General features: G+C 66.7%; 55 protein-coding genes and 2 pseudogenes (2 of these 57 cut by a window edge). 38 read left to right on the top strand and 19 right to left on the bottom strand.

The genetic code is table 11. From position 1 onward, the window contains the following. The 4 genes in view from ACSQ89_RS17755 to ACSQ89_RS17740 are tightly spaced (at most 43 nt apart) and all read right to left on the bottom strand, a layout consistent with a single transcriptional unit that may run on beyond the window. Nucleotides 1–512: the 5' portion of an ABC transporter permease gene (locus ACSQ89_RS17755; RefSeq protein ID WP_436292725.1), read on the bottom strand. The gene continues 313 nt to the left of window position 1, outside the view; only the first 512 of its 825 coding nucleotides appear in the window; it begins with the start codon at nt 510–512; its stop codon lies off the left edge, out of view. Nucleotides 513–515: 3 nt separating this feature from the next. After that, the gene (locus tag ACSQ89_RS17750) at nt 516–1,595 is read right to left on the bottom strand and encodes an extracellular solute-binding protein (protein WP_436292726.1); all 1,080 of its coding nucleotides are present in this window, start codon (nt 1,593–1,595) and stop codon (nt 516–518) included. Nucleotides 1,596–1,638: 43 nt separating this feature from the next. After that, a complete protein-coding gene (locus ACSQ89_RS17745; RefSeq protein ID WP_436292727.1) occupies nt 1,639–2,667 on the bottom strand; it encodes an ABC transporter ATP-binding protein in 1,029 nt (342 codons plus the stop codon). Next, the gene (locus tag ACSQ89_RS17740) at nt 2,664–3,464 is read right to left on the bottom strand and encodes an ABC transporter permease (protein WP_436292728.1); all 801 of its coding nucleotides are present in this window, start codon (nt 3,462–3,464) and stop codon (nt 2,664–2,666) included. The genes ACSQ89_RS17745 and ACSQ89_RS17740 overlap by 4 nt, the downstream gene beginning before the upstream one ends. 146 nt (nt 3,465–3,610) lie before the next feature. On the opposite strand from ACSQ89_RS17740, the gene ACSQ89_RS17735 reads away from it, so the two are divergent. Further along, nucleotides 3,611–4,519, top strand: coding sequence for a LysR substrate-binding domain-containing protein (locus ACSQ89_RS17735; RefSeq protein WP_436292729.1), 909 nt, complete (start codon nt 3,611–3,613; stop codon nt 4,517–4,519). Between the two features lie 40 nt (nt 4,520–4,559). Here ACSQ89_RS17735 and ACSQ89_RS17730 read toward each other — a convergent pair whose 3' ends face one another. Then, a complete protein-coding gene (locus tag ACSQ89_RS17730; protein WP_436292730.1) occupies nt 4,560–5,690 on the bottom strand; it encodes a 3-deoxy-7-phosphoheptulonate synthase in 1,131 nt (376 codons plus the stop codon). Between the two features lie 109 nt (nt 5,691–5,799). Between ACSQ89_RS17730 and ACSQ89_RS17725 the strand changes: the two genes are divergently transcribed. After that, nucleotides 5,800–6,831, top strand: coding sequence for an isocitrate/isopropylmalate dehydrogenase family protein (locus tag ACSQ89_RS17725; protein ID WP_093108128.1), 1,032 nt, complete (start codon nt 5,800–5,802; stop codon nt 6,829–6,831). Nucleotides 6,832–6,875: 44 nt separating this feature from the next. Here ACSQ89_RS17725 and ACSQ89_RS17720 read toward each other — a convergent pair whose 3' ends face one another. The 5 genes from ACSQ89_RS17720 to ACSQ89_RS17700 all read right to left on the bottom strand — a co-directional run bounded on the left by ACSQ89_RS17720 (nt 6,876) and on the right by ACSQ89_RS17700 (nt 11,576). Continuing rightward, nucleotides 6,876–7,031, bottom strand: a complete 156-nt coding sequence (locus ACSQ89_RS17720) for a helix-turn-helix domain-containing protein (RefSeq protein WP_436292731.1) — start codon at nt 7,029–7,031, stop codon at nt 6,876–6,878. Next, the gene (locus ACSQ89_RS17715; RefSeq protein ID WP_436292732.1) at nt 7,010–8,215 is read right to left on the bottom strand and encodes a helix-turn-helix domain-containing protein; all 1,206 of its coding nucleotides are present in this window, start codon (nt 8,213–8,215) and stop codon (nt 7,010–7,012) included. Before ACSQ89_RS17715 ends, ACSQ89_RS17720 begins: the two co-directional genes overlap by 22 nt. 137 nt (nt 8,216–8,352) lie before the next feature. After that, nucleotides 8,353–9,192, bottom strand: a complete 840-nt coding sequence (locus ACSQ89_RS17710) for a tetratricopeptide repeat protein (protein WP_436292733.1) — start codon at nt 9,190–9,192, stop codon at nt 8,353–8,355. Next, nucleotides 9,189–10,100, bottom strand: a complete 912-nt coding sequence (locus ACSQ89_RS17705) for a Ku protein (RefSeq protein ID WP_436292734.1) — start codon at nt 10,098–10,100, stop codon at nt 9,189–9,191. The genes ACSQ89_RS17710 and ACSQ89_RS17705 overlap by 4 nt, the downstream gene beginning before the upstream one ends. A gap of 438 nt (nt 10,101–10,538) precedes the next feature. Next, nucleotides 10,539–11,576, bottom strand: a complete 1,038-nt coding sequence (locus ACSQ89_RS17700) for a GSU2403 family nucleotidyltransferase fold protein (RefSeq protein ID WP_436292735.1) — start codon at nt 11,574–11,576, stop codon at nt 10,539–10,541. 550 nt (nt 11,577–12,126) lie between these two features. On the opposite strand from ACSQ89_RS17700, the gene ACSQ89_RS17695 reads away from it, so the two are divergent. The 4 genes and pseudogenes from ACSQ89_RS17695 to ACSQ89_RS17680 all read left to right on the top strand — a co-directional run bounded on the left by ACSQ89_RS17695 (nt 12,127) and on the right by ACSQ89_RS17680 (nt 14,742). Further along, on the top strand, nt 12,127–12,924 hold the full coding sequence (locus ACSQ89_RS17695; protein ID WP_436292736.1) for a DUF2182 domain-containing protein: 798 nt from the start codon (nt 12,127–12,129) through the stop codon (nt 12,922–12,924). Nucleotides 12,925–13,029: 105 nt separating this feature from the next. After that, nucleotides 13,030–13,632 carry a DUF1326 domain-containing protein gene (locus ACSQ89_RS17690; protein WP_436292737.1) on the top strand — a complete coding sequence of 201 codons (603 nt, stop codon included), beginning with the start codon at nt 13,030–13,032 and terminating at the stop codon, nt 13,630–13,632. A gap of 468 nt (nt 13,633–14,100) precedes the next feature. Then, nucleotides 14,101–14,424 (top strand): annotated as a pseudogene (locus ACSQ89_RS17685) (VOC family protein); the annotation flags it as partial. Continuing rightward, a complete protein-coding gene (locus tag ACSQ89_RS17680) occupies nt 14,410–14,742 on the top strand; it encodes a YciI family protein (protein WP_436296620.1) in 333 nt (110 codons plus the stop codon). The pseudogene ACSQ89_RS17685 and the gene ACSQ89_RS17680, both read left to right, overlap by 15 nt. A 69-nt stretch (nt 14,743–14,811) precedes the next feature. Here ACSQ89_RS17680 and ACSQ89_RS17675 read toward each other — a convergent pair whose 3' ends face one another. The 3 genes from ACSQ89_RS17675 to ACSQ89_RS17665 form a co-directional block, all read right to left on the bottom strand. Continuing rightward, nucleotides 14,812–15,462, bottom strand: coding sequence for a LysE family translocator (locus ACSQ89_RS17675; RefSeq protein ID WP_436292738.1), 651 nt, complete (start codon nt 15,460–15,462; stop codon nt 14,812–14,814). A gap of 294 nt (nt 15,463–15,756) precedes the next feature. Continuing rightward, a complete protein-coding gene (locus tag ACSQ89_RS17670; RefSeq protein ID WP_436292739.1) occupies nt 15,757–16,272 on the bottom strand; it encodes a DUF3237 domain-containing protein in 516 nt (171 codons plus the stop codon). Between the two features lie 10 nt (nt 16,273–16,282). Beyond that, a complete protein-coding gene (locus ACSQ89_RS17665; RefSeq protein WP_436292740.1) occupies nt 16,283–16,681 on the bottom strand; it encodes a nuclear transport factor 2 family protein in 399 nt (132 codons plus the stop codon). 164 nt (nt 16,682–16,845) lie between these two features. On the opposite strand from ACSQ89_RS17665, the gene ACSQ89_RS17660 reads away from it, so the two are divergent. From ACSQ89_RS17660 to ACSQ89_RS17630, 7 genes are all read left to right on the top strand, one after another. Continuing rightward, entirely contained in the window at nt 16,846–17,334 is a 489-nt protein-coding gene (locus ACSQ89_RS17660) for a winged helix-turn-helix transcriptional regulator (RefSeq protein WP_436292741.1), read from the top strand. A gap of 522 nt (nt 17,335–17,856) precedes the next feature. Further along, nucleotides 17,857–19,767, top strand: a complete 1,911-nt coding sequence (locus tag ACSQ89_RS17655) for a propionate--CoA ligase (RefSeq protein WP_436292742.1) — start codon at nt 17,857–17,859, stop codon at nt 19,765–19,767. 167 nt (nt 19,768–19,934) lie between these two features. Then, on the top strand, nt 19,935–22,820 hold the full coding sequence (locus ACSQ89_RS17650) for a 2-oxoglutarate dehydrogenase E1 component (RefSeq protein WP_436292743.1): 2,886 nt from the start codon (nt 19,935–19,937) through the stop codon (nt 22,818–22,820). Between the two features lie 51 nt (nt 22,821–22,871). Continuing rightward, nucleotides 22,872–24,146 (top strand): 2-oxoglutarate dehydrogenase complex dihydrolipoyllysine-residue succinyltransferase, encoded by a 1,275-nt coding sequence (odhB, locus tag ACSQ89_RS17645; protein WP_093108116.1) that lies wholly within the window; start codon nt 22,872–22,874, stop codon nt 24,144–24,146. A gap of 11 nt (nt 24,147–24,157) precedes the next feature. Continuing rightward, the gene (lpdA, locus tag ACSQ89_RS17640; RefSeq protein WP_093108114.1) at nt 24,158–25,588 is read left to right on the top strand and encodes a dihydrolipoyl dehydrogenase; all 1,431 of its coding nucleotides are present in this window, start codon (nt 24,158–24,160) and stop codon (nt 25,586–25,588) included. A 4-nt stretch (nt 25,589–25,592) separates the two neighbouring features. Then, the gene (gene zapE / locus ACSQ89_RS17635) at nt 25,593–26,690 is read left to right on the top strand and encodes a cell division protein ZapE (RefSeq protein ID WP_093108112.1); all 1,098 of its coding nucleotides are present in this window, start codon (nt 25,593–25,595) and stop codon (nt 26,688–26,690) included. Next, entirely contained in the window at nt 26,687–27,337 is a 651-nt protein-coding gene (locus tag ACSQ89_RS17630) for a hypothetical protein (RefSeq protein WP_436292744.1), read from the top strand. Before zapE ends, ACSQ89_RS17630 begins: the two co-directional genes overlap by 4 nt. A gap of 21 nt (nt 27,338–27,358) precedes the next feature. Here the strand turns inward: ACSQ89_RS17630 and ACSQ89_RS17625 are convergent, their stop codons facing one another. Beyond that, on the bottom strand, nt 27,359–28,174 hold the full coding sequence (locus ACSQ89_RS17625) for a PP2C family protein-serine/threonine phosphatase (RefSeq protein WP_093108108.1): 816 nt from the start codon (nt 28,172–28,174) through the stop codon (nt 27,359–27,361). An 89-nt stretch (nt 28,175–28,263) separates the two neighbouring features. Between ACSQ89_RS17625 and ACSQ89_RS17620 the strand changes: the two genes are divergently transcribed. Together ACSQ89_RS17620 and ACSQ89_RS17615 are read left to right on the top strand one after the other, a co-directional pair. Next, nucleotides 28,264–28,467, top strand: a complete 204-nt coding sequence (locus ACSQ89_RS17620; protein ID WP_093108106.1) for a DUF465 domain-containing protein — start codon at nt 28,264–28,266, stop codon at nt 28,465–28,467. Further along, complete coding sequence (locus ACSQ89_RS17615; protein ID WP_093108104.1) at nt 28,467–30,467, top strand: ATP-dependent DNA helicase; 2,001 nt, start codon at nt 28,467–28,469, stop codon at nt 30,465–30,467. The genes ACSQ89_RS17620 and ACSQ89_RS17615 overlap by 1 nt, the downstream gene beginning before the upstream one ends. 38 nt (nt 30,468–30,505) lie before the next feature. On the opposite strand, the gene ACSQ89_RS17610 is transcribed toward ACSQ89_RS17615, so the two are convergent. Next, entirely contained in the window at nt 30,506–31,315 is an 810-nt protein-coding gene (locus ACSQ89_RS17610; protein ID WP_093108102.1) for an outer membrane protein assembly factor BamD, read from the bottom strand. 23 nt (nt 31,316–31,338) lie between these two features. On the opposite strand from ACSQ89_RS17610, the gene ACSQ89_RS17605 reads away from it, so the two are divergent. The 20 genes from ACSQ89_RS17605 to ACSQ89_RS17510 all read left to right on the top strand — a co-directional run bounded on the left by ACSQ89_RS17605 (nt 31,339) and on the right by ACSQ89_RS17510 (nt 51,748). Next, nucleotides 31,339–32,355 carry an RluA family pseudouridine synthase gene (locus tag ACSQ89_RS17605; RefSeq protein WP_436292847.1) on the top strand — a complete coding sequence of 339 codons (1,017 nt, stop codon included), beginning with the start codon at nt 31,339–31,341 and terminating at the stop codon, nt 32,353–32,355. 129 nt (nt 32,356–32,484) lie between these two features. Continuing rightward, nucleotides 32,485–33,300 carry an SMC-Scp complex subunit ScpB gene (gene scpB / locus ACSQ89_RS17600; RefSeq protein ID WP_436296305.1) on the top strand — a complete coding sequence of 272 codons (816 nt, stop codon included), beginning with the start codon at nt 32,485–32,487 and terminating at the stop codon, nt 33,298–33,300. Next, entirely contained in the window at nt 33,297–34,931 is a 1,635-nt protein-coding gene (locus tag ACSQ89_RS17595) for a pseudouridine synthase (RefSeq protein WP_436292746.1), read from the top strand. The genes scpB and ACSQ89_RS17595 overlap by 4 nt, the downstream gene beginning before the upstream one ends. A gap of 150 nt (nt 34,932–35,081) precedes the next feature. Continuing rightward, entirely contained in the window at nt 35,082–35,501 is a 420-nt protein-coding gene (ndk, locus tag ACSQ89_RS17590; protein ID WP_436292747.1) for a nucleoside-diphosphate kinase, read from the top strand. Between the two features lie 19 nt (nt 35,502–35,520). Continuing rightward, a complete protein-coding gene (gene rlmN / locus ACSQ89_RS17585) occupies nt 35,521–36,681 on the top strand; it encodes a 23S rRNA (adenine(2503)-C(2))-methyltransferase RlmN (protein WP_436292748.1) in 1,161 nt (386 codons plus the stop codon). A 4-nt stretch (nt 36,682–36,685) separates the two neighbouring features. Then, nucleotides 36,686–37,519, top strand: a complete 834-nt coding sequence (gene pilW / locus ACSQ89_RS17580) for a type IV pilus biogenesis/stability protein PilW (protein WP_436292749.1) — start codon at nt 36,686–36,688, stop codon at nt 37,517–37,519. Next, entirely contained in the window at nt 37,512–38,450 is a 939-nt protein-coding gene (locus ACSQ89_RS17575; protein ID WP_436292750.1) for a helix-turn-helix domain-containing protein, read from the top strand. The genes pilW and ACSQ89_RS17575 overlap by 8 nt, the downstream gene beginning before the upstream one ends. Then, complete coding sequence (gene ispG, locus ACSQ89_RS17570) at nt 38,447–39,739, top strand: flavodoxin-dependent (E)-4-hydroxy-3-methylbut-2-enyl-diphosphate synthase (RefSeq protein ID WP_093108089.1); 1,293 nt, start codon at nt 38,447–38,449, stop codon at nt 39,737–39,739. The genes ACSQ89_RS17575 and ispG overlap by 4 nt, the downstream gene beginning before the upstream one ends. 8 nt (nt 39,740–39,747) lie before the next feature. Continuing rightward, on the top strand, nt 39,748–41,058 hold the full coding sequence (gene hisS / locus ACSQ89_RS17565) for a histidine--tRNA ligase (RefSeq protein WP_093108087.1): 1,311 nt from the start codon (nt 39,748–39,750) through the stop codon (nt 41,056–41,058). Nucleotides 41,059–41,064: 6 nt separating this feature from the next. Beyond that, nucleotides 41,065–41,760 (top strand): YfgM family protein, encoded by a 696-nt coding sequence (locus ACSQ89_RS17560; protein ID WP_093108085.1) that lies wholly within the window; start codon nt 41,065–41,067, stop codon nt 41,758–41,760. Next, nucleotides 41,757–42,899 (top strand): outer membrane protein assembly factor BamB, encoded by a 1,143-nt coding sequence (bamB, locus tag ACSQ89_RS17555; RefSeq protein ID WP_093108083.1) that lies wholly within the window; start codon nt 41,757–41,759, stop codon nt 42,897–42,899. Before ACSQ89_RS17560 ends, bamB begins: the two co-directional genes overlap by 4 nt. 18 nt (nt 42,900–42,917) lie before the next feature. Then, nucleotides 42,918–44,264, top strand: a complete 1,347-nt coding sequence (gene der, locus ACSQ89_RS17550; protein WP_093108081.1) for a ribosome biogenesis GTPase Der — start codon at nt 42,918–42,920, stop codon at nt 44,262–44,264. A 185-nt stretch (nt 44,265–44,449) separates the two neighbouring features. Further along, nucleotides 44,450–44,695, top strand: coding sequence for an RNA chaperone Hfq (gene hfq, locus ACSQ89_RS17545; RefSeq protein ID WP_093108079.1), 246 nt, complete (start codon nt 44,450–44,452; stop codon nt 44,693–44,695). 54 nt (nt 44,696–44,749) lie between these two features. Further along, entirely contained in the window at nt 44,750–45,919 is a 1,170-nt protein-coding gene (hflX, locus tag ACSQ89_RS17540) for a GTPase HflX (protein ID WP_093108077.1), read from the top strand. Nucleotides 45,920–45,995: 76 nt separating this feature from the next. Further along, nucleotides 45,996–47,333, top strand: a complete 1,338-nt coding sequence (gene hflK, locus ACSQ89_RS17535) for an FtsH protease activity modulator HflK (protein ID WP_436292751.1) — start codon at nt 45,996–45,998, stop codon at nt 47,331–47,333. 10 nt (nt 47,334–47,343) lie between these two features. Next, nucleotides 47,344–48,243, top strand: coding sequence for a protease modulator HflC (gene hflC / locus ACSQ89_RS17530; RefSeq protein ID WP_093108073.1), 900 nt, complete (start codon nt 47,344–47,346; stop codon nt 48,241–48,243). A 94-nt stretch (nt 48,244–48,337) separates the two neighbouring features. Next, nucleotides 48,338–48,526 carry a DUF2065 domain-containing protein gene (locus ACSQ89_RS17525; RefSeq protein ID WP_093108272.1) on the top strand — a complete coding sequence of 63 codons (189 nt, stop codon included), beginning with the start codon at nt 48,338–48,340 and terminating at the stop codon, nt 48,524–48,526. 44 nt (nt 48,527–48,570) lie between these two features. After that, nucleotides 48,571–49,722: an ATP phosphoribosyltransferase regulatory subunit gene (locus ACSQ89_RS17520; protein ID WP_436292752.1), complete on the top strand. Its 1,152-nt coding sequence runs from the start codon at nt 48,571–48,573 to the stop codon at nt 49,720–49,722. A gap of 20 nt (nt 49,723–49,742) precedes the next feature. Continuing rightward, nucleotides 49,743–51,074 (top strand): adenylosuccinate synthase, encoded by a 1,332-nt coding sequence (locus ACSQ89_RS17515; RefSeq protein WP_436292753.1) that lies wholly within the window; start codon nt 49,743–49,745, stop codon nt 51,072–51,074. Between the two features lie 149 nt (nt 51,075–51,223). After that, complete coding sequence (locus ACSQ89_RS17510; RefSeq protein WP_093108067.1) at nt 51,224–51,748, top strand: phosphoribosyltransferase; 525 nt, start codon at nt 51,224–51,226, stop codon at nt 51,746–51,748. 4 nt (nt 51,749–51,752) lie between these two features. Here ACSQ89_RS17510 and ACSQ89_RS17505 read toward each other — a convergent pair whose 3' ends face one another. The 3 genes and pseudogenes from ACSQ89_RS17505 to ACSQ89_RS17495 all read right to left on the bottom strand — a co-directional run. Next, nucleotides 51,753–52,196 (bottom strand): VOC family protein, encoded by a 444-nt coding sequence (locus tag ACSQ89_RS17505; protein WP_093108065.1) that lies wholly within the window; start codon nt 52,194–52,196, stop codon nt 51,753–51,755. Nucleotides 52,197–52,267: 71 nt separating this feature from the next. Continuing rightward, on the bottom strand, nt 52,268–52,753 hold the full coding sequence (locus ACSQ89_RS17500) for a helix-turn-helix domain-containing protein (protein ID WP_436292754.1): 486 nt from the start codon (nt 52,751–52,753) through the stop codon (nt 52,268–52,270). Between the two features lie 43 nt (nt 52,754–52,796). Next, nucleotides 52,797–53,018: pseudogene (locus ACSQ89_RS17495) on the bottom strand (AraC family transcriptional regulator); the annotation flags it as partial. Nucleotides 53,019–53,126: 108 nt separating this feature from the next. Here ACSQ89_RS17495 and ACSQ89_RS17490 point away from each other — a divergent pair. Beyond that, complete coding sequence (locus ACSQ89_RS17490; protein WP_093108063.1) at nt 53,127–54,320, top strand: PLP-dependent transferase; 1,194 nt, start codon at nt 53,127–53,129, stop codon at nt 54,318–54,320. Between the two features lie 69 nt (nt 54,321–54,389). Continuing rightward, nucleotides 54,390–54,593 carry a hypothetical protein gene (locus ACSQ89_RS17485; RefSeq protein ID WP_093108061.1) on the top strand — a complete coding sequence of 68 codons (204 nt, stop codon included), beginning with the start codon at nt 54,390–54,392 and terminating at the stop codon, nt 54,591–54,593. Between the two features lie 77 nt (nt 54,594–54,670). On the opposite strand, the gene ACSQ89_RS17480 is transcribed toward ACSQ89_RS17485, so the two are convergent. Next, on the bottom strand, nt 54,671–55,324 hold the full coding sequence (locus tag ACSQ89_RS17480; protein ID WP_436292755.1) for an arylesterase: 654 nt from the start codon (nt 55,322–55,324) through the stop codon (nt 54,671–54,673). Between the two features lie 16 nt (nt 55,325–55,340). Between ACSQ89_RS17480 and ACSQ89_RS17475 the strand changes: the two genes are divergently transcribed. Continuing rightward, nucleotides 55,341–55,490, top strand: the 5' end (the start) of a protein-coding gene (locus ACSQ89_RS17475) for an ABC transporter ATP-binding protein (protein ID WP_093108059.1). It continues 552 nt past the right edge of the window; only the first 150 of its 702 coding nucleotides appear in the window; it begins with the start codon at nt 55,341–55,343; the stop codon falls past the right edge of the window.

Below are 55,490 nucleotides of genomic sequence, written 5' to 3'. Positions count from 1 at the left end.
CGCGCCGCCAGCAGCGGCCGCGTGTCGAGGTTGGCGAACACCGGATAGAGCGAGAGCGCCACGCGCGGGATCAGGTAGTACGCATAGGCAAAGCCCAGCCCCGACACGCTGTAGATCCAGCTTCCGACCTCGGCCGGATCGGCGCCCAGTCCGGCGAGCAACTGCGTGACGAAGCCCGCGCGCCCGAACGCCAGAATGAAGCCGTAGGCGATCACCAGTCCGGAGAAGGCCAGCGGCAAGCCCAGCAGCGTCATCATCCATTGCCGGCGAGGCTCGGGCTGCCGCGCCAGTTCGATCGCGATGCAGGTGCCGACCAGGGCCGACAGCGCACCGGCCACCAGGCCGAGCGCGAGCGTGTTGCGCAGCGCGCCGTAGAAAAACGGGTTGGCAAAGAGGCGTGCGAAGGCGCCGCCGCCTTCGGCGAAGGCCTCGGGCAGCAGCGCCACCAGCGGCGCCAGAAAGAACAGCGCCATGAAGGCCCAGGCGGGCCAGGCACCGAAGCGCCGAATCATCGCCTACTTGCCCACCGTGGCCTGGGCCCAGAGGCGGTCCACCTCGGCCTTGCGCTCTGAGGCCTTGACCACATCGAGCGGACGGACCTGCGGCGCAGCCGGCATCCTGGCCGCGACATCCGGCGCGAGCGGCGTGCCGGGCACCGCAGGTCGCACGAAGCCCTGCGCGAAGAGCGACTGGCCGGCTTCGCTCATGATGAAGTTGAGCCACAGCTTGCCGGCGTTCGGGTTCGGTCCGTTCTTCACCAAGCTGATCGCGTAGGGCGCCGCCACGCTCGCTTCCTTCGGGATCACCACTTCGGCCGCGTCGCCCATGCCGTCGACGTATTTGGCCTTCAGGCCGTCGTTCTCGTAGCTGATCCAGATCGGAATCTCGCCCTTGAGGAACTTGGCATAGGGCGTGGTGCCTTCCACGCGAAGCACGTTGCCGGCCGAATGCAGCTTGCCGAGGTAGTCGGTGCCGGGCGGCACGTTGTCCACGCCGCCGCCGTTCGCGTAGGCCGCGGCGAAAGTCAGCACCTGGCCGATGCCGGTGGAGCGCGGGTCGAGGTAGACCACCGTGTTCTTGTACTCGGGCTTGAGCAGGTCGGCCCAGCTCGCGGGGATGTTCTTCACCAGCTTCTTGTTGATCAGGAAGGCGATGTTGAGCGTGTGGATGGTGAACCAGCGCCCCTCGGGCTCCTTGAACACGGCCGGCAGCTTGTCGAAGGAAACGGGCTTGAAGGGCGCGACCACGTCCTTCTTTGCGGCATCGACGGCCGAGGCGGCAAAGTAGTACGCGGTGTCGGCTTGCGGGCGGCGCCGGGTCTTCTCGAGCGCCACCACGGTCGCCGCGGAGCCGATGTCGTTGTAGGTCAGCTCGATGTCGGGGTAGCGCTTCTTGAAATCGCGGAACAGCGATTTCCAGTTGGCCCATTCGGGGCCGGTGTCGAAGGAGACGCACAGGCCCTCCTTCTGCGCTTCGGCATAGAGCGCCTTTTCGCCGGCGTAGAGCTCGGGTCCGTCGAAAGCAAAGGCGGTGCGGGCGGCGAGCGCTGCCAAGGGCAGCGAGCCGGCGGCCTGGATCAGGTGTCTGCGTTGCATGAAGTGCTCCTGGGTACGGGTTGGGATGGATGTATCGGCGGCTTCAGTCGTCCAGCAGCCGGATGTGCTCGGGCGCGACGGCGATGGCCTGGGAAGCGGCCGCGCGCGATTCGGCAAGAAAGGGCTTGCCGGCGCCGGACACCTCGAAGTCGTAGCGCGTGAGTGCGCCGAGATAGCGCTGCGCGCTGGTGCGGCCCGCCAGGCGATTGAGGGCGTCGGGTGCCGGGTCGGGCTGGACATGCTCGGGGCGGATCAGCACATGCACCGAGGTGCCCGTTGCGCGCCCCTGCGTAGCCGCCGCCAGCAGGGCGAATCCGAGGTCGATGCGGTCGGGCGCTGCCACGGTGGCCGGCAGCACGGTGGACAGGCCCACGAACTCGGCCACCGCGCGGCTGGCCGGCTGTTCGTAGATCTCGCGCGGCGTGGCGATCTGCAGCAGACGGCCGTCCTGCAGCACGGCGACGCGGTCGGCCATGGTCAACGCCTCTTCCTGGTCGTGCGTAACCAGGAGCGTGGTGGCGTTGAAGCGCTGCTGGATCGCGCGAATCTCGTCGCGCAGGCGGCCGCGCACGCCGGCATCGAGTGCCGAGAGCGGCTCGTCGAGCAGCAGCGCGCGCGGATCGATCGCGAGCGCTCGCGCCAGTGCCACCCGCTGCTGCTGCCCGCCCGAGAGCTGCGCGACCGCGCGTTGCGCGAAGCTGCCGAGGCCGACAAGGTCCAGCAGTTCCTGCGCGCGCTTGCGGCGAGCGCCGGTCGCCACCTTGCGCAGTTTGAGGCCGTAGGCCACGTTGTCCTGCACGTTCAGATGGGGAAACAGCGCATAGCTTTGAAACACCATGCCGATATGCCGCCGGTGTACCGGCTTGCCGGACAGATCCTCGCCATCCAGGGCAATGCGGCCGGTGTGACCGCTCTCCAGGCCCGACACCAGCTTGAGGAGAGTGGACTTGCCCGAGCCGCTCGGGCCGATGACGGCCACCAGCTCGCCGGTGCGCACATCGAGCGAGACGTCGTCGAGCCCGTGCGTGCTGCCGGGGTAGGTGTAGCGGACGTGATCGAGAACCAGGCTCATGCGCTTTTTTTCACGAGAGAGGAAGACAGGAAGGCCGAGGCGCTGGCCAACAGCAGCAGGATCACGGTCGATGCGCAGGCAAAACCGGTCGCGCCGTAGAAGGCCTGCAGCAGCACCACCGGATAGGTGCGGTTCTGGAAGCTGGTGAGCAGGTTCGACAGGCCGAACTCGCCGACCGAGATCGCCGCCACCATCACCAGCCCGCTGAGCAGGCTCTGGCGCAGGCTCGGCAGCACGATGCCCGCGAACTGCTGCCAGCCCGAGGCGCCCAGCGTGGCCGCAGCCTGCTCCAGCCGGTCCAGGCCGAGATGGCGCAGGTCGGCCAGCAGCGTGTTGGTGAGGTAGGGCAGCGTGTTGATCGCATGCGCTGCGATCAGCAGCGGCATCGAGCCCAGCCAGGGCAGCCAGTCGGTGTTGAACACGATCACGTAGCCGAAGCCGAGCGTGATGGCGGGCACCGCCACCGGCATGGCGCTGACGATGCGGGCCGCGAAGCTGCCGCTGCGGTGCGCGCCATGGTAGAGCGCATAGGCCAACGGCAGCGAGAGCACGGTGTTGATGGCGCAGGCCGAGAGCGCAACCACCAGGCTGTTGAAGAAGGCCTTGCGGAAGGAACTGTCCTGCCACAGGTCTACGTACCACTGGCCGGTGACGCCCTGGGGCAGCAGGCTGTTGGTCCAGCTGCCTCCCGCGCTGCCGATCACCAGCAGTGCGATCGGCAGCAGCAGGTAGAGGCCGTAAGCCAGTGCGGCGCCACGAATCAAGCTTGTCTCCCAATCTTGCGCTAGCCCGGTCATACTTTCCGGATGCTCTAGTGTTGGCTGCACAAGATCGTGTCAGCACCGGAATTCTAGGAAGACAGCGCACGCGGATGCGTGAATGTTGGATCACATCGATTGAGCAGAAGGAAAGTGTTTTTCACCGACATGTCATCTTCCGAACCATGAAACGCGACTGCCCCACCATCCAGGAATTGCTGGCCTTCGATGCCGTGGCGCGCTACGAGAGCATCACGCTTGCGGCCGGCGCCCTGTGCATCACCGTGAGTGCGGTCAGCAAGCAGGTCGCCGGGCTGGAGGCCTTCCTGGGTCGTCCGCTGCTGCAGAAAAACGGCCGCGGCGTTCAACTCACCCCTCAGGGCCGGGTCTACTGGCAGAAGGTCGCGGGTGGCTTGCGTGCGATCGAAACCGCCACCTTCGAGGCCCGATCCGGCGATGCCGGCGCCGGCCTTCTCACGCTGGCGAGCGTGCCGACCTTTCTCACCAAATGGCTGATCCCGCGGCTGCCGGCCTTCAGCCAGAAGAGCCGGCATGTGACGCTGAATTTCAGTCGCCATCTGGAGCCGACCGACGGAATTCCTGCCGGTGTCGACGCCGCCATCCGCTATGGCTCGGACGGTTGGCCGGGCGTGGTCTCCGAGTACATCGCGGGCCGCGAATTCGTGCTGATCGTCTCGCGCGCGCTGGCCGCCGGCCAGCACCGCATCGCGCAGCCGGCCGACATCCTCGGCCACACCTTGCTGCATCACGAGGGCGCGCCGACCGCCTGGCGGCAATGGGCGTCGCAGCATGGGGTGGCCGAAATACAGACCGTCGCAGGACCCCGCTTCGCTCAGTACTCCGCGCTGATACAGGCCGCACTGAACGGGCTTGGCATCGGCCTGGTGCCGAAGCTGCTGGTGCAGGAGGAATTGGCGGAGGCTTCGCTGCAGAGCCCCTGCGGCGCGCCGGTGACGGTCGACCAGGGCCACTACCTGTGCTATCGGCCGGATCGCCTGAACCTGCCCGCGTTCGCCGCGTTTCGGGAATGGCTGCTGGCGGAAGGGCAGAAGTCGCGCGGCGCCGAGGACTGAGGGCGCGCGCGGACCGCCGGCAACGAACCGCAGCTTGCGTTTAACGACGTCCGTCGGAGAGCCGCCGCCGCGCCCGAACCGCCGCGGCAAGTTCCTGCAGCACCGGCACCGTCTGCGAAAAACCGATGCATGCATCGGTGATCGACACGCCGCGCTTGAGCGCGACGCCTGGAACCAGGTCCTGCCGGCCTTCCTCCAGGTGGCTTTCGATCATCACGCCGGCGATGCGTCGCTCGCCGGCGGCGATCTGCCCGGCCACGTCCTGCGCGACGTCGATCTGGCGCTGGTACTGCTTGCTGCTGTTGCCGTGGGAGACGTCGATCATGACCTGCTCGCGCAGGCCCAGCGCGCGCAGCGCCTCGCAGGTCGCGGCCACATCCGCGGCGGCATAGTTGGGCGTCTTGCCGCCGCGCAGGATGACGTGGCAGTCGTCGTTGCCGCGGGTTTCGAAGATGGCGGCCATGCCCATCTTCGTCATGCCCATGAACGCATGCGGAGCCCGCGCCGCAAGGATCGCGTCGGCCGCGACCTTGATGCTGCCGTCGGTGCCGTTCTTGAAGCCGACCGGGCAGCTCAGTCCCGAGGCCAGCTGCCGGTGGCTCTGGCTTTCCGTCGTTCGTGCGCCGATGGCGCCCCAGGCAATCAGGTCGGCGATGAACTGCGGGCTCAGCAGGTCGAGGAACTCCGTGCCGGCAGGAAGGCCCAGCGTCGTCAGCTCCAGCAACAGGCGCCGCGCCCGCTCGAGGCCTTCGTTGATCGCGAAACTGCCGTCGAGGTGCGGGTCGTTGATGTAGCCCTTCCAGCCCACCGTGGTGCGTGGCTTCTCGAAGTAGGTGCGCATCACGATCAGCAGGTCGTCCTGCAGCTCGTCGGCCACGGCTTTCAGCCTGTGGCCGTATTCGAGCGCCTGGTCGTGGTCGTGGATCGAGCAGGGCCCCACGACCACGACGAGCCGGTCGCTGCGGCCGTGCAGCACGTCGGCGATCGCGGCGCGGCTGGCTTCCACCAGCGCGAGCGTGTCGTCGCGCACCGGCACGCGTTCCTGCAGCAGCGCAGGCGTCATCAGCGGGCGGACGGCGCCGATGCGTACGTCGTCGATGCGGGTGGTATCGATCGTGCTGTCGCGGGAGCCGATCTCGGCATCATGGAGGGGGTCGTCAAGTCTGGTCATGTGTTCGGTCGCGGCGCGGTTCATGCGTGGGGACCACCGGATTGTCCGTCGATAATCGCCCGGTCCGCGCTGCCGAATCGAGCGCTTCTTTACTTCCTGGAGTCACCCCATGTCCGATGTCATTCCCGCAACCTTGATCGCCGGGGACGGCATCGGCCCCGAGATCGTCGATGCGACGCTCGCCGCCCTCGATGCTTTGCACGCGCCTTTCGAGTGGGACCGCCAGGTTGCCGGCCTCGCCGGCGTGCAGCTGGCTGGCGACCCGCTGCCTGCAGCCACGCTGGACAGCATCCGCCGTACGCGTCTTGCGCTGAAGGGACCGCTCGAAACGCCATCGGGCGGCGGCTATCGGTCCTCGAACGTTCGCCTGCGCGAGGAGTTCCAGCTCTACGCCAATCTGCGCCCCGCGCGCACCATCATTCCCGGCGGCCGCTTCGACAACGTCGACCTGATGGTTGTGCGCGAGAATCTCGAGGGCCTGTACATCGGTCACGAGCACTACGTGCCGATCGACGGCGATCCGCATGCAGTGGCGATGGCCACCGGCATCAACACGCGCCAAGGCAGCCGCCGCCTGCTCGAATATGCATTCGAGACCGCCGTCGCGACCGGCCGCAAGAAGGTCACGATCGTGCACAAGGCCAACATCATGAAGGCGCTGACCGGCATCTTCCTGGAGACCGGACTCGAGCTGTACGAGCGCAAGTACAAGGGCAAGTTCGAACTCGACACGGTCATCATCGACGCCTGCGCGATGAAGCTGGTGCTCAACCCCTGGCAGTTCGACATGCTGGTCACGACCAACCTGTTCGGCGACATCCTGTCCGACCTGGTGGCGGGGCTCGTCGGCGGCCTGGGCATGGCGCCCGGTGCCAACATCGGCGCCGACGCGGCCATCTTCGAAGCGGTGCACGGCTCAGCGCCCGACATTGCCGGCAAGGGTGTCGCGAATCCGACCGCGCTGCTGCTGGCCGCCGCATTGATGCTCGATCACTGCAAGCTGCCGGAACTCGCGGGGCGCTTGCGCAAGGCCATCGACGAGACGCTGAACATCGACAAGGTGCGCACGGGCGACCTGGGCGGCAGCGCCGGGACCGCCGCTTTCACGAAGGCGCTGGTGAGCCGAATAGCCGGCGGCTGAGTCGTTGCCGCGCTGCGGGTGCCGCGGCCGGTGCCGCGAAAGCTTCACTTCACGCCCGGCACTGCCGACGAATCTTCGGCCCCATTGGGCCGGACGATCGCGTACTTCTTCGCCAGCTTGTTCAGCGACGCGCGCTGCATGTCGCACAGCCGCGCGGCTTCGCTGATGTTGCCGTTGGTCATCGCCAGCGCGTCTTCCACGAAGCGGCGTTCGACAACGCGTTCAGCGCCGAGCGCTTCGCTTCGCGCAATGACGAGCATGCGGCGATGGCAACACTCGACGGCGCGGCGCCCGCGCAGGCCAGCGCGGGCGCGCTCGCCAGCAGCGCATCGGCCTCGATGCAGAGGCCCGTGCTTGTCAGGTGCGCCCTGAGCAAGGTGTGCTCGAGTTCGCGCACATTGCCCGGCCACGTGAACGCGCGCAGCAGTTCGAAGCCCGCGCGGCTCACCGTCTTCGGCGGACCACCGGTGGTCCGCGCCGCCTTCTTCAGCAGATAGGGCACCAGCAGATCGAGGTCGCCGGGGCGCGCGCGCAGCGGCGGCAGTTCGACGCGGAGAACATCGAGCCTGAAGAAGAGATCGGCGCGGAATTCGCCGCGCCGCACCTGCTCGCGCAGGTCGGCGCGAGTGTCGATCAGCAGAGCCTGCGCCCGCCGGATGCGCGCGTCGAGTTGCCAGCGGTAGGGCGCCATCCCGGTCGAGGCCTTGAATGCCCGGCTGAAGTGCGACTGCGACAGACCCGCCAGCGCCGCCAACTGCCCGAGGTCGACGCGCTTGGGCAGCTGCGCGTCCAGATACTCGACGACACGCCGAAGCTGCCAGGGAGCCAGGCCCTTGTCGTCCGCGCCGGGCTCCGGTGGATGGGCGAAGAGTCGCGCCGTGATCGCTGCGGTCAGCCCGTCGCCATAGAGTTGCGTCGACGGATCGGGGTCGTTCACCGCGTCGGACAGCAGCCTGACCAGGGTCCAGATGCGATCGTCGGAAAAGCGCAGCCGCGGCGTGGCGGTCGCATCGGCGTCGAACTTGACAGCCAGCCGCTCGCCCAGCATCGCGAGATCGAAGCTCAGGGTGGCGTCCTTCACGAAGCGCGTGTCGGCGCTGTAGCCCCACATCTCCATGCCGGCCGGCGCGAAGTGCATGTGCCTGGGCATGTAGCCGATCGGACAGGGCTGGTCCTCGCGCAGGCGGGGCTCGCAGTGGCTTCCGATCTCTTCCAGCAGAACGCTGAGGCGGGTTTCGGTCTCGTAGCACAGGTGATGAACCACCCGGCCCGCGCAATGGAATTCGGTGATGTCGACGTGCACGCCGTTCCATGCGCGCCCCGACGCCGACAGGCTCAGCACATTCTCGGGCAAAGGGGTCAGGCGGGCGATGCGGGTGGACAAGGGTGGCGGCTCTGAGGTTGAGGAGTGGTCACATCGTGATTTGTATTCCAACAAACAAGAAAGCTCAAACGCTGTCTCCCTTGCACGGCTGGCGAAGCGGCTGGGCTTGCCGGGCGGCAAGCGCGCATTGCGCTCGACTATTTCTGGAGGCGCCGATAGGCACTGAAGTGCCGAATGGCCTCCTGCTTGTGGCCGAGATGGTCATGCAACCTGGCGGCATTGAAATGCGCGTCGCCGAGGGCGGGATCGAGCTCCAGGCATCGCTCGTAGGATTGGAGCGCGTCGGTCAGCTGCCCCAGATCTTCCAGTGCCACGGCGCGATTGAAATGCAGCAGCGCCTCACGCGGGCAGTGGGCGAGGGCTTCGTCGTAGAGAGCCACGGCTTCGGCATGCCGTTCGGATTCGCACAGCATCGCGCCGAGGTTCAGATAGGCATCCGCATGGTTGGGAGCGAAGGCCAACGCCTTTCGGTAGGCGAGCTCGGCGGCTTCGCCGTCTCTGGTTTCGAGGTCTTCTCCTTGTGCAAACAGCTCGTCTGCAAGAGCTTGCCCCAAGCTCGGATCTTCGCTGCGCAGGTGTTCCACGAAGGACACTGAACCGCGCGCTGCGGCGATCTCGAAGTCCATGAGCAGTTGGCCTGATTCGGCCTCCCATTGGCTGTCGCGCTCACGGACCGCAATCGTGTTTCCCACCGCGGTGATTCGCAGTCCGGTCAGCGGCAACTCCGCAGGAAGCGTCGCCTTCAGTCGCTGCAGCGCGCGCACGATCTTGCGAGTCGAGATGTCGGCCGCCTGCAGCTGATGGGCGGTCCTCAGAAGCACGACATCGCGAAAGGAAAAACGGTACTCGTTGCGCGGTCCGCGCGAGGGACTCACGAAGCCGTTCGCTATCAGCCCTGCAATCGCACTTCGGGAGAGACCCAACATCTCCTGAATGCTGCGCAGGGTGTGCGGTGCCTCCGACGGATCGTTGCTCACTTCCTCAATCGCGCGCTTGCCGGGGAAGCTGGAGCGGCGGTCTTGGGCGCTCGCTTCGCGCCCTTGCGCTCTTTCGATGCCAGTACCGTGACTGCCTCTGCGGCCGGCACGCGACTCGGGCGCTTCGCGCCGCCCCGTGCCAGGCTGGCGCGCAGCATCTCGGTCAGGTCGATGATCTGGCCGCTCGCAGGCGGCTCATGCTGCTCCGCGGCGACGATTTGCTTCCCGGCGATCTTCGCGTCGATGGCTGCCAGGATTCGCTTCTTTTCTTCATCCTCGAACTGCGTCGGGTCGTAGCTTTCCTCGGATATCTGGTCGATGAGCTGGAGCGCCAGCTTCACCTCCGCATCGGAAGGCGTGATCTCCTCGATCTCGAGGTCCTTCATCGACCGCACCTCTTCGGCGTAGAGCAGTTGCTGCAGCACCAGGCCGTCCTCTGCCGCGCGGACCTGGACGATGTACTGCTTTCCCTTCCAGGCCCACTTCGCGAGCGCGCAGCGGCCGCTCTTGCGCATCGCCGCGCGCAAGAGGGTGTACGGCTTGGCGCCGCGCTTGTCGGGTGCGATGAAGTACGCCTTGTCGTAATAGAGGGGGTCGACCGCCTTTTCCGGGATGAAGGCAACGATGTCGATCGTGTGGGTCGCGCTTTCTTCCACGGCCTTCAACTCGTCAGGGGTGAACAGGACGTAGCGGTCCTTTTCGAACTCGTACCCCTTGACCATTTCCGAACGGGGAACGACGGTGGTCTGATCCTTCTCCGAAACATATTGCTGCTTGAGGCGAGAGCCGTCCTCGGCCAGCAAGTTGAACTTGACCGTTGCGGCGCTTTCGGTCGCGGAATACAACTTGACCGGGATGGAGACCAATCCGAAGCTGAGAGACAAGGACGCGATGGAACGAGCGGGCATGCCGACCTCCGTTGGACGTGCGGCCGGCACCTCCTGGCCTGAGGATGCCACTTTCCTGAGTCCTCGAACAGAGCGAAGGGGAGGCGCCGCCGCGGTCGGTGGTGGTGGTCACGCGAAATATGGTGCCGAAGGAGCTCGACAGGCGTTGCCGAGCGCAGAGGGCCTTGGTGCTGCTCGCATCTCAGCCGCTTGGGAGTTTCAAAACGACCTATTTCCGGCAGCTTTGCTTGCAAGGCGTAAGAAATAGAGTGCGCAAATTCCAACCCGTCCGCTCACCTTGGAGCCGAGGGGCACGTGCCGAGCAACGTAACGCAGGTTCGCTTCCGGCGCGCCTCGTGCATTCCGTGCTATGGCACAGTTCGGCCAGGAGCGGACATCGGCGGTGCGTGCGCAATCCTGCGAATTCGGAGCCGCCGGCGGCACCGCGCACGCTTAGAGCTACGAGTGGGAGCTCAAATCAGCCAGAAAATCCCGAGCGCGCTCTGACGAGTTGGAGACAAGATTCATGGCCTGGGTAGCGGCCAAAGCAACCCGAGGACGAGCGCTTTTATCCAGGTCGCCGACAGCTGTTGTGAGCCAGTCTGGAAACTTCTCCATCAACGCGTCAATCAGCACCATGGCCTGTCGGCGGTCCTTGTCTGCCTTGAGCGCGCGCGACGGGTCGCGAAGCGTGCTGACGATGAGCTTGTGAACGGCAAACCTTGCGGGGTCCGGCATCATCACCGGGACCACATGTTCTTTGCCTAGGACGAAACCACGCGTCGCGTTTGAAACCAGATAGCCGAAGTATGGCAGGCCCGTCGCGTGTGCTCGTATCTCAGGCAAGGGCTTCGTTTCGTACGCCTCGGAACCCGGCACGAGCAGGTCAACCTTGAGTGGCCGACCGCGGGCCTTGAAGGCGGTTGGAGGCTTCCGCGGGTCCAACTCCGGAACCTCGAAGAAGGGAACGCTACTGTCACGCAGGATGTCGAGAAAGCTGCGGTCCTGGGGAATGGCCACCGAGATTGCCCCGGCGCTTCCAATGTCGATGTCCTCTGTCGCATAGTTCGCAGCTAGCCGAACGCCTAGGCTGTTCAGGAGCGCGCCGAACGCATGAGAGCCGACGAGAAGCCCGCCGTGGCTGAAGATTCCGGCATTGAAGAGCGTAGCGAGGGTTAGCGCCGAAGAGTTGTCCGCGGCAGCAAAGCCCGCCTTGCGCAGAAGCTGGACGTCGGCGGCGAGCTCGCGCATCTCAGCGCTCTCGAGGCGCTTCTCCTCGAGCGCAGCATCGGTACGAGGGTCTCCCGCACGCCCCAGCGAGGATTCCTTGTGTTTTCCTGACGCTAGGTACATCCGCCAGTAGAGGTATGTCTTGCCGGCAACAGTCTTCTGGGCTGCGGACCCGGGAGAGTGCAGCGGGATGTGGGACTGCGCGCTGGCGCGCTCGCTGACAGAGGAATACAGCGTCTGTAGTGCGTCATTGTGGAAGCTGGCCATGGCTGATAATTATACCTTATCTCCACATTGAAAGGTATAACTCAAGACGGGTGGTTCTTATACCTTAAGATTGATTTGCGAGGGATAATTTGCCATTGTGAACTCCCGTGCTGCACGTCAGTGTCGACCTGCTTCCTGACGAGCCTTCGACCCTGGCAGTACGGCCGAGGACCGGGCCTTGGTCTGGTTGCGGCTTTCGTTGGAGGCAGCGTGCGGTAGCCAGCGGCTACAGTCGGCCATCACCAGCCATTCAATGTGGATGCCAGAAGCAGCCGCTCGACGCCGCTCTCGACCCATCTCCGCCATTCGCTCCTCAAGATTCGGCACCAGAAAGCTGACGCTCAACGTTTGGCTGAACGGCCTTGATGCTTGATGGAAGGGATAGGCGCCTTCAGCTGCGTGACGACGCCGCTCGCTGAAGCGGCCGTCTGAGACACCACCCCCTTGCCGCCCCCCTAGTTCATCGGCATCGAGCGCGAGCCCGGGAACTACGCTGCTCCTATGCGCGGGCCTAAAATGTTCATCCCTGTAGTCAGTGGGAGCGGCCGTGTTGAATGCCTTCGCCGACGCGCGGCTCGCTCGCGCACGGCGCGATCGCCGGCTGGTGGGGGCGTGCCTGGTGCTGCTCGTTGCTCTCGCGTGGCTGTATCTGGCGATCATGGCCGAAGCGATGGCAGCAATGGACAGCGCACTGCACAGCTCGCGCGCGATGTGGCTGATGCCGATGGGAGAGTGGGGCGCGCGGGAGTTCGCGCTCGGCTTGGCCATGTGGGCGGTGATGATGGTCGGCATGATGGTGCCGAGTGCGGCGCCGATGCTGTTCGCCTACCTGAACGTGAGCCGCTCGCGGCCCGCGGGGCTCTCGCCGATCGCAGCGACGGCTGCTTTCCTGCTCGGCTACCTGCTGGTGTGGGGCGGGTACAGCGTACTTGCAACCGCCGCGCAATGGGCGCTGCACGCGACCGATCTGCTCGGACCCACGATGCGCAGCTCCAGCGTCGTGTTGAACGCGCTGCTGTTGATCGCGGCGGGCGTCTACCAATTTCTTCCCATCAAGAACGTCTGCCTGTCGAAGTGCCGGCTTCCCCTCGGCTTTCTGCTCACCGAGTGGCGCGACGGGTGGACCGGCGCGGTGACGATGGGCCTGCGGCACGGCGCTTTCTGTGTCGGCTGCTGCTGGCTGCTGATGGCGCTGCTCTTCGTCGCGGGTGTGATGAACCTGCTGTGGATCGCGCTGCTGTCCGTCGCTGTGTTGGTGGAGAAGGCGCTCCCCTTCGGGCGCCAAGCCGCGCGCGTCGTCGGCGCGTTGATGATCGCGGCGGGCCTGGGGGTCTTGGTGCTGGGCTGAGGCCAGGCTCGCTGCCTGGAAATTCGACTCGCCGTTGCCTATAGTTAACGTGCGGCTGGGTTGCGCGAGCGGCGGCTGTTTCAAGCGGCCGAGAAGGAGACGACGATGGCTTGGCAGATGGATGCGACGATGCTCGAGATGTGCAGCTGCAAGGCGTTGTGCCCGTGCTGGCTCGGCCCGGATACCGTCCCGGACCAGGGTTGGTGCGCCGGCGCGTTGCTGATCGACATCGAGAAGGGCGCGATCGATGGCCAGGACGTGGGCGGCTGCCGTGCCGCGCTCGCGGCCTGGTGGCCCGGCAATTTCTTTGCCGGCAACGGCACCGCGCGCTTGTACCTGGACAGCCGCGCCAGCGACGCGCAGCGCAGCGCGCTCGAGGCTGTGTTTTCGGGTAAGAAGGGCGGCATGTTCGGTGCCGTGCTCGGCCCAGCGGTCACGAAGTGGCTGCCCGCGAAGAGCGTGCCGATCGACATTCAAGGCGGCGACGTGCCGTCTTTCTCGGTGGGCGCCGTCGCCAAAGGCACGCTCACCCGCTACAAGGACGCCGCGGGCAAGACCGCAACGGTGCAGGGCACGGCGGCGCAGGGGGCCTTCGAGAGCACCTCGATGGAGATTGCGAGCGCGAAGGGTACGCGCTGGACCGAGCCCGATGCGCGCGACTGGGAGGGCGACTCCGGCACGCTGCACAAGGTCCGCTGGGCCGGCTGAGCGGCGCGGCGCGGGCCGTTCGCCCTCAACTCGCCAGCCGCGCGTACGCTACCGCGACGGTCGCGGCCAGTCGCGCGTTGCTCAGCACCAGTTGGATGCTGCCCGCCAGGCTCTCCATCGTCTCGGACACACTGCGGCATGTCCCCTTCACCTGGGCCCCCGAAAGCCGCCACTGATGAGCGGCGGCAGTTGGCCGTTCAGTAACTTTGACGAAGGTCAGCTTCTCTTGATACTGAAAGACCGCAACGGGCCCACGAGACCTTCGGCCGCAGGTCTAAAAATGACCAAGCAAAAGGCAACGTTCCGCGACTCAAGGGCTGCGAAAGGCAAGTTCCAGCGACGCACCGAGGCAAAGTACGTCTACTCACCCGTCTGATTTCAGAGGGAGGCTGCGCGCGTCAGGGCAAGGACCAGTGGCGTTCCGCACCCAGCAAGAACACGATCTGCCTCTGATACAACCGCGACGCGCTGGAAGCTGCGCAGTTTTACGCGAAGACCTTTCCGGACAGTTTCGTAGGCCCCGTGTACCGCGCGCCGGGCGACTTTCCCTCGGGCAAGGAGGGCGATGTCCTGGCGGTGGAATTCACAGTCATGGGCATTCCTTGCCTCGGGCTGAATGGCGGGTCGGCTTTCGAGCGCAACGAAGCGTTCTCGTTCCAGGTGGCGACCGAGGATCAGGCAGAAACCGATCGCCTTTGGGACGCCATCGTCGGCAACGGCGAGCAGGAAAGCGCCTGCGGCTGGTGCAAGGACAAGTGGGGTCTGTCGCCCAAAGAAATCCAGGCGGCCATCGACGCTTTCTATGTGTGGCACGCGAGGCTGGTCGCGGGAGGCCGGTTCAAGTCGGGGCAGCGCCTGGCGAAAGCAGCGAAGCTGGTGACGCGCTCCGGCGTCACGGACGGGCCGTTCACCGAAGCCAAGGAAGTGATCGGCGGGTATTGGTTTGTGCTGGCGGGCAGCCTGGAAGAGGCGGCCCGCATCGCTGCAGACAATCCGTGCCTAGCCTGCGGCTTGGCCTTCGAGGTACGGCCCATCGAGCCGGAGCAAGCAAGCGCCTATCGTGAGAGCAACGAGACGCCGGCCGGCTGGATGATTGCCGGGGCGCGCTGAATACGCTGGGCCGGCATCCGAACCGCGGTCGGCCGGGCGTCTCACTGGGAGAGCTAGCTTGGACGGCAGTTAACGAGAGGGGATGTCGGTCAGGGCCAGCTTGATGCCGAATCCGGCGAACATGGCGCCCGCCACCCGGTCCAGCCAATGCAGGACGCTCTGGACGGCGCCGCGTTGGGCCATCCAGCCGGCAGCCAGCGCCCAGCCGCAGTTGAACGGCAGGGAGTTGAGTTTGAACAAGGTGCCCAACAGCACGAAGGTCCATGCCTTGTTGGGCGCATCCGGTGCAATGAATTGCGGCACAAAGGCCAGGAAGAACATCGCCACCTTCGGGTTCAACACGTTGGTCCAGAAGCCCCCGAGGAACACAACCACCAAGCTCGCGGCCGGCCGCGCCTGCGCTAGGTCGGTCATCTCCGCATGACGCGGCGGTGCTTTGGCTAGCAGCAGTTTGGTGCCGACCCACAGCAGGTACGCTACCCCGATCCACTTCAGCGTGGCGAATGCGGTCGCCGACGTCGCCAGCAGGGCGCTCATGCCCAGCGCGGCTGCGAAGATGTGCACAAGACCACCGGCTGTGATGCCCAGCCCCGCCACCAAGCCGGCCTTGGTTCCGGACCTCAGCGAATTGGTGACGATGTACAGCACGTCCGGCCCGGGCGCGAGGTTCAACAGCCAGCCTGTGGCGATGAAGAGCAACAAGTATTGCGTGTCAGGCACTAAAAATTCTCCGAATTCACCGGCTCTCTGCGCCGTGGGGTCCTTCCCGCTTGGCGCGTTGGACGCGCATTCGGGTCCACTCAGTGAGGCCGTGGGTCTCGACCCAGTACGAATCGAACTCTGAGCGGCTCATGCCGAGGTCCCGGATCGCGGCTGCGTCCAGGCGCGCAAATGCTTCGCGCGCGAGGCATACTGCCAGCGAAGTCGCAGCACCCCAGCAAGCATCCCTTGCGGGAGCGAAGCGTGAGACGGGGCATTGCGCAGCACTGCTCATCGCGTTCTGCGCAGGTCATGTCACAGGATGCAATACATCCGATGATCGATCCGGCCAGGCCCGTATTCGCCGTAGCCGACGGTGACCATTCCGGAAAGCCATGAATAGCGCTCGTCGGACGTCTCAAACCTGGGCGTTGGACGGATGTATGTTTCATCAAACGACAATCGCTCGCCCTTGGCCAGACGCGCACGACCATCCGCCGGGTACCTGAGGAGGCCTTGCGAGTCATAGTGAATGAGAACACCGTCATGGGTGCGCAAGGTGGCGCGAACATCCATGCGGCTGATTCCGTCGGCACCGAGGTGGACCCAGTCGCCGCCGCCCGGCAGCATTTCACCCCGGAAGCGGGGGCCTTCGAAGCGTCCACCCTTCACCACGAAGGTCAAGCGGGTCCCGAGGTGGGTCTTGATCACCTGGCCGAGCTCCAGATCGATGCTGAGATCGCACAAATGCTCGACCGGCAGCGCCTTGATCAACGCTCGGTCGAACAACGGTGTCATTGGGGCGGCGGTGGGGGTTTTTACGTCCGTCATGTCTTGGCCCTCATTTCGCATCGAGTGCTGCTTTCACTTGAGCGAAATCGAAGAAGGTATCTTTCCTTGTGACAAGTCCGTCACCATCCACTTCCACGACATCCAGCGCATGGAATTTTCTGGGCTCCTTGCCGGGGGGGTGGAACGTCAGGTCCCAATCGAGTGTCCAGTGCTTGTCGCCGAGAAGAAGGCGGCGTATCTCGACGCCGAAATTGGGGTAGAGCTCGAACACCCCGGCGAACTCCTTGAGCAGCGCAGCCTTGCCCTTGACCTCTCCGCTGCGGCCATGGGCCTGAAAGGTCGAGTCAGGCGCATGGAGCGCGACAATGGCCTGAGGGTCGTGGGAGAGCCATGCCGCAGCGTAGCGGTCGGCGATTGCGGCAAGATTTAGCTGGGTAGCTTCAGACATGTGAAAACCTTTCTGTATCTGCGGGCTCTGTTCGCGGTGCATCGGCTGATGCCGCGGCTCGCGACTGGTGGGTAGACCCTCGCGCGAACACGACAACTATACCTATGATTATCATAGCCACATGAACTGTGAGGAAGAAAATGGCTAAAAGGGCGTCGCCGTCGGTGGCCGACGACACCGTCTGCCCGGTCGCGCTGGCTCAGAAAATCGTCGGCGACCGCTGGACGGTTCTGGTGCTGCGCGAGTTGTTTCTCGGGAGCCATCGCTTCGAGGAGATCCAGGCACAGATAAAAGCCACGCCACAGATGCTGGCGGATCGGCTGAAGAAACTCGAATCAGACGGGATGATTGAACGCCGGCCGTACAGCACAAGGCCGCTGCGGAGCGAATACCACCTCACCAAAATGGGTGTCGGGTTTTACCCCGTATTTCTGGCATTTCGCGCCTGGGGTGAGACTTGGTGCAAGTCCAGGAAGCAAGAGGTGGCCATACGCTACACGCACGTTCCGTGCGGAAAGGATCCGGGATTGGGTCCGATATGCCAGGAATGCGGTAAAGAGATGCGCAGGGAAGAACTTTCCGCGACGCTGAGCGAGTCGTTCAATGCGGAGCGTCAGGAGCGGAAGGAGGCATTCAAACGCGGCCAAGCCTGATCGTTGGTCCACTTCGACTCCGCCACACATCGAGACGCCCATGCGTGGTGCCAGGTCGAGATGGCTTGGGTGGATTCGGTCATGGTCGTGCTCCTGTCGATGGACGAGGCCAATTGCCTCACACCAAACATAGACAGGGACGCGATGACGGACTGACGCCGCGGTCTTCGCGGCGGGCTACCGCGGCAGCGGTTTAGTCCTCGGGCCCCATAGCCGCCCTTGAGCGGACGCAAAGGATGCCCTGAAGCGGTCGGCCGATTGTGCAGTTTCTCTGCGCGGGGGAGGGAAGCTAGTGAGCCATTCGGGCTCGGGCGCTGAGGGATCTGCCGATCCACGTTTGGCACTCAATTTGTCGTCTCAATCGGGCATCAGGGCTGAGTTTGGAACTCTATTTCGCGTTCTTACACTCTATTTGCTCGCACCAGGTGGTCCGACTGCCTGTCAGCCTGCTGCAAGCACGGCCTTCATAATTATGAATTCAGTTTCTACGACAAGTCAAAGCCAGAACTGGAGACAACGCCCATGAGCCGCTATGCAGAGTTCTATCGCCAGTCGATCGATGCGCCGGAGGCCTTCTGGGCCGAACAGGCCAAGCTCATCGACTGGAAAACGCCGCCGCAGCAGATCCTCGATGCCTCTAACGCGCCCTTCGCGCGCTGGTTCGCGGGCGGCACGACCAATCTCTGCCACAACGCGGTCGATCGCCACCTCGCCACCCGCGGCGATCAGCCCGCGCTGATCGCCGTTTCCACCGAGACCGGCACCGAAAAAAGCTATAGCTTCAAGGAACTGCATGCCGAGGTGCAGCGTTTTGCGGCGAGCCTGATGGAGCTCGGCGTCGGCAAGGGCGACCGCGTGCTGATCTACATGCCGATGATTCCCGAGGCCGCCTTCGCGATGCTGGCCTGCGCGCGCTTGGGCGCGATCCACTGCGTGGTGTTCGGCGGCTTCGCCAGCGGCTCGCTGGCCTCGCGCATCGAGGATGCGACGCCGAAAGTCGTCGTCAGCGCCGACGCCGGGTCGCGCGGCGGCAAGGTGCTTGCGTACAAGCCGCTGCTCGACGAGGCGATCCGGCAGTCCTCGCACAAGCCCGAGTCGGTGCTGCTGGTCGATCGCGGCCTGGCGCCGATGGCCCTGACCGAAGGGCGTGACCATCTGGCGGCCGCGCTGGTCGAGAAGCACCGCGATGCGCAGGTGCCCTGCACCTGGCTGGACGCGACCGACATCAGCTACACCATCTACACCAGCGGCACCACCGGCCGGCCCAAAGGGGTGCAGCGCGACACCGGGGGCTATGCCGTGGCCCTGGCCGCCAGCATGAAGCACATCTTCGACGGCCGGCCCGGCGAAACCTATTTCTCGACCAGCGACATCGGCTGGGTGGTGGGCCACAGCTACATCGTCTACGGCCCGCTGATCGCGGGGATGGCGACCCTCATGTACGAGGGCCTGCCCACGCAGGGCCTCGACCGGCAACCCGACGGCGGCATCTGGTGGCGGCTGGTGGAGAAATACAAGGTGACCGTGATGTTCAGCGCGCCGACCGCGGTGCGCGTGCTCAAGAAGCAGGACCCGGCGCTCTTGAAGAAGTACGACCTATCGAGCCTGCGCGCGCTGTTCCTAGCCGGCGAGCCGCTCGACGAGCCCACGGCGCGCTGGATCAGCGAGGGCCTGGGCGTGCCGATCATCGACAACTACTGGCAGACCGAGTCGGGCTGGCCCATCCTCACGGTGGCCAACGGGGTTGAGCAGACGCGAAGCAAGTTCGGCAGCCCCGGCGTTCCGATGTACGGCTACAAGGTGAAGATCCTCCATGAGGCGACCGGCGAGGAACTGAGCGGCGCCAACGAGAAGGGCGTGGTGGTGATCGAGGGGCCGACGCCGCCGGGCTTCATGCAGACCGTGTGGAAGGACGACGAGCGCTTCGTCAACACCTACTGGAAGAGCGTGCCGGGCAAGCTGGTGTATTCCACCTTCGACTGGGGCATCCGCGACGAGGACGGCTACTTCTACATCCTCGGCCGTACCGACGACGTGATCAATGTCGCCGGCCATCGGCTCGGCACGCGCGAGATCGAGGAAGCGATCTCGGGCCATGCGAAGGTCGCCGAAGTCGCGGTCGTCGGCGTAGCCGATGCGCTCAAGGGGCAGGTGGCGATGGCCTTCGTGGTGCCGAAGGATGGTGCAGCGCTCGGCGACGACCAGGCAGCCCTTCTCCTCGAAGGGGAAATCATGAAGCAGGTGGCCGACCAGCTCGGCGCGCTGGCGCGTCCCGCGCGCGTGCGCTTCGTGAGCGCTCTGCCCAAGACGCGCAGCGGCAAGCTGCTGCGCCGCGCGATCCAGGCCGTGTGCGAACAGCGCGACCCGGGCGACCTGACCACGATAGAAGACCCCGGCGCCCTCCAGCAGATCAGGCAATCGCTATCCCCTTGAGGGCTTGCGAAGGCGCTTTCCGCCGTCACGTAGTTGCCATGGCACAATGCCAGGGTACTCAGGCCCTTCCCCAGCCACAGTCGCATCCGCCATCCGGTTCAGCCGTGTCGCGGAAGGTTTCTTAAACCAGCTAATGCTTCCTACAGGGAAGCGAAGGTCAGCGGAATATGAGCGATTCATCGTCGACGCCCGGCGCGTCCGTCTATCACGCCTACCAAGGCAACACCTACCTCTTCGGCGGCAACGCGCCCTATGTCGAGGAGATGTACGAAAACTACCTCAGCAATCCCGGCAGCGTGCCCGACAACTGGCGCTCGTACTTCGATGCGCTGCAGCACGTGCCCGCCACCGACGGCAGCACCACCCGCGACGTGCCGCACCAGCCGGTCATCAATGCCTTCGCCGAGCGCGCCAAGCAGGGCACCACGAGGGTGGTGCAGGCCAGCGGCGCCGATTCGGAGCTGGGCCGCCAGCGCACCGCCGTCCAGCAGCTGATCGCGGCCTACCGCAACGTCGGCGTCCGCTGGGCCGACCTTGACCCGTTGAAGCGCGCGGAGCGCCCGTCGATTCCGGAACTCGAGCCTTCGTTCTACGGTTTCACCGATGCCGATCTCGAAACGGTGTTCAACACGAGCAACACCTTCTTCGGCAAGGACACGATGTCCTTGCGCGACCTGCTCAACGCGCTGCGCGAGACCTACTGCGGCACGATGGGCGTCGAGTACATGTACACCACCGACCAGAACCACAAGCGCTGGTGGCAGCAGAGGCTCGAGAGCGCGCGGACCAACCCGAAGCTCAGCACCGAGCAGAAGAAGCGCATCCTCGAACGCCTGACGGCGGCCGAAGGCCTGGAGCGCTTCCTCCACACCAAGTACGTCGGCCAGAAGCGCTTCTCGCTCGAAGGCGGGGAGAGCTTCATTGTTTCGATGGACGAGCTGATCAGCCAGGCCGGCGTCAAGGGCGTGCAGGAGATCGTGATCGGCATGGCCCACCGCGGCCGTCTCAACGTGCTGGTCAACTCGCTCGGCAAGATGCCGGCCGACCTGTTCGCCGAGTTCGACCACACGGCGCCTGAAGACCTGCCCAGCGGCGACGTCAAGTACCACCAGGGCTTCAGCTCCGACGTTTCGACGCCCGGCGGTCCGGTGCACCTGAGCCTGGCCTTCAACCCCTCGCACCTCGAGATCGTGAACCCCGTGGTCGAAGGCTCCGTGCGCGCGCGCATGGACCGCCGCGCCGACCCGCTCGGCAAGCAGGTGCTGCCGGTGATCGTGCACGGCGACGCCGCCTTCGCAGGGCAGGGCGTCGTGATGGAGACGCTGGCGCTGGCCGAAACGCGCGGCTATTCCACCGGCGGCACGGTCCATATCGTGATCAACAACCAGATCGGCTTCACCACCAGCGACCCGCGCGACAGCCGCTCGACGCTGTACTGCACCGACATCGTCAAGATGGTCGAGGCGCCGGTGCTGCACGTGAACGGCGACGACCCCGAAGCGGTGGTGCTCGCGACCCAGCTCGCCCTCGAATTCCGCATGGAGTTCCAGAAGGACGTGGTGGTCGACATCATCTGTTTCCGCAAGCTCGGCCACAACGAGCAGGACACGCCCTCGCTCACCCAGCCGCTGATGTACAAGAAGATCGCGGCGCACCCGGGCACGCGCAAGCTCTATGCCGAGAAGCTGGGCGCCCAGGGCCTGGGCGACACGCTCGGCGACGACATGGTGAAGACGCAGCGCGCAGCCTTCGACGCCGGCAAGAACACCACCAATCCGGTGCTGACCAACTTCAAGAGCAAGTACGCGGTCGACTGGAGCCCCTTCCTCAACAAGAAGTGGACCGACGCCGGCGACACCGCCATCCCCACCGCGGAATGGAAGCGCCTGGCCGAGCGCATCACCAGGGCGCCGGAAAAGTTCACCGTGCATCCGCTGGTCAAGAAGGTGCTCGACGACCGTGCGGCCATGGGCCGCGGCGACGTCAACGTCGACTGGGGCATGGGCGAGCACATGGCTTTCGCCTCGCTGGTGGCCAGCGGCTATCCGGTGCGCCTTTCGGGCGAGGACAGCGGCCGCGGCACCTTCACGCACCGGCACGCCGTGCTGCACGACCAGAACCGCGAGAAGTTCGACGAGGGCACCTACGTGCCGCTTTCGAACGTGGCCGACAGCCAGGCGCCCTTCGTCGTCATCGACTCCATCCTTTCCGAAGAGGCGGTGCTCGCCTTCGAATACGGCTACGCGTCGAACGATCCGAACACGCTGGTGATCTGGGAAGCGCAGTTCGGTGACTTCGTCAACGGCGCGCAGGTCGTGATCGACCAGTTCATCGCCTCGGGCGAAGTGAAGTGGGGCCGCGTCAACGGCATCACGCTGATGCTGCCGCACGGCTACGAAGGGCAGGGCCCCGAGCACAGCTCGGCGCGCCTCGAGCGCTTCATGCAGCTGTCGGCCGACGCCAACATGCAGGTCGTGCAGCCCACCACCGCGAGCCAGATCTTCCACGTGCTGCGCCGGCAGATGGTGCGCAACCTGCGCAAGCCCTTGGTCATCATGACGCCCAAGTCGCTGCTGCGGAACAAGGACGCGACCTCGCCGCTGTCCGAGTTCACCAAGGGCAGCTTCCAGACCGTCATTCCCGACAACAAGGACCTGAAGGCCGAGAAGGTCAAGCGCCTCATCGCCTGCTCCGGCAAGGTCTACTACGACCTGGCGAAGAAGCGCGAGGAAAAGGGCGCCGACGACGTGGCGATCATCCGCGTCGAGCAGCTCTATCCGTTCCCGCACAAGGCCTTCGCCGCGGAACTCAGGAAGTACCCGAACCTCGTCGACGTGGTGTGGTGCCAGGACGAGCCGCAGAACCAGGGCGCCTGGTTCTTCGTGCAGCACTACATCCACGAGAACATGCTGGAAGGCCAGAAGCTCGGCTACTCGGGCCGCGCCGCCTCGGCGTCGCCCGCGGTCGGCTATTCGCACCTGCACCAGGAACAGCAGAAGGCGCTGGTCGACGGCGCATTTGCCAAGCTCAAGGGCTTCGTGCTGACCAAGTAAGAAGAACCACATTCACACCTACGAAGAAACACGAAGCGGAGCACATCAGTAATGTCTATCGTTGAAGTCAAAGTCCCCCAGTTGTCCGAATCCGTGGCCGAGGCCACGATGCTGCAGTGGAAGAAGAAGGCCGGCGAAGCCGTCGCGGTCGATGAGATCCTGATCGAGATCGAGACCGACAAGGTCGTGCTGGAAGTTCCGGCGCCAGCCGCCGGCGTGCTGGCCGAGATCGTGGCGGGCGACGGTGCCACCGTCGTCGCCGACCAGTTGATCGCGAAGATCGACACCGAGGGCAAGGGCGCGGCAGCCGCGCCCGCCGCTGCTCCGGCGGCAGCGCCAGCGGCCGCTCCGGCTCCCGCGGCAGCCGCCGCTGCCGCCCCGGCCGGTGGCTCGAAGTCCGATGTCGCGATGCCCGCGGCAGCCAAGCTCTTGGCCGACAACAAGCTCACGACGGGCGACGTGGCCGGCACCGGCAAGGACGGCCGCGTCACCAAGGGCGACGTGCTCGGTGCGGTCGCCTCCGGCGTCACGGCCAAGGCGGCTGCGCCGGTGGCCATCCCGACGGGCGCGCCCAAGACGGCGCTGCCGCAGGTCGCTGCGCCTGCCCGCGCGCCGGATCTCGGCGAGCGTCCGGAAGAGCGCGTGCCGATGAGCCGCCTGCGCGCCCGCATCGCCGAGCGCCTGCTGCAGTCGCAAGCGACCAACGCCATCCTGACCACCTTCAACGAGGTCAACATGGCGCCGGTGATGGAAATGCGCAAGCGCTACCAGGAGAAGTTCGAGAAGGAGCACGGCGTCAAGATCGGCTTCATGAGCTTCTTCGTGAAGGCCGCGGTGCATGCGCTGAAGAAATACCCAGTGATCAACGCCTCGGTGGACGGTAACGACATCGTCTACCACGGCTACTTCGACATCGGCATCGCCGTCGGTTCGCCGCGCGGCCTGGTGGTGCCGATCCTGCGCAATGCCGACCAGATGAGCTTTGCCGACATCGAGAAGAAGATCGCCGAGTACGGCCAGAAGGCCAAGGACGGCAAGCTGGGCATCGAGGAGATGACCGGCGGCACCTTCTCCATCTCCAACGGCGGCGTGTTCGGCTCGATGCTGTCGACGCCGATCATCAACCCGCCGCAGTCCGCCATCCTCGGCGTGCATGCGACCAAGGACCGCGCCGTGGTCGAGAACGGCCAGATCGTCGTGCGCCCGATGAACTACCTCGCGATGTCGTACGACCACCGCATCATCGACGGCCGTGAAGCCGTGCTGGGCCTCGTGGCCATGAAGGAGGCGCTGGAAGATCCTGCCCGCCTGCTGTTCGACATCTGAGGAGCCACCTGATGTCCAACAAGCAATTCGACGTCATCGTCATCGGTGGCGGCCCCGGCGGCTACGTCGCGGCCATCCGCGCAGCGCAGCTCGGCTTCAACGTCGCCTGCATCGACGAGTGGAAGAACGGCAAGGGCGGCCCGGCACTGGGCGGCACCTGCACCAACATCGGCTGCATTCCCTCGAAGGCGCTGCTGCAGTCGTCCGAAAACTACGACCACGCCGGGCATCACTTTGCCGACCACGGCATCAAGGTCGAGGGCCTGAGCCTCGATCTGGCCAAGATGCTGGCGCGCAAGGACGCGGTCGTGAAGCAGAACAACGACGGCATCACCTACCTGTTCAAGAAGAACAAGGTCACGTTCTTCCACGGCCGCGGTTCCTTCGTGAAGGCGTCCGGCGCCGGCTATGAGCTGAAGGTGACGGGCACGGCCGAGGAATCCATCGAGGGCAAGCACATCATCCTGGCGACCGGCTCCAATCCGCGCCCGCTGCCGGGCGCGGACTTCGACGAGGAGAACATCCTCTCGAACGACGGCGCGCTGCGCATAACCGGCGTGCCCAAGAAGCTGGGTCTGATCGGCTCCGGAGTCATCGGCCTCGAAATGGGTTCGGTCTGGCGCCGCCTGGGTGCCGAGGTCACGGTGCTCGAAGCGCTGCCGACCTTCCTCGGCGCGGTCGACGAGCAGATCGCCAAGGAAGCGCACAAGGCCTTCACCAAGCAGGGCCTGAAGATCGAGCTCGGCGTCAAGGTGGGCGAGGTCAAGTCAGGCAAGAAGGGCGTCAGCGTTGCCTGGGCCAATGCCAAGGGCGAAGCGCAGACGCTCGAGGTCGACAAGCTCATCGTCTCGATCGGCCGCGTACCCAATACCATCGGCCTCAACGCCGAGGCGGTCGGCCTGAAGCTCGACGAGCGCGGCGCCATCGTGGTCGACGACGATTGCAAGACCAGCCTGCCGAACGTGTGGGCCATCGGCGACGTGGTGCGCGGCCCGATGCTCGCGCACAAGGCCGAGGAAGAGGGCGTGGCGGTGGCCGAGCGCATCGCGGGCCAGCACGGGCACGTGAACTTCAACACCGTCCCGTGGGTGATCTACACCTCGCCCGAGATCGCGTGGGTCGGCCAGACCGAGCAGCAGCTCAAGGCCGAAGGCCGCGCCTACAAGGCCGGCACCTTCCCGTTCATGGCCAACGGGCGCGCCCGTGCTCTCGGCGACACGACCGGCATGGTCAAGTTCATCGCCGATGCGGCGACCGACGAGATTCTCGGCGTTCACATCGTAGGCCCGATGGCCAGCGAGCTGATCTCCGAGGCGGTGGTGGCGATGGAGTTCAAGGCCAGCGCCGAGGACATCGCGCGCATCTGCCACGCGCATCCGTCGCTGTCCGAAGCGACCAAGGAAGCTGCATTGGCCGTCGACAAGCGCACGCTCAATTTCTGACCACTTGAGCGTCAAACAGGCTTACGAAGCGGAGCTGGCTGCGCGGGGGTACCAGAGCGACCCCGCGCAGCTGCGCGCCGTCGAAGCGCTCGATCGCTGCGCGAGCGAGTGGGGCGACTACAAGGCGCGGCGCTCCAATGCGCTCAAGAAGCTGATCAACCGGCTGGACATTCCGCGCGGCGTCTACATGTACGGCGGGGTGGGGCGCGGCAAGAGCTTCCTGATGGATTGCTTCTACAACGCGGTCCCGCTCAGGCGCAAGACCCGGCTGCACTTCCACGAGTTCATGCGCGAGGTCCATCGCGAGCTGGCCGAGCTGCAGGGCACGGTCAACCCGCTCGACGAACTCGGGCGTCGGATCGCCAAGCGCTACAAGCTGATCTGCTTCGACGAGTTCCATGTCGCCGACATCACCGATGCCATGATCCTGCATCGGCTGCTGACGGCGCTGTTCGAGAACGGGGTGGGCTTCGTCACGACCTCGAATTTCAAGCCCGACGATCTCTATCCCGGCGGGCTGCATCGCGACCGCATCCTGCCTGCGATCGCGCTGCTCAACGAGCGGCTCGAGGTGATCAGCGTCGACAACGGCACCGACTACCGCCGCCGCACGCTGGAGCAGGTACGCCTCTACCTCACGCCCAACGGCGCGGCGGCCGACAAGGAGATGCGCCACGCCTTCGAGCGCCTCGCCGAAAGCGCGGACGAGAACCCCGTGCTGCACATCGAGTCGCGCGAGATCCACGCGCGCCGCAAGGCCGGCGGCGTGGTCTGGTTCGACTTCAAGACCCTGTGCGGCGGTCCGCGTTCGCAGAACGACTACCTGGAGATCGCGACCCAGTTCCACACCGTGCTCCTGTCCGACGTGCCGTACATGCCGGTGCGCATGGCCTCTGAAGCACGTCGTTTCACATGGCTGGTCGACGTGTTCTACGATCGGCGCGTGAAGCTCATCATGTCGGCGGAGGTTCCGCCGGAGGCGTTGTACACCGAGGGTCCGCTGGCCCACGAATTTCCTCGCACCGTGTCCAGACTCAATGAAATGCAGTCGGCCGAATTCCTGGCGCTCGAGCGCCGCGTCGTCGACACCCGCCTCACATGAAGAACACCGTCCTTGCACTCTTGATGGCCTTGACCGCGCTGCCGCTGTGGGCGCAGTCCACCGCCACGACCGGCAACACCGATTTCGAAGCGGAGCGAGCGCGCCTGTCGCAGGAGCGCAAGGTGGTCGAAGAACGCTTCCAGACCGAGCAGAAGGCCTGCTACCAGAAGTTTGCGGTCGAGGGCTGCCTGGTAGACAGTCGCCGGCGCCGGCGCACCGCCACCGACGACATCAAGCGCCAGGAAGCCGCCATCAACGACATCGAACGCAAGCGCCGCGGGGCCGCTGCGCTCGATCGGCTCGAGGAAAAAAAGGCCAGCCCGCGCCCGCAGGACACACCCTCGCAGCGCGAGCAGTCGATCAAGAACCAGGAGGAGCGCGAGCAGCGCTCGGCCGATCATGCGACGAGCCGCGCCCGCCTGGCCTCCGATGCCGCCCTGCGGAAACGCGAGCTCGAAGACAAGCAGCGCGCGCATGCCGAGAACCAGGCCAAGGCTGCTGCCCGGCGTGCCGAGGCGCCGGTCGAGCGCGAAGCCTACGAGCGCAAGCAGCAGAAGGCAGAGGAGCATCGCGCCGATCGCGAGCGCCGCAACGCCGAGAAGACGAAGGACAAGGCCCGTTCGCCGTCCTTGCCGACGCCGCCTTGAGCGCGTGCCGGCGGCTCGGCCTCAGTCCGCAGCGTCCGCAGCCACCGGAAGCGCTTCGAGCTTCAGCACGACCAGCGAAATATTGTCCCCGGTGCCGCGCGCGCGGCGCCGCGCTTCCGACACCAGCAGTTCGGCTGCCGCGCGGGGCGATTGTTCGTGCAGCACCCTGCCCATCTCCTCCGGCGTGAAGTAGTGCCAGAGCCCGTCGCTGCAGGCCATCAGCAGATCGTCGGGTTCCAGCTTGGGAACCAGGTGGATGTCGACCGGCGGCGGCGTGGACTTCATGCCGAGGCAGCCGAGCAGGATGTTTCCTTGCGGGTGGATGTTGGCTTCCGCCTCGCTGATCTCGCCGCGGTCCACCAGCGCCTGCACGTAGGAGTGGTCCTTGGTTCGCTTGATCAGCTGGCCGTTGCGGAAATGGTAGATGCGCGAATCGCCCGCATGGATCCAGACGCAGTCGCCTCCCGGATTCATGAGGAACGCCGCCAGCGTACTGTGCGGCTCCTCCTCGCTGGAGATCGCGGTGAGCTTGATCACCGTGTTGGCGTCTTCCAGCAGCTGCCGCAGTATGGCCACGGCCTCGTCGCGACCCGGCTTGTAGCGCGAGAACAACTGGCGTGCCGTCATCAGCACCTGGTCCGATGCCTTGCGCCCCCCGCTGCGTCCACCCATGCCGTCGGCGACGACGCCGAGCACGCAACCCGGCGTGCGCGGGTGGTTCATGATCAGGACCTGGTCCTGCTGGTAGGGGCGGTCCCCCTTGTGAAGACCGGTGGCCGCTGCGAGTCGAAAGCCTGGGGTTGTGGGCGCGGAGGCGACGGTGGCTCGGTCTTTCATGTGGTCGTGTGATGGAAACGAAGACGTATTATCGAGTCAACCCCGCGCGAAGCCCGAATCGCCGTTGCATCGTCTTCGCATCGCCCCCGTTGGACTCCAATCTTCACTCCTTTTCCCGTCAGCTGATCGAACTGCGCATCGAGCACGCCGACCTGGACGCCACCATCGACCGACTCGTCGAGGCCGTGCCGCAGGACGAACTGCTGCTGCGGCGCTTGAAGAAAAGGCGGCTCGCCCTGCGCGACCAGATCGTCCGCCTGGAGCGCATGCTCGATCCGCAAGAGCCCGCCTGATGTCGCTCGATCAAATGGTGCGCGACGCCTTCGCGCAGGACGGTGTGCTGTCGCACGCGGCCGAACAGTTCCGCGAGCGCGAAGGCCAGACCCAGATGGCCCTGGCCGTGGCCCGCACCATCGACCAGGGCGGCGTGCTCGTGGTCGAGGCCGGCACCGGCGTCGGCAAGACCTTCTCCTACCTGGTGCCGGCGCTGCTGAGCGGCGAGCGCGTGCTGCTCTCGACTGCCACCAAGACGCTGCAGGACCAGCTCTTCGGGCGCGATCTGCCGCGGCTGGTCGAGGCGCTGGGCCTGCCGGTGCGCACCGCGCTGCTCAAGGGGCGGGCGAGCTACCTGTGTCTGCATCGCCTCGACCTGGCGCGCCATGACGCGTCCCTGCCCGAACGCGGCAGCGTTCGCACGCTGGCGAAGATCGAGCAGTGGTCGAAGGCCACCCGCACCGGCGACCTGGCCGAGCTGCCGGGCCTGGACGAGCGCTCGCCGCTGATCCCGCTGGTGACCTCCACGCGCGAGAACTGCCTGGGCGCGCAATGCCCGCAGTTCAAGCCCTGCCACGTCAACCTGGCGCGCCGCGAGGCGATGGCGGCCGACGTGGTGGTCATCAACCATCACCTGTTCTTCGCCGACCTGGCGGTGCGTGAATCGGGCATGGCGGAACTGCTGCCGACCGTGCGCGTGGTCGTGTTCGACGAAGCGCACCAGCTCAACGAGACCGGCGTGCAGTTCCTCGGCGTGCAGCTCGGCAGCGGGCAGGCGCTGGATTTCGCGCGCGACATGCTGGCCGCCGGCCTGCAGCAGGCGCGCGGGCTGGTCGACTGGCAGCAGCTGGTGGCTGCAGTCGAACGCGGCGCGCGCGAATTGCGGCTCGCGGCCGGCAAGCAGTGGCCCGGTGCCAAGCTGCGCTGGGCAGGCGCGTCGCCGGAGGCCGTGCCTGCCGAGGCCTGGCAGGCCGCGCTCGACGCCCTGCAGCAGGCCTTCGAGCACGCAGCGCGGGCACTCGACACGGTGAGCGAACTCTCGCCCGATTTCGTGCGCCTGCACGAGCGCGCGGAACAGCTCGCGGAACGCGCGACCCGTTTTGCCCAGGCCTGCCCCGCGGAATCGGTGCGATGGGTGGACGTGGGCACGCAGCTGCGGCTGGTGGAGTCGCCGCTGGATATTGCCGAGGCGGTGCGCACGCGCGTGCTCAAGGCCGACGCGGTCGATCCGGAAGAACAGGGACGTGCCTGGGTGTTCACCTCGGCCACGCTCGGCGACGATCCGAAGCTGCGCTGGTTCACCGAACCCTGCGGGCTCGACGACGCCGAGGTGCTGCGCGTCCAGAGTCCCTTCGACTACGCGCGCCAGGCTGCGCTCTACGTTCCGCGCGCATTTCCCAAACCCAGCGATCCGGCACACAGCGTGCAGGTGGCGACGCTCGCGGCCCGGGGCGCCGAGGCCTTGGGCGGACGCACGCTGGTGCTCACGACCACGCTGCGTGCACTGCGCACCATCGGCGATGCCATCAAGCAGCAGTTCGAGCGGCTGGAAGCCGGGCGCCGGCCGGAGGTGCTGGTGCAGGGCGAGTTGCCCAAGCGCGCGCTGATGGACCGCTTCCGCGAAGGTGCGGCCGACGGGCGTGCCGGCTGCGTGCTGGTGGCCTCGGCCTCGTTCTGGGAAGGATTCGATGCGCCTGGCGATGCGCTGCAGCTGGTCGTGATCGACAAGCTGCCTTTTCCGCCGCCGAACGATCCGCTCGTCGAAGCGCGTTCGCAGCGCCTCGAATCGCAAGGTCGCAGCGCCTTCAGCGACTATTCGCTGCCGGAAGCGGCCGTGGCCCTCAAGCAGGGCGCAGGGCGCCTGATCCGGCGCGAAACCGACAGGGGCGTGCTGGTGATCTGCGACACGCGGCTGGTCGCGATGGGCTACGGGCGGCGGCTGCTGGCGGCCTTGCCGCCGATGCGCAGGCTGGACAGCGAAGACGCGTTCGACGCCGCGCTGCTGGAACTCGCGGGCTGAAAATCAAAAAGGCCCGGAAAGGGCCTTTGTTGGAGTCGTTACCAGAGCTTCCACCAGGGGTCGTCCTTGGCTCTGAAGCCGCGCGTCAGGTATTCGCTCTTCGGGTAGTTGCTGGTCAGCACGCGCTTGGCGTCGTCGCGCAGGTCGGTCAGACCGAGCGCGTCGTAGGACTGGACCATGATGTACAGCGCCTCTTCGAGCGCCGGCACTTCGCGGTAGTCGGCCAGGGCCAGCTGGGCGCGGTTGATGGCCGCCAGGTAGGCACCGCGCGTGTAGTAGTAGCGCGCCACATGCACTTCGTACTGGGCCAGCGAGTTGACGATGTAGTTCATGCGCAGGCGCGCATCGGGCGTGTAGCGCGATTCCGGGAAGCGGGTGATCAGTTCCTTGAACGCCTCGAAGGACTCCTTGGCCGCCTTCTGGTCGCGTTCGGAAAGGTCTTGCCGCGTCATCCACGCGAACAGGCCGAGGTCGTCGTTGAAGTTGATCACGCCCTTGAGGTAGATCGCGTAGTCGAGGGCGGGGCTGGCCGGGTGCAGCTTGATGAAGCGATCGAGGGTCGCGATGGCCGCGGGCCTTTCGCCGGCCTTGTACTGCGCATAGGCCTTGTCCAGCTGTGCTTGCTGCGCGAGCGGCGTGCCGGCGGCGCGGCCTTCGAGCTTCTCGAACAGCGGCACGGCCTTGTCGTAGGCGCCGGAGTTGGCTTCGTCCTTGGCTTCGGAGTAGATGCGGTTGGGACTCCAGTTCGCGGTCCGATCGACGGTGGTCGACGAGCAGCCGGCCACGAGCCACGCGGCCGCGCAAAGAGCCAGCCAGCCGGGGACAACCGATAATTTGGCGCGAAACATCACATAAGGCTTTCGTGAAACAGGTGCCGTCAATTATATCGGCCGACCCCCTGGACGAATCCCCAGGCGCGGTCGAGCACGACGAGGGCGCGGAGCTTTCCGAGCCGAGCGAGATTCGCAACTTCCTGTTCGGCCAGGACGAGCATGGGCAGCGGCTCGACCGTGCGCTGGCCGCGCTGGTGCCCGAGTTTTCGCGCAGCTACCTGCAGCAACTGATCGAAGCCGGCATGGTGGCGATCCAGGGGCGCGTGCTCACCAAGGCTTCGACCACGGTGCATGCGGGCGCTGCCGGGCGCATCGAGCTGCGGCCCACGCCGCAGAGCCAGGCTTTCCGGCCCGAATCGATGCCGATCGCCGTGCTGCACGAGGACGAACACCTGCGCGTCATCGACAAGCCGGCCGGTCTCGTGGTCCATCCGGCACCCGGCAACTGGAGCGGCACGCTGCTCAACGGCCTGCTGGCCCTGGACCCGCGGGCCGCGCTGCTGCCGCGCGCCGGCATCGTGCACCGGCTCGACCGCGACACCAGCGGCCTGATGGTGGTCGCGCGCAGCCGTTGCGCGATGGATGCGCTGGTGGCGCTGATTGCGGCACGCGAGGTCACGCGCCAATACCTCGCGCTCGCGCATCGCAGCTGGCAGGGCGCCGCTGCGCGCCACGTGGACGCCGCGATCGGGCGCGACCCGCGCAACCGGCTGCGTATGGCGGCGGTCGATCTGCAGCGGCATTCGGGCAAGCCCGCGCGCACGCTGATCGAAGCGCTGGACAGCAACGAGCAGGGCTGCGCCGTGCGCTGCACCCTGGAGACCGGGCGCACGCACCAGATCCGCGTGCACATGGCTTCGATCGGCCATCCGCTGGTCGGCGACACGCTCTACGGCGGCGCTGCCGCGGCCGGCCTCGCACGGCAGGCGCTGCACGCCTTCAGGCTCGCGTTCGTGCATCCGGTCACGCATCAGCCGATGGAGTTTCGCGCGCCGCCCCCGCCCGATCTGGTGCAGGCTTTGCAGGCCTGGGGGCTGGATTACAATCGTGCCTGACGGCCCCGAGGGCCGCGCCGGCCACCCGATGCCGGCCTTGCTGCAAAGCGCCTGCGGGCCGGCAGCGCCTCTTCATCCTTCTGAAATCAAGCGTCCTTCGTGGCGCCTTTTTCCCGGATACCGCGAACCATGAATACGGCGGATGCCAAGCGCATTCTCGAAACCGCCTTGATCTGTTCGACGCAGCCCTTGCCGGTGCGCGAACTGCGCGTGCTGTTCGACGACGAACTGGGCGCCGACACGATCAAGTCGTTGTTGCTCGAACTGCAGGAAGACTGGTCGCAACGCGGCCTGGAGCTCGTGAGCGTCGCCACCGGCTGGCGCTTCCAGAGCCGTCCCGAACTGCGCGACCATCTCGATCGCCTGCACCCGGAAAAGCCGCCGCGCTATACCCGCGCCGCGCTCGAAACGCTGGCAATCATTGCCTACCGCCAGCCGGTCACGCGCGGCGACATGGAAGACATCCGTGGCGTCACCATCAACTCGCTGATCCTGAAGCAGCTCGAAGACCGCAACTGGGTCGAGGTGATCGGGCATCGCGAGACGGTCGGCCGGCCGGCGCTCTATGCGACCACGCGCCAGTTTCTCGACGACCTGGGCCTGGCTTCGCTGGATCAATTGCCGGTCATCGAATCGCCGGCGCAGCAGGGTGCCTTGATCGACGCGCTCGAACAGGCGTCCGGCGGTGACCAGCCGGCCTTGCCGATCGACGAGTCTTCCGTCGAGACAGCAGAGGCCGTGAGCGAGGCCGAAACCGAGGCGGTTGCCGAAACCTTGCCCGAGCCCGAGCCCGAGCCCGAGCCCGAGCCCGAGCCCGAGCCCGAGCCCGAGCCCGAGCCCGAGCCCGAGCCCGAGCCTGAACTCCAGTCCTCGTCCCCCATCGAGCCCGATGCCGAGCCCGATGAGGTTGACATCACCGTCGTCTCCTCCGGAACCCGACCATGAGCCCATCCGATCCCGATGATGCAGCGACGCTGCCGGCCGAACCTGTTTCCGAAGATCGTGCGGCGGCGCCCCCCGCACAGCCCGCGGACGGCGTGACCGAGCCGAGCCCCGAAGGCGCAGGCGAGGCGGAGGCGCCTCGCAAGCGGCGGCCGCGCCGGCGCAAGCCCGCTGGCCAGGCCCCCGTCGAGATGGCGGTGGAAGCGGCCGAATTCACCCCGCCGGCGGCCGGTGAAGCGCAGAACGTGGCCGAGGACGATCTGGACGACGAGGAAGAGCCGGACGAGGAGGAAGACGACCTCGACCGGGCCCGCCGCGCCGCCGAGCGCGAGCAGCGCAATGCCCCGCCGCCCGAGCCGATCCGGTTTGCCGATGTCATCTCGGGCCAGTTCGATGCCGACGAGGAAAGCCCCGAGGTCCCGCCGCTCAAGCGCGTGCTGCTGCCTGAAGCCGATTCGCCCAAGCTGCACAAGGTGCTGGCGCAGGCCGGCCTCGGCTCGCGGCTCGAGATGGAGCAGCTCATCCTGCAGGGCCGCATCTCCGTCAACAACGAGCCGGCCCACATCGGCCAGCGCATCCAGTTCGGCGACCAGGTCAAGATCAACGGCAAGCCGATCCGCTACCGCATCGCGCCGCCGCCGGCGCGCGTGATCGCCTACCACAAGCCGGTCGGCGAAGTCGTCACGCACGACGATCCGCAGAACCGTCCGACGGTGTTCCGCAAGCTGCCGCGCCTCCAGCAGGGCAAGTGGCAATCGGTCGGTCGCCTCGACCTGAATACCGAAGGCCTCCTGCTTTTCACCAGCTCGGGCGAACTGGCCAACCAGCTCATGCACCCGCGCTTCGGGCTGGAGCGCGAGTACGCGGTCCGTGTGCTGGGCGCCCTCAGCAGCGAGGAAAAGCAGCGCCTGCTCGAAGGCGTGCGGCTCGACGACGGCATGGCCCACTTCGGTACCATCGAAGAGGGCGGCGGCGAAGGCTCGAACTGCTGGTACCGCGTCACCATTTCCGAAGGCCGCAACCGCGAAGTGCGTCGCCTGTTCGAATCGGTCGGCCACGCGGTCAGCCGCCTGATCCGCATCCGCTACGGTGCGATGGTGCTGCCGCGCGGTCTCAAGCGCGGCGCCTGGATGGAGCTCGACGAGCGTGACATCCGCGCGCTGTTCCAGGCAGCCGGCGGTGCCGGCGAACGGCCGGGACGCGCGGGCGGCGGCCCGAAGGGACCGGGCCAGGAGGGCGGTGGCCGCAACAACCGCAACCGCAAGCGCCGCGGCAATCGCAACAACGGCGGCGGCGCGCAGGCCGAAGGCCGCGAGCCGCCGATCCCGAATCCGCTGGGCAGCGGTCCGGCGGCGCGGGGCGACCGGAATCGGGGAGGCGGCAATGGCGGTCCGCCGCCGCAGGGCCGCCGCAACCGCCGCGACGACCGACAGAGCGGCAACCGCGGCGAGGATCGTCCGCCGAGCGGCGCCAACCAGCCCGATCCGATGAAGACTTCGCTCGGCTATATCGGTGCCGACAGCTTCTCGCGCCAGCGCAAGGAACAGCGTTCCGGCCCGCGACGCGGCGGCCCGCCCGGCGGGGGCGGGGGCAATTTCGGCGGGCAGGGCGGCGGGCGCCGCCGCGGCCGCTGAAATCGCGCATCGGTCGCGGTCTTTCACTGGCCCGTCACGGGTGGTGTCGAGCGCGCCGGTTAAAATCAGAGGCTTTGTCAAGGCAGTGCAACCGAAGCGTTGCGGCTTGACAGAACTCATCGAAATCCAAGCTCTCAGGAAAGCAACTCAATGGCCATCGAACGCACCCTCTCCATCATCAAGCCCGACGCCGTGGCGAAGAACGTCATCGGCAAGATCGTCTCCCGCTTCGAGGCTGCCGGCCTCAAGATCGTGGCGGCCAAGCTGGTGCATCTGTCGCGCGCCGACGCCGAGCAGTTCTACGCGGTGCACAAGGAGCGTTCCTTCTTCAAGGATCTGGTCGAGTTCATGATCTCCGGCCCCGTGTTCGTGCAGGCACTGGAGGGCGAGGACGCCATCATCAAGAACCGCGACCTGATGGGCGCGACCGATCCCAAGAAGGCAGCCCCGGGCACCATCCGCGCCGACTTCGCGGACAGCATCGATGCCAACGCCGTGCACGGCTCCGACGCCGTCGACACCGCGAAGGTCGAAATCGGTTTCTTCTTCCCCGAGCTCAAGGCACGCTGAGGCGGAGCCTTCCCACGCAATGACCACGGCCAACCTGCTCGATTTCGATCTCGAGGGGCTGGCTGCGTTCTGCGAAAAGCTCGGCGAGAAGCGCTTCCGCGCCACCCAGCTGTTCCGCTGGATCCACCAGCGCGGCGCGAGCGATTTCGCGCACATGACCGACCTTGCGAAGTCGCTGCGCGAGAAGCTCGCGGGCAGCGCGCGCGTCGAGGCGCTGCCGATGATCACGCAGCACGAATCGGCCGACGGCACCATCAAGTGGCTGTTCGACGTCGGCGACGGCAATGCGGTCGAGGCCGTGTTCATTCCCGAGGACGACCGCGGCACGCTGTGCGTCTCTTCGCAGGCCGGCTGCGCCGTCGGCTGCCGTTTCTGCTCGACCGGGCACCAGGGCTTCAGCCGCAACCTGACGACGGGCGAGATCGTCGCCCAGCTGTGGTTCGCCGAACACTTCCTGCGCAAGCACCTGAAGCGCACTCCCGATCAGGAAGGGCGCGTGATCTCCAACGTCGTGATGATGGGCATGGGCGAGCCGCTGCAGAACTATGCGGCGCTGGTGCCGGCCCTGCGCACCATGCTCGACGACAACGCCTATGGCCTGTCGCGCCGCCGCGTGACGGTGTCGACCTCGGGCGTGGTGCCGATGATCGATCGGCTCGGCGCCGACTGCCCGGTGGCGCTCGCGGTGTCGCTGCATGCGCCCAACGACGCGCTGCGCGACGACCTGGTGCCGCTCAACCGCAAGTACCCGATCGCCGAACTGCTCGAGGCCTGCCAGCGCTACCTCGCGCACGCGCCGCGCGACTTCATCACCTTCGAGTACTGCATGCTCGACGGCGTGAACGACCAGCCCGAGCATGCGCGCCAACTGGTCGATCTGGTGCGCTCGCAGAGGATCTCCTGCAAGTTCAACCTGATTCCTTTCAATCCTTTCCCGGCGTCCGGCCTGCTGCGTTCGCCGCAGCCGCGCGTGCTGGCCTTCGCCAAGGTGCTGAGCGAAGCCGGCATCGTGACCACCGTGCGCAAGACGCGCGGCGACGACATCGATGCGGCCTGCGGCCAGCTGGCGGGCGACGTGAAAGACCGGACCCATGCTGCCGAGCGCATGGCGCAGCGGCGCACCGTCGTGCTGCACCCGGCCCGCAAGAAGGCCGCCACTTCCACTGCCCAGGAGCCATGAACCGATGAGCCAGGCCTTTCCGATCGTGCACCAGCGAGTGATGCAAGCGCTCTGCGGCCTTGCGGCCGCGTTCCTGCTCGCCGGCTGCGCCACCAAGGACCCTTCCGCGCCGGGCTCGGGCAGCAGCAATGCCGCACCCATCATCACGGACTCGGACGAAACCAACGCCCGCAAGCGCGCCCGGCTGCGCGTCGAACTGGCCATCGGCTACTTCGAGCAGGGGCAGACCACCGTGGCGCTGGACGAGATCAAGCAGGCCCTGGCCAACGATCCGACCTTCGCCGATGCCTACAACCTGCGCGGCCTGGTCTACATGCGTCTCGACGATGCGCCTCAGGCCGAAGACAGCTTCCGCCGCGCGATCGCGCTGAACCCGCGCGAGGCGAACACCTTGCACAACTACGGATGGCTGCTGTGCCAGCAGAACCGCTTCGGCGACGCGCAGCAGCAGTTCTCGGCTGCGTTGGCCATCCCCACCTACGGCGACCGTTCCAAGACGCTCATGACGCAGGGCGTGTGCCAGCTCCGCGCCGGCCAGCGTGGCGAGGCAGAGCGCAGCCTGACGCAGGCCTACGAACTCGATGCCGGCAACCCGGTGGTCGGCTTCAATCTGGCCTCGCTGCTCGCGCAGCGCGAGGACTGGTCGCGCGCGCAGTTCTACATCCGCCGCGTCAACAACAGTCCGTCGGCCAATGCCGAGACGCTCTGGCTCGGCATCAAGATCGAACGCCGGCTCAACAACCGTGAAGCGATCGCGCAACTCGCGAGCCAGTTGCAGCGGCGCTTCCCCCAGTCGCGGGAGGCGATTGCGTACGAGCGCGGGAATTTCAATGATTGAGAAGGCCAGCGAATTCGGGGCTTCGGCCGCGGTGCCGCTGGTGAGCGGCGACAGCACCTTCATGACGGCCGGCGACATGCTGCGCGAGGCGCGCGAGGCCCACGGTCTGCACATCGACATGGTGGCGGCCGCGCTCAAGGTGTCGACGCAGAAGCTGGCGGCACTGGAGGCCGACGACATCGACGCCTTGCCCGATCCAGTGTTCGCGCGTGCCCTGGCCGCGAGCGTGTGCCGGGCGCTGCGGATCGACCCGGCACCTGTGCTGGCGAAGCTGCCCGGCGCGCAGCCCGCGGGCCTGGCGGAGGCCGACCGCACCATCAGCAAGAGCCTGCGCTCGGCCGCGCCGCGCTCGGGCGGCGTCGGCGGTTCGAACGGGCAACCGTCGCGCGCGCTGCTGATCGTGGTCCTGCTGCTGCTGATCGGCGCCGCGGTGCTGTTCTGGCTGCCGCAGTCGGTCTTCGATCGGATCGGCGAGTCGATCTCTCGCCTGACGGCCGCCAGCAACAACATCGAGGCGTCGCCGTCGACGGAACGGTCGGCAGTGGTCAGCGGCACGGTCGTCGAGGCGGTACCACCCGCGGCACCAGTCGCTGCCGCTCCGGCTCCTGCAGCGCCCATCATCCCGCCGGCAGCGGCTCCGGCGGCACCTGCGGCCCAGACGGCGGCAGCAGCGCCTGCCGTGGCCGGTGCCAGCCTGATCGTCTTCGTCGCGCGCGAAGACTCGTGGGTCACGGTGAACGAAGCCAACGGCAAGTCCTTGCTGCGGCGCACGGTGCAGGCCGGCGAGACCGTCGGGGTGACGGGCGCGCCACCCCTGTCGGTGGTCGTCGGTCGTGCCTCGGGTATCGAGGTGCAAGTGCGCGGCAAGCCTTTGGACCTGGCGCCCCTGACGCGTTCGGGCGGCGTCGCGCGTTTCGAGGTCAAGCCATGAACGACGACACGTCGAGCCCCCTGAGCTGCCTGCCGATCGAGTCCGCTGCGCCGCGGCCGCGCCGTTCGCGCCAGGCCAGCGTGGTCTGGGGGCCGCGCACCGTCACCGTGGGCGGCGACGCGCCGGTGCGCGTGCAGTCGATGACCAATACCGACACCGTCGACGCGATCGGCACCGCGATCCAGGTCAAGGAACTGGCGCTGGCCGGCTCGGAGATGGTGCGCATCACCGTCAACACGCCGGAAGCGGCGGCGCAGGTGCCCTACATCCGCGAACAGCTCGATCGCATGGGCGTCGACGTGCCGCTGATCGGCGACTTTCATTACAACGGCCACCGCCTGCTCACCGACTATCCGGCCTGTGCCGAGGCGCTCAGCAAGTACCGCATCAACCCCGGCAACGTCGGCAAGGGCGACAAGCACGACCGCCAGTTCGGCCAGATGATCGATGCGGCCATGCGCTGGAACAAGCCGGTGCGCATCGGCGTCAACTGGGGCAGCCTCGACCAGGAACTGCTGTCCAGCCTGATGGACATCAACAGCCAGCGCCCAGAGCCGTGGGACGCGAAGCAGGTGATGTACGAGGCCTTGGTGACTTCGGCGATCGATTCCGCGCAGCTCGCCGAATCGATGGGCATGAACGGCAGCCAGGTCATCCTGAGCTGCAAGGTCAGCGGCGTGCAGGATCTGGTCTCGGTCTACCGCGAACTCGCCAAGCGCTGCGACTACGCGCTGCACCTGGGCCTGACCGAAGCGGGCATGGGCACCAAGGGCACGGTGGCTTCGGCCACGGCGCTGTCGATCCTGCTGCAGGAAGGCATCGGCGACACGATCCGCGTTTCGCTGACGCCGCAGCCGGGCGAATCGCGCACGCAGGAGGTGCTGATCGCCAACGAGATCCTGCAGGCCCTGGGCCTGCGGGTGTTCGTGCCGAGCGTCACCGCCTGTCCGGGCTGCGGCCGCACGACCAGCACCACCTTCCAGGAACTCGCCAAAGAGATCGACGACTACCTGCGCATGCAGATGCCGGTCTGGCGCACCAAGTACCCGGGCGTCGAGACGATGAAGGTGGCCGTGATGGGCTGCATCGTCAACGGCCCGGGCGAGAGCAAGCATGCCGACATCGGCATCAGCCTGCCCGGCACCGGCGAAGCGCCCGCGGCGCCGGTTTTCATCGACGGCGAGAAGGCGCTCACGCTGCGCGGCGAGAACATCGCCGCCGAGTTCCATCAACTGGTCGAAAACTACATCGAGAAGCGTTTCGGCGGCCACGCCACCGAAGTCGCCTGACACAAGCAATGGCTGAAAAACTCAATGCCGTCAAAGGCATGAACGACATATTGCCGCCCGAATCGGCGCGCTGGGAGTGGCTCGAGGCCACCGTGCGCGAGCTGATGGCGCGCTATGCCTACCGCAACGTCCGCACGCCGATCCTGGAGCACACGGCGCTCTTCGTGCGCGGCATCGGCGAGGTCACGGACATCGTCGAGAAGGAGATGTACTCCTTTCACGACCGCTCGGACAAGTACGGCGACAACGACCACCTGACGCTGCGCCCCGAGAACACCGCCGGCATCGTACGCGCCGCGATCGAGCACAACATGCTCTACGACGGCGGCAAGCGCCTGTGGGCCATCGGCCCGATGTTCCGGCGCGAGAAGCCGCAGCGCGGGCGCTTCCGCCAGTTCCACCAGATCGACGTCGAGGCGCTGGGTTTCGCCGGGCCGGACGTCGATGCCGAACTGATCCTGTTGGCCAGCGGGCTGTGGAAGGCCATCGGCCTGACCGACGTGCGCCTGGAAATCAACAGCCTGGGCCAGCCGGCCGAGCGCGCCCAGCACCGTGCCCAGCTCATCGCGCACTTCGACGCGCACGCCGACCAGCTCGACGAGGATGCCAGGCGCCGCCTGCACAGCAATCCGCTGCGCATCCTAGACACCAAGAATCCGGCGATGAAGGCGGTGGTGGAGTCGGCGCCGAAGCTGATCGACTTTCTCGGCGCCGAGTCGCTGGCGCACTTCGAGGGGCTGAAGGCCATTCTCGACGCCAACGACATCGCCTACACCATCAACCCGCGCCTGGTGCGCGGCCTCGACTATTACAACCTCAGCGTCTTCGAATTCGTGACCGACCGGCTCGGCTCGCAGGGTACGGTGTGCGCTGGCGGGCGCTATGACGGCCTGTTCGAGCAGCTCGGCGGCAAGCCTGCGCCGGCGGTGGGCTGGGCGATCGGCGTGGAGCGTGTGCTCGAGTTGCTGAAGGAGCAGGGGACCGCGGTTCCCGTTTCGACCCCCGATGCCTACGCGGTGGTGCCGGATGCGGCGGCGATGCCGGTCGCGCTGCGCACGCTGCAGCAGCTGCGCGATGCCGGCGTGCGCGTGCAGATGCACGCGGCCACCGCCGACGGCCTCGGCAGCTTCAAGTCGCAGTTCAAGAAGGCCGACGCCAGCGGCGCCGCGCACGCACTGGTCTTCGGCGCCGACGAACTCGCGCGCGGCGAGGTCACGGTGAAGGCGCTGCGCGACGGCAGCGGGGCGCAGACTGCCCGCCCGCTGGCCGAGCTGCCCGCCTGGGCCGCCACCCTACAATCCCCGGCTCCCAACAACTGACAGCGCATGGCAACCCATCTCGACCTCGAAGAACAGGAACAGCTCGACCAGCTCCGGCATTTCTGGAACACCTACGGCACGCTGATCACCTGGTTCGTGCTGCTGTCGGCCGGCGCCTTCATGGCGTGGAACGGCTGGCAGTTTTTCCAGCGCGACAAGGCGGCGCGCGCTTCGGTGCTCTATGACGAGATCGAACGCAGCGCGCAGGCGGGCGACGTGGCTCGCATCGAGCGCGCGCTGGCCGACATGAAGGAGAAGTTCGCCGGCACCGCCTACGCCCAGCAGGCCGGCCTGCTGGCGGCCAAGACCTTGAACGAGAAGGGCAATGCCAACGCCTCGCGCACAGCGCTCGCGTGGGTGGCCGAGCATGCCGTCGATCCGGGCTACCAGGCCGTGGCCAAGCTGCGCCTGGCCGCCGAACTGCTCGAAGCCAAGTCCTACGACGAGGCGCTCAAACAACTTTCGGGCAACGTGCCCAAGGAGTTCGAAGCGCTGGTGGCCGACCGCAAGGGCGACATCCACCTGGCGCAGGGCAAGCGCGACGAGGCCAAGGCTGAGTACCAGAAGGCCTGGACCGCCTTCGCGCCCGGCACCGACTACCGCCGCCTGGTCGAGATCAAGCTCAACGCCGTCGGCGTCGACCCGAAGAGCCTGGCACCGGCCGCTGCCGGCACCGCCACCCCTGCCAAGACCACACCATGAATTTCAAGCGTTTCGTGACTCCTGCATTCATCCTGCGCGCTGGTGCGGCCGCGGTCGTGGTCGCCGCGCTCGCGGCCTGCTCGGGCACGCCCAAGCCCAAGCCCGCGGAACTGTCGGCCAACCCGGCACTCCTGGGCGTTCGGCAGGCCTGGAGCGTGCGCATTCCGGCGGTGAGCTTCCCGCTGGCGACCAACGTGAGCGGCGACATGGTGGCGGTGGCCGCCACCGACGGCACAGTGGTCATGATCGATGCGCGTTCGGGGCAGGAATCGTGGCGTGCCAGTGCCGGTGCGCCGCTGGTGGCCGGCGTGGGCAGCGATGGATCGCTGGTTGCCGTCGTCACCGCCAACAATGACTTGGTCGCCATGCAAAGCGGCAAGGTGCTGTGGAAGCAGCGGCTCACGGCCCAGGCGTACACCGCGCCGCTGGTGGCCGGCCGTCGCGTCTTCGTGCAGGCTGCCGACCGCAGCACCAGCGCCTGGGATGGCCAGAGCGGTCGTCGCCTTTGGGCACAGCAGCGTACCGCCGAAAACCTGGTGCTGAAGAGGCCCGGGGTGCTGATCGCCGTGGGCGACACCCTGGTGAGCGGTATCGGCGGCCGGCTCGCCGGCATCAATCCGGCCAACGGCATTTCGCGCTGGGAATCGCCGATCGCCGCACCGCGCGGCACGAACGACGTCGAGCGCCTGGTCGACCTGACCGGCAGCGTGAGCCGTGTCGGCGATGTCGTCTGCGCGCGCGCCTACTATGCGAGCGTCGGCTGTGTGGACACCTCGCGCGGCGCGCTGCTCTGGAGCAAGCCCGCCACGGGCGCGGACGGCGTGAGCGGCGACGACCGCTTCGTCTACGGCACCGAGGAAAACGGCAATGTGGTGGCCTGGCGCCGCGCCGACGGCGAGCGCGCCTGGCAGATCGAGAGTTTCAAGTACCGCACCCTGACCGCGCCGCTCGCGGTCGGCCGCTCGCTGATCATCGGCGACAGCACCGGCCTCGTGCATCTGATCTCGCGCGAGGACGGCGCGCCGCTGAACCGCCTCACCCCCGATGGCTCGGCCATCGCCGCGACGCCGGTGCTTTCCGGCAACACGGTCGTGGTCGTCACCCGCAATGGCGGCGTGTTCGGCTATCGGCCTGAATAATCGATCGAGAGCCCGACCATGAAACCGGTCATTGCGCTGGTCGGGCGTCCCAACGTCGGCAAGTCGACGCTGTTCAATCGCCTCACCCAGACGCGCGACGCCATCGTCGCCGACTTCGCAGGCCTCACGCGCGATCGCCACTACGGCAACGGCCGCCAGGGCAAGCACGAATTCATCGTGATCGACACCGGCGGCTTCGAGCCCGACGCGGGCAGCGGCATCTTCAAGGAGATGGCCAAGCAGACGCGCCAGGCCGTGGCCGAGGCCGACGTGGTGATCTTCGTGGTCGATGCGCGCGAGGGAATCTCGGCGCAGGACCACGACATCGCCAATGAACTGCGGCGGCTGGGCAAGCCCTGCGTGCTGGTGGCCAACAAGGCCGAAGGCATGCAGGATGGCGCGAAGCTGGTCGACTTCTACGAACTCGGCTTCGGCGAGGTGCACGGCATCTCGGCGGCGCACGGGCAAGGCATCCGCAGCCTGGTCGAACTCGCGCTCGAGCCGCTCGGGCTGCCCGATCCCGACGAGGAGGCCGAAGAGGAAGAGGCCAACAACAAGCCGATCAAGCTGGCGGTCGCGGGCCGCCCCAACGTCGGCAAGTCGACCCTGATCAACACCTGGCTCGGCGAGGAGCGCCTGGTCGCCTTCGACCTGCCCGGCACCACGCGCGACGCGATCGCCGTGCCCTTCGAGCGCAACGGCCAGCGTTTCGAGCTGATCGACACCGCGGGGCTGCGCCGCAAGGGCAGGGTGTTCGAGGCGATCGAGAAGTTCTCGGTGGTCAAGACCCTGCAGGCGATCGAATCGGCCAACGTGGTCCTGCTGCTGCTCGACGCCACGCAGGGCGTGACCGATCAGGACGCCCATATCGCGGGCTACATCCTCGAAAGCGGGCGCGCGGTGGTGATCGCGATCAACAAGTGGGACGCGATCGATAGCTACCAGCGCGAGCAGATCCAGCGCCAGATCGAGACCCGGCTGCCCTTCCTCAAGTTCGCCGCGCTGCACTTCATTTCCGCCATCAAGCGCCAGGGGCTGGGGCCGGTCTGGCAGGCCATCGCCCAGGCTCACAAGTCGGCCACCCGCAAGATGTCCACGCCGGTGCTCACGCGGCTGCTGATGGAGGCGGTGCAGTTCCAGGCGCCCAAGAAGTCCGGCATGTTCCGGCCCAAGCTGCGCTACGCCCACCAGGGCGGCATGAACCCGCCGGTGATCGTCATCCACGGCAACTCGCTGGAACACGTCACCGACGCCTACAAGCGCTTTCTCGAGGGGCGCTTCCGCAAGGAATTCGACCTTGTCGGTACGCCCTTGCGCATCGAGCTCAAGACCTCGCACAATCCGTACGCGGACAAGGAGGGCTGAAGGCCCCGTGCCCCCGGATGGGGCGCTTGGCCTCCATTGACCACCGTTGAGCGATGCCGGCGCCCGAAGTTCCCGCTTTTAGGTGCCGTTATTTTTCGAAGGCTATTCGGGTTTCGTGCTGCAGTGCGGAAGTGCTGTGTTAAGGTGACCGGTTCCAACAACTACTCTTGAACACGGAGAATATCGTGAGCAATAAAGGGCAACTCCTACAAGACCCCTTCCTGAACACCTTGCGTCGCGAGCACGTGCCGGTTTCGATTTATCTGGTCAACGGCATCAAGCTGCAAGGTCAGATCGAGTCGTTTGACCAGTACGTCGTGTTGCTTCGCAATACGGTGACCCAGATGGTCTACAAGCACGCCATCTCCACCATCGTGCCGGGTCGGGCCGTCAACTTCTCGGCTGCCGAGAACGACGAAGCAGCCGCCTGATCGGCACGGAGCGCGGCGGCTCGCCCGCCGCGCTTTCTTCCTATTTGATTCCGCTTGTCTGAACTGATTTCCCGGAAAGAGGGCGCCGTCGTACTCGTCGGTGTCGATTTCGGGTTGCCCCATTTCGACGGCGAACTCGAGGAACTTGGCCTGCTCGCGCAGACCGCAGGCCTCGAGCCGGTCGCGCGCCTGGTGTGCAAACGCAAGGCGCCCGATGCGGCGCTGTTCGTCGGTAGCGGCAAGGCCGACGAAATCCGCGAGCTGGCCGATCTGCATCGCGCGAGCGAAGTGGTCTTCGACCAGGCGCTGAGCCCGGCGCAGCAACGCAACCTCGAGCGCCAGCTCGGGGTGGCGGTGTACGACCGCACTTTCCTGATCCTCGAAATCTTCGCCCAGCGCGCACGTTCGCACGAGGGCAAGTTGCAGGTCGAACTGGCGCGGCTGCAGTACCTCAGCACGCGGCTGGTGCGGCGCTGGTCTCACCTGGAGCGCCAGCGCGGCGGCATCGGCACGCGCGGCGGCCCGGGCGAAACGCAGATCGAACTCGACCGCCGGATGATCGGCGAGTCCATCAAGCGCACGCGCGAACGGCTCGCCAAGGTGCATCGCCAGCGTGGCACCCAGCGCCGCCAGCGCGAGCGGCGCGACACCTTCAACATCTCGCTGGTCGGCTACACCAACGCCGGCAAGTCCTCGCTGTTCAATGCGCTGGTGAAGGCGCGCGCCTATGCGGCCGACCAGCTGTTCGCGACGCTGGATACCACCACGCGGCACCTGTACCTGGGCGATGCTCGCCGCAAGGTGTCGATCTCCGACACCGTGGGTTTCATTCGCGAGCTGCCTCACGGCCTGATCGATGCCTTCAAGGCCACCTTGCAGGAGGCGGTCGATGCTGACTTGCTGCTGCATGTGGTGGACGCTTCCAACCCCCACCATCCCGAGCAGATGGCCGAGGTGCAGGCAGTGCTCAAGGAAATCGGCGCCGACACGGTGCCGCAGCTCCTGGTGTTCAACAAGCTCGATGCACTTGAAAGTACGCAACACCCCCTGCATCTGCGCGACGAGATCGACGTCGATGGCGTGCAGATGCTTCGCGTCTTCCTGAGCGCCCACACCGGCGAGGGGGTTCCGGCGCTCCGCGCCGAACTCGCGCAACGGTCGCAGTCGATGAACGAGGCCATGACCCCAGAGTACGACACCGAATTGCACGATGCCGCCAACTGATTGGCACAATCCCCCCTCACTGACGAGAGAACAGAACCGAATGAATGCAAAGCCAGTGTGGAGACGATTTCAGGGCATGTTCAACCTGAACGACGGACGATGGGGCCGGGGCGATGAGCCCTCCTCGAACGGCGACCGTCCGAATGCGAACCGCCCCGACGACGAGCCGACGCCTCCGCCCGGCAACAACAATCGCCCGCGCGGCCAGGGCCCGAACCAGGGGCCGCCGGACCTCGACGAACTCTGGCGCGACTTCAACCGCAAGCTCGGCGGCCTGTTCGGCGGCCGCGGCAATGGCAACGGCGGGCGCCCGAACGGCGGCAACGGCGGTGGCCTCAAGCCCGACATGAAGAACGCGGGCGTCGGCCTGGGCCTGGTCGCCGCGGTCGCGGTTCTGATCTGGCTGGGCACCGGCTTCTTCATCGTCAACGAAGGCCAGCAGGCCGTGATCACGCAGTTCGGCCGCTACAAGGCAACCGTGGGCGCCGGCTTCAACTGGCGGCTGCCTTATCCGATCCAGCGCCACGAGCTCGTGGTCGTGACCCAGATCCGCTCCACCGACGTGGGGCGCGACACCATCGTGCGTTCCACCGGCCTGCGCGAATCGGCCATGCTGACCGAAGACGAGAACATCGTCGAGATCAAGTTCGCCGTGCAGTACCGCCTGAGCGATGCGCGCGCCTATCTCTACGAGAGCAAGACACCGGCCGACACCGTGGTGCAGGTCGCCGAAACGGCGGTGCGCGAAGTGGTCGGCAAGATGAAGATGGACGCGGCCCTCGCCGAGGAACGCGACCAGATCGCGCCGCGCGTGCGCGCCCTGATGCAGACCATCCTGGACCGCTACAAGGTCGGCGTCGAGGTCGTCGGCATCAACCTGCAGCAGGGCGGCGTGCGCCCGCCGGAGCAGGTGCAGGCCTCCTTCGACGACGTGCTCAAAGCCGGGCAGGAACGCGAACGCACCAAGAACGAAGCGCAGGCCTATGCCAACGACGTGGTGCCGCGTGCCACCGGTACCGCTTCGCGCCTGAAGGAGGAATCCGAGGCCTACAAGGCGCGGATCATCGCGCAGGCACAGGGCGATGCGCAGCGCTTCGCTTCGGTGCTGACCGAATACCAGAAGGCGCCGCAGGTCACCCGCGACCGCATGTACACCGACGCCATGCAGCAGATCTACGCCAGCACCACCAAGGTGCTGGTCGACTCCAAGCAGGGTACGAACCTGCTGTACCTGCCGCTCGACAAGCTGGTGCAGATGAGCGGCCAGAACGCCGCCGGCACTCCGGTCGACGGCGCCAGTCCCAACGTCGCCGGCACCGCGCCGCCGCAGTCGTCCGTGATTCCGGTCGTACCGCCTTCATCCGGCGACGCGCGTGCGCGCGACGGCCGCTCGCGTGACCGCGACGTGCGCTGAGGAAACACTCATGAACAGAATCGGATTCATCGCATCGTCGATCCTCGTGGTGCTCGCGCTCCTGAGCTCCACGCTCTTCGTGGTCGACCAGCGCCAGTTCGGCATCGTCTACGCCCTTGGTCAGATCAAGGAAGTGATCACCGAGCCGGGCCTGAACTTCAAGCTGCCGCCGCCGTTCCAGAACGTGTCGTACATCGACAAGCGCCTGCTCACGCTGTCCAGCCTCGACCCCGAGCCCATGCTCACGGCGGAGAAGCAGCGCGTGGTGGTCGACTGGTACGTGCGCTGGCGCATCACCAACCCGTCGGAGTACATCCGCAATGTCGGCCTGGACGAGAACGCTGGCGCCATGCAGCTCAACCGCGTGGTGCGCAACGCCTTCCAGGAAAACGTCAACAAGCGCACCGTGCGCGACCTGATCTCGGTGCGCCGCGAGGCCCTGATGGCCGACGTCCAGCGCGAAGTGCTGGCCGTGGTGAAGGGCGCCAAGCCCTGGGGCGTGGACATCATCGACGTGCGGATCACGCGGGTCGACTACGTCGAGGCGATCACCGAATCGGTCTACCGCCGCATGGAGGCCGAGCGCAAGCGCGTGGCCAACGAGCTGCGCTCGACCGGCTTCGCTGAAGGCGAAAAGATCCGTGCCGATGCCGACCGCCAGCGCGAGGTGATCGTGGCCAATGCGTACCGCGACGCGCAGAAGATCAAGGGCGAGGGCGATGCCAGCGCGGCATCTGCCTACGCCGGCGCCTTCGGCCGCGATCCGCAGTTCGCACAGTTCTATCGCAGCCTCGACGCCTACAAGCAGAGCTTCAACAAGAAGAGCGACGTGATGGTGCTGGACCCTTCGTCGGACTTCTTCCGCGCGATGCAGGGGTCGGGCGCGGCCGCGGCTGCTCCTCGTCGATAACCGTGACTGCCCCCCGGCTTGCCACTTCGTGTGCTTCGCCACCCCCCGAGGGGGAGGCTCGGCCGCCTTGGGGCGGCCCGGCGGCGACCCAGGCGTGAGCGCAGAAACCTTCTGGAGCGCACTGGCGCTCGTGCTGGTGATCGAAGGCCTCCTGCCCTTCTTTTCGCCGGGCAGCTGGCGGCGCGGCTTCAGCCAGCTCTTGCAGCTGCGCGACGGGCAGCTGCGCTTTTTCGGCCTGTGCAGCATCCTGCTGGGCCTCTTCCTGCTCTGGATTCTGGGGTGACCCGGGGCCGGTAGAATCCCGGTTTAACCACGCCCCCGATCCCCATGTCCGCCTGGGTCCTCCCGGATCACATTGCCGATGTGCTGCCTTCCGAGGCGCGCCACATCGAAGAACTTCGACGCCAGCTGCTCGATACCGCCCGTGGCTATGGCTACGAGCTGGTGATGCCGCCTCTGCTGGAGCACCTGGAATCCCTTCTTTCCGGCACCGGAGAGGCGCTCGACCTGCAGACCTTCAAGCTGGTCGACCAGCTGTCCGGGCGCAGCATGGGCCTGCGCGCCGACACCACGCCGCAGGTCGCGCGCATCGACGCGCACCTGCTCAACCGCCGCGGCGTGGCGCGGCTCTGCTACTGCGGCCCGGTGGTGCACACCCGGCCCGACCGCCCGCACGCGACGCGCGAGCCGCTCCAGTTCGGCGCCGAGATCTACGGCCATGCGGGGCTCGAAGCCGATACCGAGGTCCTGCGCCTCGGGCTCGATTGCCTGCACGCAGCCGGCGTGCAGGGCCCGGTCATCGTCGACCTGGCCGATGCGCGCATCGTGCGCGCGCTGTTCGCCGGCGTGCCGGTCGATGCGGCGGCCATCGCGCGCGTGCATGCGGCACTGGCGGCCAAGGACACGAGCACCCTGCGCGAACTCACGGAGGGCTTTCCCGCAGCGTCGCGCGAAGGTCTGCTCGCGCTCGTGCAGCTCTACGGCGATGCCTCGGTACTCGACGAGGCAGATCGCGTGCTCCCGGCCTCGGCCGGCGTGCGCGCAGCGCTGTCGGACCTGAAGCAGCTGGCGAGCCGGCTCGACGGCGCCCGCGTCAGCTTTGACCTGGCCGACCTGCGCGGCTACGCCTACTACAGCGGCATGCGCTTCGGCATCTACACCGACGGCGCCAGCGACGCGCTGGTGCGCGGCGGCCGCTACGACGAGGTGGGCGCCGTGTTCGGCCGCAACCGCCCGGCGGTCGGCTTCAGCCTCGACGTGCGCGAGCTGGTCGGCGTGCTGCCGGCGCGGCCGCTGCGGGCCGCGATCCGCGCGCCCTGGAGCGATGCCGCGGGCCTCGGCAAGACCATCGCCGAACTGCGCAGCCAGGGCGAGACCGTGGTCTGCGTGCTGCCCGGCCACGAAAGCGAAATCGACGAATTCCACTGCGACCGCGAGCTCGTCGAGCGCGACGGGCAGTGGCGCGTGCAAGCCATCTGAATCTTCTTAAGCGGAACATCATGAGCGTTACCACCGGACGAAACGTGGTCGTCGTCGGCACCCAATGGGGCGACGAGGGCAAGGGCAAACTGGTCGACTGGCTGACCGAGAGCGCGCAGGGCGTCGTGCGCTTCCAGGGCGGCCACAACGCGGGCCACACGCTGGTCATCAACGGCGTCAAGACCGCGCTGCACCTGATCCCGAGCGGCATCATGCGCCCCGGCGTCAAGTGCTACATCGGCAACGGCGTGGTGCTCTCGGCGGCCAAGCTGTTCGAGGAGATCGAAGGGCTGGAAAAGGCCGGCGTCGAGGTGCGATCGCGCCTGCGCATCAGCGAAGCCTGCCCGCTGATCCTGCCTTTCCATGCGGCGCTCGACATCGCGCGCGAGACCTACCGCGAGAAGGGCGGCGTCGAGAAGATCGGCACCACCGGCCGCGGCATCGGCCCGGCCTACGAGGACAAGATCGCGCGCCGCGCGCTGCGCGTGCAGGACCTGAAGCATCCCGAGCGCTTCGCCGCCAAGCTGCGCGTGCTGCTCGAGCTGCACAACCACGTGCTGACGCAAGTGCTGAGCGCGCCCGCGATCGAGTTCGATGCCGTCTACGACGAGGCGATGCGCCATGCCGAGCTGCTCAAGCCCATGATGGCCGACGTCTCGCGCGAGCTCAACGACGCGCACCGCGCCGGCGCCAACCTGCTGTTCGAAGGCGCGCAGGGCACCTTGCTCGACGTCGACCACGGCACCTATCCCTATGTGACCTCCAGCAACTGCGTGGCGGGCAATGCGGCCGCCGGCTCGGGCGTCGGTCCGGGCATGCTGCACTACGTGCTCGGGATCACCAAGGCCTACTGCACGCGCGTCGGCGGCGGGCCCTTCCCGACCGAGCTCGACTGGGCGACGCCGGGCACCGTCGGCTACCACCTGAGCACGGTCGGCGCCGAGAAGGGCGTGACCACCGGCCGAAGCCGCCGCTGCGGCTGGTTCGACGCGGCGCTGCTCAAGCGCTCGGCGCAGGTCAACGGCCTGAGCGGCCTGTGCATCACCAAGCTCGACGTGCTCGACGGCCTCGAGGAGTTGCAGCTGTGCACCGGCTACCAGCTCGACGGCGAGTACACCGACATCCTGCCGATGGGCGCCGACGAAATCGAGCGCTGCACGCCGGTCTACGAGAAGCTCGAGGGTTGGAGCGAGAGCACGGTGGGTATCACCCAGTACGACAAGCTGCCGGTCAACGCGAGGCTCTACCTGCAGCGCATCGAGCAGGTCACGGGCGTGCCGATCCACATGGTGTCGACCAGCCCGGACCGCGATCACACGATCATGATGCGCCACCCCTATCTCGCCGACTGAATGACGCACACCCCCAGGCTGCGCGCACTTCGTGTCGCTCCGCCAACCCCCTTGCAGGGGGCAACACCAGCGGGCCGGCAAAGCCGGTTCCGCGGTGTTTCCCGCGAAGACATCGAGACCCCTACCGAAGCAATGATGGAGAAGAGCGCATGTTGACCGAAGACGGCAAACACCTTTACGTGAGCTACGACGAGTACCACAACCTGATCGAGAAGCTCGCGATCAAGGTGCACCAGTCCGGCTGGGAGTTCGACACCATCCTGTGCCTGGCGCGCGGCGGCATGCGGCCGGGCGATGTGCTGTCGCGCATCTTCGACAAGCCGCTGGCGATCATGTCCACCAGCTCCTACCGCGCCGATGCCGGCACGATCCAGGGCCACCTGGACATCGCGCGCTACATCACCACGCCCAAGGGCGAGATCGCCGGCAAGGTGCTCTTGGTCGACGACCTCGCCGACTCGGGCTACACGCTGCATGCCGTGGTGGACATGCTCAGGACCAAGTACCCGCCGATCACCGAGCTGCGCAGCGCCGTGATCTGGACCAAGGCCTTGTCGACCTTCACGCCGGACTATTCGGTCGAGTTCCTGCAGACCAACCCATGGATCCATCAGCCTTTCGAAGGCTATGACTCCATGGGCGCCGGGAAGCTGCTGGAGAAGTGGTCCGTCTAAGGGCTCAGTCCGCTTTCAGCATCGCGGTGTAGCGCCGCTGCATCTCGTCGGTCGACACCTCCTCGATGCTGTGGCCGACGTTCCAGCGATGTCCGAAGGGATCGCGGAACGAGCCGGAGCGCTCGCCGTAGAACTGGTCCTGTATCGGGATCTCGAGCGTGGCGCCGGCCTTCAGCGCGCGCTCGATCACGGCGTCTGCATCGTCCACGTGCAGGTGGATGGTGACGGCGGTGGCGCCGATCGCCTTGGCGCCAAGGATGCCGTACTCCGGAAACTCGTCGCTGAGCATCAGCGTCGCGCCGTCGAAGTCGAGCTCGGCATGGCCGATGCGGCCGCCGGGCTCGGTCAGCCTGAACTTCTCGCGCGCGCCGAACACCTCGCCGTAGTAAGCGATCGCCGCCGCGGTGTCGTTCACGCAGAGGTAGGCAAACAGTTCGTGGGTGGCCATCGGAGTCTCCTGTGGGGTCTGGTCGCGATTCTGCGCATGCCGCACGCTATCCGTCTTGAAGGAAATTGACTTCAGGCGCGCACGTGATTCGGCGAAGCGGGCGCGGCTCGGGCATAGGCCTGCGGCGTCATGCCGGTGATCTCAAGGAAGTCGCGGTTGAAATGGGGCTGGTCACTGTAGCCGGCCTGCAGGGCGAGGTCGACCCAGGGCAGGGTGTGCGCGCCGGTCCATGCGGCCATCACGCGCTGGAAGCGCAGCACCCGTTCCAGGCGCTTGGGCGGGAGCCCGGCAGCGTCCCGGAACAGCGAGATGAAATGCCGGTGGCTGTAGCCGCTGGCTGCTACCAGTTCGCCGATGGGCGCGCCGCCGCCGAGCCGGGCCAGGGCCTGCGCGATGGCGGGGTGCATGGCTTGCGGGCGGGACCGCAGGCGCTCGGTCAGCAGGGCCTCGAAGACTTCCAGTTGCGCTTCGAGGGCGTCGGCCGCATGAATGCGTTCGAGGGCATGCGCGGCCGCTGTGCCCCAGAGCGCATCGAGCGGCGTGTGGCGCCAGTTCATGAGCGGGCAGGCCGAACAGCGCGCGGGCCGCGCCGGGCCGCAGCTGCGCACCCACAGAATGCGTGGCGCCCGACACGTCGCGCGCGTAGAAGGCCGAACGCGCGCCGCCCACGATCGCATAGCCCACCGTGTAACCAGTGCGGTCCTCGGCATCGGCGAACAGCCGCAGCGGCGGGCCGGAGAGCCGGAAGACCAGGTGCATGTCGCCGGTCGGCAGCACGTGTTCGCGCAGCGGCGTGTTCGACACCGTGGCGGCAGGCACCATCGCCCACATCGATCGGACGTAAGGCCGCAGCCAGGAGGCGGGAGCGCGCGTCAGCAGCATCGGGCCATTGTCCGGCACCCGGCTTTTCGCGTCGACTAGCATGGCGGCATGCGAAAGCCCATCACCGACCTGATCCACCATCCCTACACCCCGCCCGCGAAATTCGCCGCGCCCCTGCCCGGCGTGTTCAAGGCTTCCACCGTGTTCTTCGCCGACGTCGCGGCGATGCGCGCGCGCGACTGGAAGACCAAGGCCGGCTACACCTACGGGCTGCACGGCACGCCGACCACCTTCACGCTCGAGGAGCGGCTCGCCACGCTGGAAGGCGGCACCGAATGCCTGCTCGCGCCCAGCGGGCTGGCAGCCATCGCGCTGGTGGCCTTTGCCTTCCTGAAGACCGGCGACGAGGTGCTGATCCCCGACAACGCCTACGGCCCGAACAAGGCGCTGTGTAACGGCGAGCTGGCCAACTTCGGCATCACCCACAGGCTGTATGACGCGATGAATCCGGCCGACCTCGCGGCCAAGCTGTCGGATCGCACCAGGCTGGTCTGGGTCGAGGCCGCGGGTTCGGTCACGATGGAATTCCCGGACCTGCCGGCGCTCGTGGGCGCCTGCCGCGCGCGCGGCGTGATCACGGCGCTCGACAACACCTGGGGCGCCGGTCTCGCCTTTGCGCCCTTCGATTTCAACGGCAGCGGGCAGGGCGTCGACATCTCGGTCCAGGCGCTCACCAAGTACCCCAGCGGCGGCGGCGACGTGCTGATGGGCAGCGTCATCACCCGCGACGAGCGGCTGCACCGCGCGCTCAAGTTGAGCCACATGCGCATGGGCTTGGGCATCGGCGTCGGCGATGTCGAGACGCTGCTGCGTTCGCTGCCGAGCATCGCGCTGCGCTACCAGGCGCACGACCGCAGCGCGCGCGAACTCGCCATGTGGCTCGACGGCCGTGCAGAGATCGCGCAGGTGCTGCATCCGGCGCTCGAGGGCTCGCCGGGCCATGCGCACTGGCTGCGGCTGTGCGGCGCGAGCGACCTCGCGGCCGGCCTGTTCTCGGTGGTGTTCGATGCCCGCTACAGCGCCGAGCAGGTCGATCGTTTCTGTGACAGCCTGAAACTTTTTCGGCTTGGTTATTCCTGGGGCGGGCCGATCAGCCTGGTCGTGCCCTACGACATCGGCCTCATGCGCGATGCCAGCGTTGCGCGCTGGCCGCACAAGGGCACGCTGGTGCGCTTTTCAGTCGGGCTGGAGGACGTGGACGACCTGCGCGCCGACCTCGAACAGGCCCTCGCGGCCCTCTGAGGCGCGCCGGTTATCGCGTACAGTCGGACACGTGCAGTCATCGTGACTGCCTCGCCTCAAGGAGAAGCAGTGGCAACACCCAATTACGGCTACGAGAAGCGCCAGAAGGAGTTGGCCAAGAAAAAGAAGAAGGAAGACAAGCTGCGGGAAAAGGCCGCCCGCAAGCTCAGCCCGAGCAGCGAAGGCCTGGCCCAGGGCGATCCGGAAACCGATGTGGCCTCGCTGGAGCACGATCCGCCCACCATCCCGAATCTGCCGACCAAGAACGGCTGATCCGTTCGACCCGGATTCACGGTACCCACGAAAAAGCCGCCGCGGGCAGGGCCTGCGGCGGCTTTTTCCTTTTCAGGTCACATGCCGGCGAGCAGCTTGCGCAACGCCGGCCACACGTTGTCCAGCATGCGCGGCTGGGCCGCGGCCGTCGGATGGATGCGGTCGGCCTGGAACAGGCCCGCCGCGTCGGGGCCGTCCGCCACGCCCTTCAGCAGAAAAGGCACGAGCGCAGCCTTGGTGCTGCCCGCCACCTTGGTGAAGACCGCTTCGAAGCGCCGCGTGTAGTCACGGCCGTAGTTGGGAGGCACCTGGATGCCGACGATCAGCACCTGCGCGCCGGCGGCCTGCGCCGCCTTGGTCATCTGCGTCAGGTTGTCTTCGGTGCTGGCGAGCGGCAGGCCGCGCAGCGCGTCGTTGGCGCCCAGCTCCAGCACCATGTGCGTCGGCTTGTGCTGCGCGAGCAGGCCCGCCAGCCGGGCGCGGCCGCCGGCCGTGGTGTCGCCGCTGATGCTGGCATTGATCACGGTCGCGGCGATCTTCTGTTCGGCCAGCCGCTTCTCCAGCAGCGGGACCCAGCCCTCGCCGCGCTTGAGGCCGTATTCGGCGGAAAGCGAGTCGCCGACGACGAGAATCACGGGCTTCCTGCCGGCCGCGGGCTGGGCCTGGGCATGGAGCCATGACCCCGCACTGCCGGCGAGCGCACCGGTCAAGATAAAGTGACGTCGATTCACCACGCGAAACCTTTCAATGTCCAGTACCCGATCCGAAGCAATTGTTGCCGTCGAACATGTTTTCAAGTCTGTCACCGACTCCGCCGGCACGCTGGACATTCTGCAGGACATCGACTTCACGCTGGGCGCCCGGGAGACGGCCGCCATCGTCGGCGCTTCGGGCTCG

The sequence above is a fragment of the Variovorax sp. LjRoot175 genome (assembly GCF_964253805.1).
Classification (GTDB): Bacteria; Pseudomonadota; Gammaproteobacteria; order Burkholderiales; family Burkholderiaceae_C; genus Variovorax.
This window is presented reverse-complemented; position numbering and strand designations above follow the sequence as displayed.

Coding starts and splice junctions, on each gene's coding strand:
- ACSQ89_RS17740 (WP_436292728.1), bottom strand. CDS start 3,464: ATGACCGGGCTAGCGCAAGATTGGGAGACAAGCTTGATTCGTGGCGCC.
- ACSQ89_RS17500 (WP_436292754.1), bottom strand. CDS start 52,753: ATGAACTGGCGCCACACGCCGCTCGATGCGCTCTGGGGCACAGCGGCC.
- ACSQ89_RS17630 (WP_436292744.1), top strand. CDS start 26,687: ATGAAGAACACCGTCCTTGCACTCTTGATGGCCTTGACCGCGCTGCCG.
- lpdA (WP_093108114.1), top strand. CDS start 24,158: ATGTCCAACAAGCAATTCGACGTCATCGTCATCGGTGGCGGCCCCGGC.
- scpB (WP_436296305.1), top strand. CDS start 32,485: ATGAATACGGCGGATGCCAAGCGCATTCTCGAAACCGCCTTGATCTGT.
- ACSQ89_RS17510 (WP_093108067.1), top strand. CDS start 51,224: ATGTTGACCGAAGACGGCAAACACCTTTACGTGAGCTACGACGAGTAC.
- ACSQ89_RS17705 (WP_436292734.1), bottom strand. CDS start 10,100: ATGCCCGCTCGTTCCATCGCGTCCTTGTCTCTCAGCTTCGGATTGGTC.
- rlmN (WP_436292748.1), top strand. CDS start 35,521: ATGACCACGGCCAACCTGCTCGATTTCGATCTCGAGGGGCTGGCTGCG.
- ACSQ89_RS17650 (WP_436292743.1), top strand. CDS start 19,935: ATGAGCGATTCATCGTCGACGCCCGGCGCGTCCGTCTATCACGCCTAC.
- der (WP_093108081.1), top strand. CDS start 42,918: ATGAAACCGGTCATTGCGCTGGTCGGGCGTCCCAACGTCGGCAAGTCG.
- ACSQ89_RS17505 (WP_093108065.1), bottom strand. CDS start 52,196: ATGGCCACCCACGAACTGTTTGCCTACCTCTGCGTGAACGACACCGCG.
- ACSQ89_RS17560 (WP_093108085.1), top strand. CDS start 41,065: ATGGCAACCCATCTCGACCTCGAAGAACAGGAACAGCTCGACCAGCTC.
- ACSQ89_RS17735 (WP_436292729.1), top strand. CDS start 3,611: ATGAAACGCGACTGCCCCACCATCCAGGAATTGCTGGCCTTCGATGCC.
- ACSQ89_RS17670 (WP_436292739.1), bottom strand. CDS start 16,272: ATGACGGACGTAAAAACCCCCACCGCCGCCCCAATGACACCGTTGTTC.
- ACSQ89_RS17615 (WP_093108104.1), top strand. CDS start 28,467: ATGTCGCTCGATCAAATGGTGCGCGACGCCTTCGCGCAGGACGGTGTG.
- ACSQ89_RS17575 (WP_436292750.1), top strand. CDS start 37,512: ATGATTGAGAAGGCCAGCGAATTCGGGGCTTCGGCCGCGGTGCCGCTG.
- ACSQ89_RS17665 (WP_436292740.1), bottom strand. CDS start 16,681: ATGTCTGAAGCTACCCAGCTAAATCTTGCCGCAATCGCCGACCGCTAC.
- ACSQ89_RS17730 (WP_436292730.1), bottom strand. CDS start 5,690: ATGACCAGACTTGACGACCCCCTCCATGATGCCGAGATCGGCTCCCGC.
- ACSQ89_RS17515 (WP_436292753.1), top strand. CDS start 49,743: ATGAGCGTTACCACCGGACGAAACGTGGTCGTCGTCGGCACCCAATGG.
- odhB (WP_093108116.1), top strand. CDS start 22,872: ATGTCTATCGTTGAAGTCAAAGTCCCCCAGTTGTCCGAATCCGTGGCC.
- ACSQ89_RS17690 (WP_436292737.1), top strand. CDS start 13,030: ATGGCTTGGCAGATGGATGCGACGATGCTCGAGATGTGCAGCTGCAAG.
- ACSQ89_RS17625 (WP_093108108.1), bottom strand. CDS start 28,174: ATGAAAGACCGAGCCACCGTCGCCTCCGCGCCCACAACCCCAGGCTTT.
- ACSQ89_RS17520 (WP_436292752.1), top strand. CDS start 48,571: ATGTCCGCCTGGGTCCTCCCGGATCACATTGCCGATGTGCTGCCTTCC.
- ACSQ89_RS17655 (WP_436292742.1), top strand. CDS start 17,857: ATGAGCCGCTATGCAGAGTTCTATCGCCAGTCGATCGATGCGCCGGAG.
- ACSQ89_RS17700 (WP_436292735.1), bottom strand. CDS start 11,576: ATGGCCAGCTTCCACAATGACGCACTACAGACGCTGTATTCCTCTGTC.
- ACSQ89_RS17725 (WP_093108128.1), top strand. CDS start 5,800: ATGTCCGATGTCATTCCCGCAACCTTGATCGCCGGGGACGGCATCGGC.
- ACSQ89_RS17745 (WP_436292727.1), bottom strand. CDS start 2,667: ATGAGCCTGGTTCTCGATCACGTCCGCTACACCTACCCCGGCAGCACG.
- ndk (WP_436292747.1), top strand. CDS start 35,082: ATGGCCATCGAACGCACCCTCTCCATCATCAAGCCCGACGCCGTGGCG.
- hflK (WP_436292751.1), top strand. CDS start 45,996: ATGTTCAACCTGAACGACGGACGATGGGGCCGGGGCGATGAGCCCTCC.
- ACSQ89_RS17610 (WP_093108102.1), bottom strand. CDS start 31,315: ATGTTTCGCGCCAAATTATCGGTTGTCCCCGGCTGGCTGGCTCTTTGC.
- ispG (WP_093108089.1), top strand. CDS start 38,447: ATGAACGACGACACGTCGAGCCCCCTGAGCTGCCTGCCGATCGAGTCC.
- pilW (WP_436292749.1), top strand. CDS start 36,686: ATGAGCCAGGCCTTTCCGATCGTGCACCAGCGAGTGATGCAAGCGCTC.
- ACSQ89_RS17595 (WP_436292746.1), top strand. CDS start 33,297: ATGAGCCCATCCGATCCCGATGATGCAGCGACGCTGCCGGCCGAACCT.
- bamB (WP_093108083.1), top strand. CDS start 41,757: ATGAATTTCAAGCGTTTCGTGACTCCTGCATTCATCCTGCGCGCTGGT.
- ACSQ89_RS17750 (WP_436292726.1), bottom strand. CDS start 1,595: ATGCAACGCAGACACCTGATCCAGGCCGCCGGCTCGCTGCCCTTGGCA.
- hisS (WP_093108087.1), top strand. CDS start 39,748: ATGGCTGAAAAACTCAATGCCGTCAAAGGCATGAACGACATATTGCCG.
- ACSQ89_RS17490 (WP_093108063.1), top strand. CDS start 53,127: ATGCGAAAGCCCATCACCGACCTGATCCACCATCCCTACACCCCGCCC.
- hflC (WP_093108073.1), top strand. CDS start 47,344: ATGAACAGAATCGGATTCATCGCATCGTCGATCCTCGTGGTGCTCGCG.